General features: G+C 63.6%; 44 protein-coding genes. 13 read left to right on the top strand and 31 right to left on the bottom strand.

What is annotated here, in order from left to right:
* Positions 1 to 187 precede the first annotated feature (187 nt).
* The 3 genes from HHL22_RS24180 to HHL22_RS00210 all read right to left on the bottom strand — a co-directional run bounded on the left by HHL22_RS24180 (position 188) and on the right by HHL22_RS00210 (position 6695).
* On the bottom strand, positions 188 to 1660 hold the full coding sequence (locus HHL22_RS24180) for an OmpA family protein (protein WP_169528971.1): 1473 nt from the start codon (positions 1658 to 1660) through the stop codon (positions 188 to 190).
* 454 nt (positions 1661 to 2114) lie between these two features.
* Positions 2115 to 3581, bottom strand: a complete 1467-nt coding sequence (locus tag HHL22_RS00215) for a RagB/SusD family nutrient uptake outer membrane protein (protein ID WP_169528970.1) — start codon at positions 3579 to 3581, stop codon at positions 2115 to 2117.
* Positions 3582 to 3602: 21 nt separating this feature from the next.
* Positions 3603 to 6695: a SusC/RagA family TonB-linked outer membrane protein gene (locus HHL22_RS00210; protein WP_169528969.1), complete on the bottom strand. Its 3093-nt coding sequence runs from the start codon at positions 6693 to 6695 to the stop codon at positions 3603 to 3605.
* A gap of 426 nt (positions 6696 to 7121) precedes the next feature.
* Between HHL22_RS00210 and HHL22_RS00205 the strand changes: the two genes are divergently transcribed.
* From HHL22_RS00205 to bglX, 3 genes are all read left to right on the top strand, one after another.
* On the top strand, positions 7122 to 8492 hold the full coding sequence (locus HHL22_RS00205; RefSeq protein WP_169528968.1) for a glucoamylase family protein: 1371 nt from the start codon (positions 7122 to 7124) through the stop codon (positions 8490 to 8492).
* 147 nt (positions 8493 to 8639) lie between these two features.
* Complete coding sequence (locus HHL22_RS00200) at positions 8640 to 10388, top strand: family 43 glycosylhydrolase (RefSeq protein WP_169528967.1); 1749 nt, start codon at positions 8640 to 8642, stop codon at positions 10386 to 10388.
* A gap of 282 nt (positions 10389 to 10670) precedes the next feature.
* The gene (gene bglX / locus HHL22_RS00195) at positions 10671 to 13058 is read left to right on the top strand and encodes a beta-glucosidase BglX (protein WP_169528966.1); all 2388 of its coding nucleotides are present in this window, start codon (positions 10671 to 10673) and stop codon (positions 13056 to 13058) included.
* 200 nt (positions 13059 to 13258) lie between these two features.
* Here bglX and HHL22_RS00190 read toward each other — a convergent pair whose 3' ends face one another.
* Positions 13259 to 13594: a winged helix-turn-helix transcriptional regulator gene (locus HHL22_RS00190; protein ID WP_169528965.1), complete on the bottom strand. Its 336-nt coding sequence runs from the start codon at positions 13592 to 13594 to the stop codon at positions 13259 to 13261.
* A gap of 146 nt (positions 13595 to 13740) precedes the next feature.
* Between HHL22_RS00190 and HHL22_RS00185 the strand changes: the two genes are divergently transcribed.
* From HHL22_RS00185 to HHL22_RS00175, 3 genes are read left to right on the top strand one after another with little or no spacing between them, the layout of a single operon-like run.
* Complete coding sequence (locus HHL22_RS00185; protein WP_169528964.1) at positions 13741 to 14664, top strand: alpha/beta hydrolase; 924 nt, start codon at positions 13741 to 13743, stop codon at positions 14662 to 14664.
* 58 nt (positions 14665 to 14722) lie between these two features.
* Entirely contained in the window at positions 14723 to 15709 is a 987-nt protein-coding gene (locus HHL22_RS00180) for an NADP-dependent oxidoreductase (RefSeq protein WP_169528963.1), read from the top strand.
* 15 nt (positions 15710 to 15724) lie between these two features.
* On the top strand, positions 15725 to 16231 hold the full coding sequence (locus tag HHL22_RS00175; protein WP_169528962.1) for a cupin domain-containing protein: 507 nt from the start codon (positions 15725 to 15727) through the stop codon (positions 16229 to 16231).
* Positions 16232 to 16406: 175 nt separating this feature from the next.
* Here HHL22_RS00175 and HHL22_RS00170 read toward each other — a convergent pair whose 3' ends face one another.
* The 3 genes from HHL22_RS00170 to nuoK form a co-directional block, all read right to left on the bottom strand.
* On the bottom strand, positions 16407 to 18863 hold the full coding sequence (locus HHL22_RS00170) for a S9 family peptidase (protein WP_169528961.1): 2457 nt from the start codon (positions 18861 to 18863) through the stop codon (positions 16407 to 16409).
* 142 nt (positions 18864 to 19005) lie between these two features.
* Positions 19006 to 20958, bottom strand: a complete 1953-nt coding sequence (gene nuoL / locus HHL22_RS00165; RefSeq protein ID WP_169528960.1) for an NADH-quinone oxidoreductase subunit L — start codon at positions 20956 to 20958, stop codon at positions 19006 to 19008.
* Positions 20959 to 21051: 93 nt separating this feature from the next.
* Positions 21052 to 21390, bottom strand: a complete 339-nt coding sequence (nuoK, locus tag HHL22_RS00160) for an NADH-quinone oxidoreductase subunit NuoK (RefSeq protein WP_169528959.1) — start codon at positions 21388 to 21390, stop codon at positions 21052 to 21054.
* Between the two features lie 361 nt (positions 21391 to 21751).
* Between nuoK and HHL22_RS00155 the strand changes: the two genes are divergently transcribed.
* Together HHL22_RS00155 and HHL22_RS00150 are read left to right on the top strand one after the other, a co-directional pair.
* Positions 21752 to 22324 (top strand): RNA polymerase sigma factor, encoded by a 573-nt coding sequence (locus HHL22_RS00155; protein ID WP_241737928.1) that lies wholly within the window; start codon positions 21752 to 21754, stop codon positions 22322 to 22324.
* Between the two features lie 102 nt (positions 22325 to 22426).
* Entirely contained in the window at positions 22427 to 22789 is a 363-nt protein-coding gene (locus HHL22_RS00150) for a hypothetical protein (RefSeq protein WP_206680669.1), read from the top strand.
* A gap of 128 nt (positions 22790 to 22917) precedes the next feature.
* Here HHL22_RS00150 and HHL22_RS00145 read toward each other — a convergent pair whose 3' ends face one another.
* The 3 genes from HHL22_RS00145 to mutL form a co-directional block, all read right to left on the bottom strand.
* On the bottom strand, positions 22918 to 23814 hold the full coding sequence (locus tag HHL22_RS00145) for a rhomboid family intramembrane serine protease (RefSeq protein ID WP_169528957.1): 897 nt from the start codon (positions 23812 to 23814) through the stop codon (positions 22918 to 22920).
* Between the two features lie 14 nt (positions 23815 to 23828).
* Positions 23829 to 24629, bottom strand: coding sequence for a rhomboid family intramembrane serine protease (locus tag HHL22_RS00140; RefSeq protein ID WP_169528956.1), 801 nt, complete (start codon positions 24627 to 24629; stop codon positions 23829 to 23831).
* Between the two features lie 97 nt (positions 24630 to 24726).
* The gene (gene mutL / locus HHL22_RS00135; RefSeq protein WP_169528955.1) at positions 24727 to 26700 is read right to left on the bottom strand and encodes a DNA mismatch repair endonuclease MutL; all 1974 of its coding nucleotides are present in this window, start codon (positions 26698 to 26700) and stop codon (positions 24727 to 24729) included.
* A gap of 363 nt (positions 26701 to 27063) precedes the next feature.
* Here mutL and HHL22_RS00130 point away from each other — a divergent pair, with 363 nt between their 5' ends.
* The gene (locus tag HHL22_RS00130; RefSeq protein ID WP_169528954.1) at positions 27064 to 30069 is read left to right on the top strand and encodes a glycoside hydrolase family 3 N-terminal domain-containing protein; all 3006 of its coding nucleotides are present in this window, start codon (positions 27064 to 27066) and stop codon (positions 30067 to 30069) included.
* A gap of 108 nt (positions 30070 to 30177) precedes the next feature.
* On the opposite strand, the gene HHL22_RS00125 is transcribed toward HHL22_RS00130, so the two are convergent.
* From HHL22_RS00125 to HHL22_RS00115, 3 genes are all read right to left on the bottom strand, one after another.
* Positions 30178 to 30735 carry a transposase gene (locus HHL22_RS00125; RefSeq protein WP_169528953.1) on the bottom strand — a complete coding sequence of 186 codons (558 nt, stop codon included), beginning with the start codon at positions 30733 to 30735 and terminating at the stop codon, positions 30178 to 30180.
* A 100-nt stretch (positions 30736 to 30835) separates the two neighbouring features.
* On the bottom strand, positions 30836 to 32731 hold the full coding sequence (locus HHL22_RS00120; protein WP_241737927.1) for a M1 family metallopeptidase: 1896 nt from the start codon (positions 32729 to 32731) through the stop codon (positions 30836 to 30838).
* A gap of 296 nt (positions 32732 to 33027) precedes the next feature.
* Complete coding sequence (locus tag HHL22_RS00115) at positions 33028 to 34527, bottom strand: M28 family peptidase (protein ID WP_169528952.1); 1500 nt, start codon at positions 34525 to 34527, stop codon at positions 33028 to 33030.
* A 170-nt stretch (positions 34528 to 34697) separates the two neighbouring features.
* On the opposite strand from HHL22_RS00115, the gene bshA reads away from it, so the two are divergent.
* The gene (bshA, locus tag HHL22_RS00110) at positions 34698 to 35834 is read left to right on the top strand and encodes an N-acetyl-alpha-D-glucosaminyl L-malate synthase BshA (protein WP_169528951.1); all 1137 of its coding nucleotides are present in this window, start codon (positions 34698 to 34700) and stop codon (positions 35832 to 35834) included.
* Between the two features lie 148 nt (positions 35835 to 35982).
* On the opposite strand, the gene HHL22_RS00105 is transcribed toward bshA, so the two are convergent.
* From HHL22_RS00105 to HHL22_RS00095, 3 genes are read right to left on the bottom strand one after another with little or no spacing between them, the layout of a single operon-like run.
* A complete protein-coding gene (locus HHL22_RS00105; protein ID WP_169528950.1) occupies positions 35983 to 36513 on the bottom strand; it encodes a 5' nucleotidase, NT5C type in 531 nt (176 codons plus the stop codon).
* Positions 36514 to 36555: 42 nt separating this feature from the next.
* Positions 36556 to 36948: an Imm63 family immunity protein gene (locus HHL22_RS00100; protein ID WP_169528949.1), complete on the bottom strand. Its 393-nt coding sequence runs from the start codon at positions 36946 to 36948 to the stop codon at positions 36556 to 36558.
* A gap of 4 nt (positions 36949 to 36952) precedes the next feature.
* A complete protein-coding gene (locus HHL22_RS00095) occupies positions 36953 to 37489 on the bottom strand; it encodes a DUF7935 family protein (RefSeq protein WP_169528948.1) in 537 nt (178 codons plus the stop codon).
* A gap of 213 nt (positions 37490 to 37702) precedes the next feature.
* On the opposite strand from HHL22_RS00095, the gene HHL22_RS00090 reads away from it, so the two are divergent.
* Both HHL22_RS00090 and HHL22_RS00085 read left to right on the top strand, forming a co-directional pair.
* A complete protein-coding gene (locus HHL22_RS00090; protein ID WP_169528947.1) occupies positions 37703 to 38050 on the top strand; it encodes a HesB/IscA family protein in 348 nt (115 codons plus the stop codon).
* Positions 38051 to 38386: 336 nt separating this feature from the next.
* Positions 38387 to 39778, top strand: coding sequence for a sigma-54-dependent transcriptional regulator (locus tag HHL22_RS00085; RefSeq protein ID WP_169528946.1), 1392 nt, complete (start codon positions 38387 to 38389; stop codon positions 39776 to 39778).
* A 126-nt stretch (positions 39779 to 39904) separates the two neighbouring features.
* Here HHL22_RS00085 and HHL22_RS00080 read toward each other — a convergent pair whose 3' ends face one another.
* The 9 genes from HHL22_RS00080 to HHL22_RS00040 form a co-directional block, all read right to left on the bottom strand.
* Positions 39905 to 40735, bottom strand: a complete 831-nt coding sequence (locus HHL22_RS00080) for an amidohydrolase family protein (RefSeq protein ID WP_169528945.1) — start codon at positions 40733 to 40735, stop codon at positions 39905 to 39907.
* 16 nt (positions 40736 to 40751) lie between these two features.
* A complete protein-coding gene (locus HHL22_RS00075; RefSeq protein ID WP_169528944.1) occupies positions 40752 to 41894 on the bottom strand; it encodes a hypothetical protein in 1143 nt (380 codons plus the stop codon).
* On the bottom strand, positions 41857 to 42996 hold the full coding sequence (locus HHL22_RS00070) for an aminotransferase class I/II-fold pyridoxal phosphate-dependent enzyme (protein ID WP_169528943.1): 1140 nt from the start codon (positions 42994 to 42996) through the stop codon (positions 41857 to 41859). The genes HHL22_RS00075 and HHL22_RS00070 overlap by 38 nt, the downstream gene beginning before the upstream one ends.
* Positions 42997 to 43174: 178 nt before the next feature.
* Positions 43175 to 45253, bottom strand: coding sequence for a hypothetical protein (locus HHL22_RS00065; RefSeq protein WP_169528942.1), 2079 nt, complete (start codon positions 45251 to 45253; stop codon positions 43175 to 43177).
* Positions 45231 to 46577 carry a hypothetical protein gene (locus tag HHL22_RS00060; protein ID WP_169528941.1) on the bottom strand — a complete coding sequence of 449 codons (1347 nt, stop codon included), beginning with the start codon at positions 46575 to 46577 and terminating at the stop codon, positions 45231 to 45233. Before HHL22_RS00060 ends, HHL22_RS00065 begins: the two co-directional genes overlap by 23 nt.
* Positions 46578 to 46649: 72 nt before the next feature.
* Positions 46650 to 47576 carry a hypothetical protein gene (locus HHL22_RS00055; RefSeq protein WP_169528940.1) on the bottom strand — a complete coding sequence of 309 codons (927 nt, stop codon included), beginning with the start codon at positions 47574 to 47576 and terminating at the stop codon, positions 46650 to 46652.
* Between the two features lie 55 nt (positions 47577 to 47631).
* Positions 47632 to 48411 (bottom strand): hypothetical protein, encoded by a 780-nt coding sequence (locus HHL22_RS00050; protein ID WP_169528939.1) that lies wholly within the window; start codon positions 48409 to 48411, stop codon positions 47632 to 47634.
* 162 nt (positions 48412 to 48573) lie between these two features.
* Positions 48574 to 49896: a DUF2254 domain-containing protein gene (locus tag HHL22_RS00045; RefSeq protein ID WP_169528938.1), complete on the bottom strand. Its 1323-nt coding sequence runs from the start codon at positions 49894 to 49896 to the stop codon at positions 48574 to 48576.
* The gene (locus tag HHL22_RS00040; protein ID WP_169528937.1) at positions 49893 to 50822 is read right to left on the bottom strand and encodes a mechanosensitive ion channel family protein; all 930 of its coding nucleotides are present in this window, start codon (positions 50820 to 50822) and stop codon (positions 49893 to 49895) included. The genes HHL22_RS00045 and HHL22_RS00040 overlap by 4 nt, the downstream gene beginning before the upstream one ends.
* A gap of 93 nt (positions 50823 to 50915) precedes the next feature.
* On the opposite strand from HHL22_RS00040, the gene HHL22_RS00035 reads away from it, so the two are divergent.
* Positions 50916 to 51104, top strand: a complete 189-nt coding sequence (locus tag HHL22_RS00035; protein ID WP_169528936.1) for a hypothetical protein — start codon at positions 50916 to 50918, stop codon at positions 51102 to 51104.
* A gap of 47 nt (positions 51105 to 51151) precedes the next feature.
* Here HHL22_RS00035 and HHL22_RS00030 read toward each other — a convergent pair whose 3' ends face one another.
* From HHL22_RS00030 to HHL22_RS00005, 6 genes are all read right to left on the bottom strand, one after another.
* A complete protein-coding gene (locus HHL22_RS00030; RefSeq protein ID WP_169528935.1) occupies positions 51152 to 52141 on the bottom strand; it encodes an MBL fold metallo-hydrolase in 990 nt (329 codons plus the stop codon).
* A 3-nt stretch (positions 52142 to 52144) separates the two neighbouring features.
* On the bottom strand, positions 52145 to 52687 hold the full coding sequence (locus tag HHL22_RS00025; RefSeq protein WP_169528934.1) for a DUF421 domain-containing protein: 543 nt from the start codon (positions 52685 to 52687) through the stop codon (positions 52145 to 52147).
* A gap of 183 nt (positions 52688 to 52870) precedes the next feature.
* Complete coding sequence (locus HHL22_RS00020; RefSeq protein WP_169528933.1) at positions 52871 to 54979, bottom strand: glycoside hydrolase family 97 protein; 2109 nt, start codon at positions 54977 to 54979, stop codon at positions 52871 to 52873.
* A 15-nt stretch (positions 54980 to 54994) separates the two neighbouring features.
* A complete protein-coding gene (locus tag HHL22_RS00015) occupies positions 54995 to 55483 on the bottom strand; it encodes a hypothetical protein (RefSeq protein ID WP_169528932.1) in 489 nt (162 codons plus the stop codon).
* A gap of 201 nt (positions 55484 to 55684) precedes the next feature.
* Complete coding sequence (locus tag HHL22_RS00010; RefSeq protein ID WP_169528931.1) at positions 55685 to 56320, bottom strand: hypothetical protein; 636 nt, start codon at positions 56318 to 56320, stop codon at positions 55685 to 55687.
* A 146-nt stretch (positions 56321 to 56466) separates the two neighbouring features.
* Positions 56467 to 57345, bottom strand: a complete 879-nt coding sequence (locus HHL22_RS00005; protein WP_169528930.1) for a ChaN family lipoprotein — start codon at positions 57343 to 57345, stop codon at positions 56467 to 56469.
* Positions 57346 to 57446: the final 101 nt, after the last annotated feature.

Here is a 57446-nt window from a genome sequence, read left to right as displayed (position 1 = left end):
AGTTTTATTTTCAGTACCGCAGCTTGTCAAATGAAAGCTTAATGAAGCTGCCTCTTTTACCCTTTTTGGCCTGAATTAGTTGCATTTAGCCCCTAGGGGGTAGCGCTTAGCGCAGGCTTTCTGGGCTGAAAGCACAAAAGGCAGGCTCCCAGTCGGGAGCCTGCCTTCTTGCTTGTGCCCTAGGGCCCTACTTACGCTTAACCGGGGCTTTCATCGGTGCTTTGCGCGAGCGCGGGGCCCCAGTGCCGGTGGTTTTCTTGCCGGGTAGCTTCTGGCCCAAGGCGCGAATCTCGGCAATGCTCGGGGCCGGACCGTACTTGGTTTCGGCCGGGTTCGCCTCGCCCGTCAGGTAGGGGTCGTAGTCCACGCGGCGGTTCAGGGCCTGGCCGGCGGCGGTGGCGTTGCTGGCAATGGGCTTGGTTTCGCCGTAGCCGCGAGCTTCCAGGCGCTCGGCCGCAATGCCTTTGTTGAGCAGGTAGCGGCGAGCCGAGGCAGCACGCTCGTAGCTCAGGCGCAGGTTGTAGTTGTCATCGCCTTTGCTGTCGGTGTGGCCGGCAATGCTGAGCGAATAGTCGGGGTACTCGTTGAGGATGCTCACAATCTGGTCGAGCTTCGGATACGAGTCCGAGGTGAGCGTGGCCTTGTTGAAGGCGAAGTGGATATACTTCGTGGCTTCGTTGAGCACCTTGCGCTGCTCGGCCGGAATCTCGGGGCAGCCTTTGTTGCTGGCCGGGCCGGGGCGGTCGGGGCAGCGGTCCTCGTTGTCGGGCACGCCGTCGCCGTCGCGGTCGAGCGGGCAGCCGTTGGCGTCCACTTTCACGCCGCGCGGCGTGTTAGGGCACTTGTCGAGGTAGTCGGCTACGCCGTCGCCGTCCGAGTCAATGGGGCAACCCGTGGCGTCTACTTTCACGCCAGCCGGGGTGTTGGGGCACTTGTCGTCGGCATCGGTCACGCCGTCGCCGTCGGCGTCGGGGCAGCCCTGCAGGGCGGCGATGCCCTTCACGTCGGGGCACTTGTCCTGGTAGTCGGGGATGCCGTCGCCGTCGGTGTCGAGCGGGCAGCCGCTCTCGTCTACCTTCACGCCCTGCGGCGTGTCGGGGCACTTATCCTTGCGGTCGGGTACCCCGTCCATGTCCGTGTCCTTGGGCTTGCCAAACGCAACCGTCAGGCCAGCTGAGTGCACCAGAAAGCGGTCGTGCAGCTTGCCCGAACTGGTAGTTAGGTTATCAATGCGGTCGGTGAAGGGGTAGTGCTGGGCCGTGGTGATGTCGAGGCTGATGGCTGGCGACAAGCGGAACTTGAGGCCCGCCAAGCCAAACACTTCCACCGCCTGAATATCGGCCTGAAAGTACTGGTTGGTGCCGGGGCCCTTGCTGCCATCGGGCAGGATGTTCTCGTAGTTGCCGGTGCTGCTGGCCAGGAAAGCGCCACCGCCCGCCATCAGGTAGGGCTGGATGGGAAACTTCTCCCCAATAATGCCGCTTAGCTTCAGCTTCAGCCCTAGGTCAACCATACCAATCTTGGCGTTGAACTCGGGGCGCGGGTAGCGCTCAGCCACGTAGCGATAGTTCTCGTAGTTGCCCAGCAGGCCCACGTCGAAGCTTTTGGATAGGTAACGGGTGATGTGCCCGCCGCCGCCAATCTGCTCCGGCGCAAACAAACGCCAGAAGTCGCCACCCGCGTTGCCCTGGTACTGGAGAATACTAACGTTGGCTCCTATTGCGGTTTTATGGTCTGCCGTTTGTGCCTGTACTGTGGTAGCTGCCAGCCCGCTGGCTAAAACCAACGCACCCGGTAGTACTCGCCGGAGAGAAGGAAAAAATAGCTTCATAAAGAAAGCATTTGGGTGAAAGAAGATAATCAGAGTCAACTGCGTTGGGCCTATTACGGATAAGTTACGAAATAAGCTAAATCAAGCGGCTGCCGGCTGCCAAAAAACCTGGTTTTCAAGCAGAAAACCTTGATTTTAATTGGCAAACAGTCTTTTCAACGCTGCTCGACCACCTAAAAACCGGTTTTTGACCACGTAGCGCCCCTAGGCCCTTCGCACCCCTAAAAGCAAAAAACCTGGCGCATCAACTGCACCAGGTTTTTTAAAGTAAGGGCCCTAGGCGTTAGTAGCCGGGGTTTTGCACCAGCTTGCCGCCGCTCAGAGTAATCTCCGTTAGCGGAATGGGCATCAACTCGTTTTTACCAGCCGTAAAGCCTTTGCTAGCCAGCACGGTAGCAGCGCGGCCTTGCCGTACGAGGTCAAAGAAACGGTCACCGTACTCGAGGGCCAGCTCGACGCGGCGCTCCTGCCAGATGGCCTGGCGGGCTGCGGTTTGCGAAAGGCTGGTGCTGAGAGCAGCCAAACCAGCGCGCTGGCGCACTTGGTTGACATAGCCCATCGCGGTTGCCGTCTGGCCTAGTTCGTTGGTAGCTTCGGCGTTGATGAGTAGCACCTCGGCGTAGCGCAAAATACGCACGTTCTGGTCGGCGCCGTAGCCGCACACCTGCGTTACCGATTGGGGCACGTAGGCCTTCATATTGTAGCGCGCATTTGCAGCGTCCGCCTGAATCATGTCGCCTTCGGGCGTGGTTTGGCCACGGTAGAGGATGGTACCGGCCTTGCGCTTATCATTAGCCTCAAAGGCACTTTCTAGGCTAGTAGTGGGGTTGAAGAAACCCCAGCCAAACTGCGGGCGCACGCCCTGCACCTGGGCCCATTGCGAGTTGGAGGCATCGCAGTTGCCGGGCACCGTCACGCACTGAATCTCAAAAATCGACTCCGGGCCATTCTCACCGCGGATGCGGAACATGCTGTAATAGTCGCTTGCCAGCGAGTAGCCCGTCACCTGGGCAGCGGCGGCCTGAGCAGCCTGGTAGTTTTTCTGGTAAAGCTGCACCTTAGCCAGCAGGGCATAGGCGGCCCCTTTGGTGGCGCGGCCCACATCGGCGCTGCTGTAGCTGGCGGGCAGCACGGTGGTAGCGTCGGTCAGGTCCTGAATGATGGCGGTGTACACGTCGCTGGCAGCGGCGCGAGCCGGGTTTTGCAGCTCGGGCGTGGCGGCGGTAACGGGCTGCAGAATCAGCGGCACGCCGCCAAAGGCACGCACCAAGTTGAAGTAGGCAAGTGCCCGCAGAAACTTAGCTTCGGCTAGGTAGCGGCTTTTCAGCGTGGCATCCATTGTGATGGCGGGCACGTTGGCTAGCACCTGGTTGCAGAGGTTAATCTGCTGGTAGTAGCCTACCCAATAGCCATCGAGCGGGCCAGCGGTGGGCGTGAGGCGGAAGAAGGTGAAATCGTTAAGAAACTCGGCGTCGCCATTTACGCTGCCCTTCTCGGCGTCGTCCGAGGTAAGCGTAGTAATAGCTAGCCAATTAAAGGCAATCAGGTTCCACTCGCGCAGCTTAGCGTAAGGCGCCCCGATGGCGGCCGCAGCATCAGCGGACGTCTGGAAAAACTGGGTGGCGGCAGGCTGCCCCTGCGGAGCTACGTCGAGGTAGTTTTGGCACGAGGCCGCCAGCCCCAGCGTCAGTACCGCGGCGGCTGCGCCAAGCCGGCGCCGGCCGCGGCCAGAAAATAGATTATTTTTCATGGGTGGGGAAATGCTAAGCGATTAGAAACCAACATTGAGGCCCAGGTTGTAGGTAGCAATCATCGGGTACACGTTCAGGTCGATGCCGGCGGCGGTGGGCTGGCCGCTTACTTCCGGCGTGAAGCCTTTGTATTTGGTTAGCGTCACCAGATTCTGAGCGTTGGCATATATACGCAGCGTACTAACGCGCAGATTGTTAGCTACCGACTTCGGAATGTTGAAGCCAAGCTGCAAGTTCCGCAGGCGGATGTAGCTACCGTTTTCGATGTAGTATGAGCTGGGGTCGAGGTTGTGGCCCGAGAGATTGGCCGAGGGCGTAGTGTTGCTGGTACCTGCACCGTGCCAGCGGTTATTATAAAAGTCCTGGGTCCAGTTCTCGTTACCGTAGCGCACCTCGCGCAAGGCATTCAGTAGTTCCACGCCGCCTACTCCTTGAAAATCAACGGTCAGGTCTACAAACTTGTAGCGGAAGGTTGTATTGATGCCGTAGGTGAAGCGCGGGTTGGGATTGCCCAGGCGCACTAGGTCGCGCTGGTCAATTACGCCATCGCCGTTCTGGTCCACGTAGCGCAGGTCGCCGGCCTTGGTTCCCAGGTTGGAGTTGTTAGAGGTGTTAGCCTCCTGGTCGGTTTGGAACACGCCGGCCACTTGGTAGCCGTAGAACACCCCGACTGGCTGGCCGATGAGTGACTGCGTGGTGAGGTAACCGGCCACTGGCAGCCCACCTGCGAAGTACGGCGCGCCGCTAGCCGTACTGATGAGCTTGTTCTGGTTGTAGGCACCCGTCAGGCCGATGGTGTAGCTGAAGTCGCCGGTGCCCTGCGGGGCCCAGCGCAGGGCAGCTTCTACGCCCTGGTTCTGAATGGTAGCGTTGTTGGCCAGGTAGCCCGCGTTGTTGGTGTAGCCCTGCGAGCCCAGCACCGGCACCGGGAAAATGGCGTCGATGGTACGGCGGTTGTAGTAGTCGAACTCGGCCGAGAGGCGATTGTTGAGAAAGCGCATCTCCACGCCGGCATCGCCCTCCTGCACCTTCTCCCAGCGCAGGAAAGGCGCAGCCTGCACCGTCTGGCTAGCCCCCTGCGACACGGTGGGTGGGTTGCCCAGGGTGGGGTTGAGCGTGCCGCCCACCGAGATGAGCGCGGTCGAGATATTGCTATTTTGCGTCTGGTTGTTGCCCAGGATGCCGTAGCTGGCCCGGAACTTCAGGAAGTTAAAGACCGAGCTGTTTTGCAGGAAGCTTTCCTGCGAGGCCACCCAGCCCAGGCTGAGGGAGGGGAAGGCGCCGTGCTTGTCGCTGCCCGAGTACTGGCTGCTGCCGTCGCTACGGAAGCTGGCCGTCAGCAGATATTTCTCCTTGTAGGCGTAGTTGACGCGCCCGAAGATGGAAAATAGCGTGTAGATGCGGATAGCATCGGTCACATTATAAGTTCTAGGGTCGCCTAGATTAAGGTAGTAGTACTGACTACTAGGAGCCTGCAATCCAAGCACGCTAGGTGTAATCAGCTCGTTGTGGTAGCGGAAGGCCGTAGTGCCCACCAGAACTGTGAGGTGGTGGTCGGTACCGAAGGTGCGGTCAAAGGTGAGCGTATTCTCCCACTGCGGCTGGCTATAGGTACCCTGCGCCTTAATAAATCTATTGCCAACGTACTTCTGAGCGCTGGTCAGCGAGTCCGCCTTCTGGTAGTTGTAGTAGCCGCCGGTAGTGTAGTTGATGCCCACCGTGGTGCGGGCCGTAAAGTACTTGGCGAAGTTGACAGAGATATACGCGTTACTGACTAGCTGCTGGGCCTGGGTTTTCTGCACGAAGTAGTCGAGCGTGGCCTGCGGGTTGCCAAAATTACCCAGGCCTACCCGGCCGGGCCCCACGAAGTTGGGGTCGCCGTAGCCGCCGTTGGCCTGGCGCACGGGCAGCACCGGCGGGGCCACGTAGGCCTGGTAGAAAATGTTGCCTCCATCAAGGTAGTTTGGGTATACGCTGCTGGCCAGGCCGGGCGCGTCGTGGGCCGTAGAGTTGGTAAACACCACGTTGTAGCCTGCTCGGATGTGGTCAGTCACGTTGAAGTCGGTTTGCAGGCGAGCCGTAATGCGCTCGTAGTCGTTACCCTGGGCCAGCCCTTTCTGCTGGTAGTACGAGCCACTGAGTGTGTATGATACCTTATCGTTGCCGCCACTTAGGCTAAGCTGATGGTTTTGCACGGCTGCTACCCGTGTAATCTGCTTAAACCAGTCGGTACCGGGTAGGTTAGTGGGTAGGTTACCGGCCGTGGTACCCCCGCTGATAATATTTTTCTCGTTGTAGAGAGTCGCGTACTGCTCGGCATTGGCCATCTTCACGGTGTTGGTGGGCGTTTGCACGCCGCCAAAGCCGTTGTAGTTGATGTGCACGCCGCCGGCTTGGCCCCGCTTGGTGGTGACGAGCACCACGCCGTTGGCCGCCTGCACCCCGTAGATGGAGGCTGCTGCCGCGTCCTTCAAAATCTCAATCGAGGCAATATCATTCTGATTCAAGAAGCTCAGGTCGGCCGAGCGCACTACGCCGTCGGCCCCCTGCACCTGGGGCAGGATGGTGCCATCTACCACGTAAAGCGGCCCCGCTCCGTAAACCGAGCCGGCCCCCCGAATCAGAATTTGGGGTGAGGCGCCGGGCTGGCCGCTGTTGGTAATCTGCACACCCGATACCTTGCCCTGCAGCGAGCTGACCGGGTTTTGCGAGGCTTGGTTGACCAGCTCGGCGCCCTTCACTGAGGCAATGGCGCCGGTTACTTCGCGCTTGCTCTGGGTGCCGTAGCCCACCACCACCACGTCGTTGAGGCTTTGTGACTGGGGAGAGGCAAACTTGACATCGATGGTACTGCGGCCGTTAAGTGAAATTTCCTGGGCCGGATAGCCTACGAATGAGAACACCAGCGTGGAGCCGGCCGGCGCATTGATGGAGTAGTTGCCATCCACGTTGGTGGCGGTGCCAATGGCCGTGCCTTTGACGATGACGTTGGCGCCGGGCAGCGGCTCGCCCTTGTCGTCCACCACGCGGCCCGTGATGGGGGTGCCGGTTTGGGCAGGGGCTTGCTGCACGCTGCGGGCCGCCGCTTGGGCAGGGGCCGGCAGGCCTGGCAATAAGGCAAAGGATAATCCTAGCGTCGCTAAAAAAGCCCGCGAATGGATTACTCCCGAAAACCGTAAAGTTTTCATGTCCATAAAAGGAAGGGTGGGGGAAAGTGAAAAGGGGGCGAATGCAAGGGGCCCTAGGGGCCCTGGGCGGCCAAGAAGTGCCGGTGGAAACGGCAACTGGCCAAAACTAAGCTAACATGCCAAGCCTGCAGGTTGGGGGGTGCCTAGTAAAAGCGCGAATATCTAATCTGGAGCGGCAACAATCGTTTGCATCATTGCTAGTACGAAGGTAGAAAAAATATCATAACTGTAAGGCTTGATAGCACATTAGCTGGCTAGATGTGGCGACGCGCCTGGCTGGCGACGCGCTTTTCGTGCCGGCATTTTCTACCTTCGCCTCACTTTCCCGCGCTCCTAGCCCACCCCGCCCCTATGAAGCTCACGCACCTGCTACTGGCCCTAGGCCTTCTGCTGGCCCCCACTCTGCTGCCCGCCCAAACGCCTAAGCCCAAGCCCATTCCCGCTGCCAAGGCGGCTCCTTTCGACGCCCGCCGGCGCCCTAGGGGCCTCTCGGACGAGCAGCTGCTTGATGCCGTGCAACGCCAGACGTTCAACTACTTCTGGGAGCTGGGCCGCAGCAATTCGGGTATGGCCCGCGAGCGCAGCAACGCCTCGTTTGACACCGGGCCCGAGGTGGTGACGACGGGCGGCACCGGCTTCGGGCTGATGGCCATTATCGTGGCGGCCGAGCGTGGCTGGATTACGCGGCCTCAGGCGGCGGCGCGGGTCAACCAGATTGTGAATTTTCTGTGGAAGGCCGATATGTACCACGGCGCGTTTCCGCACTGGCTGGACGGGCGCACGGGCCACACTATCCGCTTCGGCATCAAGGACGACGGGGCCGACATCGTGGAGACTTCCTTCCTTTACGAGGGGCTGCTGTGCTGCCGCCAGTACTTTACGAAGGACACGCCCGACGAGCAGAACCTGCGCAATAAAATCCTCTGGATGTGGGAGGGCGTGGAGTGGAGCTGGTTTACGCAGGGGCAGAACGTGCTGTACTGGCACTGGAGCCCCAACAACGGCTGGAGCATGAACCACCAGATTCACGGCTGGAACGAGTGCCTCATTACCTACGTGCTGGCCGCCTCGTCGCCGCGCTATGCCATCGACCGGGCGGTGTACGACCAGGGCTGGGCCACCGGGCCGGAATACAAAAATGGCAAGACTTACTACGATACTAAATTGCCCCTAGGGCCCGAGCTGGGCGGGCCGCTGTTCTTCTCACACTACTCCTTTATGGGCCTCGACCCGCACGGCCTCAAGGACCAGTACGCCGACTACTGGGAGCAGAACCGCGCCCACACCCTCATCAACCACGCCTACTGCCTGGCCAACCCCAAGCACTACCCCGACTACGGCCCCAACAACTGGGGACTGACGGCCAGCGACAGCTGGCAGGGCTACGCGGCCCACTCGCCCACCGAGGACCTGGGGGTAATTTCGCCCACCGCCGCGCTCTCGGCCATGCCCTACACGCCCGAGTTCTCGAAGCTGGCCATGAGGCACTTCTACGACGACCTGGGCGACCAGCTTTGGAGCCCCTACGGCTTCTACGACGCCTTCAGCGAGGCGCACCACTGGGTGGCGGGCTCGCACCTGGCCATCGACCAGGGCCCCATTGTGGTGATGATGGAGAACTACCGCTCGGGCCTGCTCTGGAAGCTGTTTATGAACTCGCCCGAAGTGCAGCGCGGCCTGAAGAAGCTGGGGTTTGAGAGCCCGTATTTGAAGGCAAACTAGCCAGGCAGCCACTTGAAAAAGGACGTCATGCTGAGCGTAGTCGAAGCATCGCGCTTGGCTCGTCGGAAGCACCCTAGGCGGCGCGAGCGAAATGCTTCGACTGCGCTCAGCATGACGTTCTGATTTAACGCTTGCCCCTCCCACCTTATGTACCGCTTCCTTTTACTGGCCTTGCTGCCGCTGCTGGCCCTAGGGCAGCCCACGGCGTCGCGCCCCACCTACTGCAACCCACTCGACCTCGACTACGGCTATACGCCTTTCGAGCGCTTCGCCACGGCCGGTCGGCACCGGACTACGGCCGACCCCATGATTGTCCCGTTTAAGGGCACCTACTACCTGTTTTCGACCAACCAGAAAGGCTACTGGCACAGCGCCGATTTGGGCAGCTGGCAGTTTGAGGCGCGCTCGTTTTTGAAGCCCGAGAACACGGTGCTCGACGACCTGTGCGCGCCGGCCGTATGCGCCGTGGGCGACACGCTGTTGGTAATCGGCTCGACGCAAAAGGCCGATTTTGCGCTCTGGATGAGCACCGACCCGCTGCACAATAAGTGGAGCAAGGCCGTGGACCCGTTTCCGCTGGCCGCCTGGGACCCCGACATCTTTCTGGACGACGACGGCCGGCTCTACCTTTACTACGGAAGCTCCAACGAGTACCCGCTCTACGGCGTGCAGCTCAGCCGCAAAACCCTGAAGCCCATCGGCCAGCCAGTACCGCTCTTCAAGCTCAACGACGCGCAGTTCGGCTGGCAGCGCTTCGGCGAGTACCTGGATAATACCTTTTTGCCGCCCTTCATGGAAGGCGCCTCCATGACCAAGCACGGCGGCAAGTACTACCTGCAATACGGCGCGCCCGGCACCGAATTCAGCAGCTACGCCGATGGCGTGCAGGTGGCCGAGCACCCCCTAGGGCCCTTTGTGCCCCAGGCCCACAACCCAGTATCGTACAAGCCAGGCGGCTTTGCGCGGGGCGCCGGCCACGGCAATACCTTTCAGGATAAGTGGGGCAACTACTGGCACGTCTCCACCATGATTATCACGGTCAAGAACAACTTTGAGCGGCGGCTGGGGCTGTGGCCGGCGGGCTTCGACCAGGAGGGTACGCTGTACTGCAACACCGCTTTTGGCGACTATCCGCACTACCTGCCCACCGGCCCGGCCGACCACCTGCAAAGCCAGTTTACGGGCTGGATGCTGCTCAACTACCAGCGGCCGGTGCAGGTGTCGAGCACCCTAGGGGGCTACCTGCCCAACTACGCCGCCGACGAAAACATCAAAACCTACTGGAGCGCCGCCACCGCCAACCCCGGCGAATATATCCAGACTGACCTGGGCAGCGTATGCACCGTGCGCGCCGTGCAGGTAAACTACGCCGACCAGGACGTAAACCCCGCCTTCCTAGGCAAGCAGGCTGGCCTCTACCACCAGTACCAGCTGCTGCACTCGCTGGACGGCAAAACGTGGCAGGTGTTGGTAGACAAAAGCCAGAACCGCCGCGACGTGCCCCACGACTACGTGGCCCTGCCCGCGCCGGTGCGCACGCGCTACCTCAAGCTGGTAAACAAGCACATGCCCACCGGCAAGTTTGCCATCAGCGACCTGCGGGTGTTTGGGCTGGGCAGCGGCCCTATGCCCGCCGTGGTGCGCGAGTTTGTAGTGCTGCGTACGGCCACCGACAAGCGCAGCGCCTGGCTGAAATGGGTGCCCGTGGACGGCGCCACCGGCTACAATATCTACACTGGCCTAGGGCCTGACAAGCTATACAGCTGCATGCAGGTGCAGGGCGCCAACGAGTACACGTTTAAGGGCATGGACAAGGACCGGCCGTATTATTTCACCATCGAGGCCTTTAACGAGAACGGTATTTCGGCCCGCACGCCAGTGCAGCGGGCGGAGTAAGGCGGGCGTACCGTGACCTCTGCGCGTCCGCGCGGGCTGGTATCTGACGTTTAAACGCGCGGACTCGCAGCGTTCACGACACATTTTTCTCTCCGGCCGCGCCATCCGGTTACAGCACACGTCTAACTGCGCTGGGTTGTTTGCCCTAGGGACTGCAGCGCCGCCAACCCACCCGCTACAGCACACGATATTGCTAAAAAATGCCCTTAGCAAGCAGCAGAGGCATTTTTTCGCCCACTTTTTCCCTTCTACCTTGCCGGACTTTATTTCCCTCTCCTCTTTATGAAGCACCGCCCCACCCTCACCAAAGCGGCCCTACTGCTAGCCCTCGGGCTGGCCGGCCAGCGCGCCGCCGCCCAGGCCCGCCCCGCCAAAAGCCGTTCTGCCAGCGCGCAGCCGCGCTCGGCCGCCGCGCCCGCGGGCGCCCCTGCCAACACGCCCTTGCCGCCGCCCGACGCCAAAATGCAGGCCTTCGTGAGCGATTTGCTGGGCAAGATGACGCCGGAGGAGAAAATCGGCCAGCTCAACCTCGTGTCGGTGGGCTTCACCATCACGGGGCCGGTGGTGAGCCAGGGCGTGGACGAGAACATTAAGAAGGGCCTGGTGGGCGGCGTGCTCAATACCTTCACGCCGGTGGCGGCCCGCAAGCTGCAGGAAATGGCCGTGACGCAGTCGCGCCTGCACATTCCGCTCATCCTGGGCTTTGACGTTATTCACGGGCACCGCACTATTTTCCCGGTGCCTCTGGGGCTGGCCGCCACCTGGGACCTGCCCGCCATCGAGCGCAGCGCCCACATCGCGGGCCAGGAAGCCGCCGCCGACGGCATCAACTGGGTGTACTCGCCGATGGTGGATATTGCCCGCGACCCGCGCTGGGGCCGCGTGATGGAGGGCGCCGGCGAAGACCCCTACCTGGGCAGCCAGATTGCCCGCGCTATGGTGCACGGCTACCAGGGCCCCACCAACGACATGACCAAGAACGACAACGTGATGGCGTGCCTCAAGCACTTCGCGCTGTACGGCGCCGCCGAGGCTGGGCGCGACTACAACACGGTGGATATGAGCCGCCAGCGCATGTACAACGAGTACCTGCCGCCCTACAAGGCCGCCGTGGAGGCCGGCGTGGGCTCGGTGATGTCGTCGTTCAACGACGTCAACGGCATTCCAGCCACCGCCAACAAGTGGCTGATGACCGATTTGCTGCGCAAGCAGTGGGGCTTCCGGGGCTTCGTGGCTACCGACTACACGGCCATCAACGAGCTGGAGGCCCACGGCCTGGGCGACGATAAGAAGGTGAGCGAGCTGGCCCTGAACGCGGGCATCGACATGGACATGGTGGGCGAGATTTTCCTGAAAAACCTGGCCCAGAACATCAAGGAAGGCACCGTGAAGCAGGCCGACGTGGACCAAGCCTGCCGCCGCATTTTGGAGGCCAAGTACCGCCTAGGGCTCTTCCAGGACCCCTACCGCGGCGTATCGGAGGCCCGCGCCAAGCAGGTGCTCATGCAGCCCGCCTTCGTGCAGGCCGCCCGCGATATTGCCCGTCGCAGCCTGGTGCTGCTGAAAAACGACAACCAGACGCTGCCCCTGAAAAACACTGCCAACATTGCCGTGGTGGGTCCCTTGGCCGACCGGCCGCTGGACATGATTGGCAGCTGGAGCGGGGCCGGCGACGGCAAGCAGGCCATTTCCATCTTGCAGGGCATCAAGAACGTAGGTGGCTCGACCATCCGGGTGAGCTACGCCCACGGCGCCAACGTGACCGAGGACGACCAGCTCATTAAGCGCCTCAACGAGAACGGCGCGCAGCTCGACACCGACGCCCGCTCGGCCGACGAGCAGATTGCCGAGGCCGTGCGCAACGCCCAGGCCGCCGAGGTGGTAGTGGCCGTGGTGGGCGAAAGCGAGGGCATGACCGGCGAGGCCGCCAGCCGCGCCGACATTGGCCTGCCCGGCCGCCAGCTCGATTTGCTGAAAGCCCTCAAAGCCACCGGCAAGCCGCTGGTGGTGGTGCTCTGCAACGGCCGCCCGCTCACGCTGCCCTGGGAAAACGACAACGCCAGCGCCATCCTCGAAACGTGGTTTGGCGGCAGCCAGGCCGGCAACGCGGTGGCCGACGTGCTATTCGGCATCTACAACCCTTCGGGCAAGCTCACTATGACGTTTCCGCGCGCCGTGGGCCAGGTGCCGATTTACTACAACCACAAGAGCACCGGCCGCCCCTACCAGGGCGTGCTGCTCGACAAGTACAAGTCGCGCTACCTCGACATTCCCAACGACCCGCTCTACCCCTTTGGCTACGGCTTGAGCTACAGTAAGTTTACGTATTCGAAGCCGACGGTGAGCGCCACCAGCATCGGCATGGGCCAGGGCCTCGACGTGCAGGTGACGGTGCAGAACGCCGGCCAGCGCGACGGCGAAGAGGTAGTGCAGCTCTACCTGCGCGACGTGGTAGGCAGCAGCACCCGCCCGGTGCAGGAGCTGAAGGGCTTCCAGAAGATTCTGCTCAAAGCCGGCGAAAGCCGGCAGGTGACGTTCCACGTCTACCCCGACGACCTCAAGTTTTACAACGACGACTTGCAGTTCGTGGCCGAGCCGGGCGAGTTTCAGGTGATGACCGGCGGCAACTCGCGCGACGTGCAGATGGCCAGCTTCACGCTGACGAAGTAGCCCTAGGGAGTTGAAAACTGGAAAAGCGGCTGCAACGGATGTTGCAGCCGCTTTTTTCGTTACGCGAGTATAATTAGGCGGTCATGCTGAGCTTGCCGAAGCATCTCTACTGCGCCGTTAGGAATGACCCTAGGGCACTGTTCGGGAGAGATGCTTCGGCAAGCTCAGCATGACCGCCTGTTGGGTTTACGCCCCACTGCTTACGCCGCCACCGGCTCGTCGGCCAGGTTTTGCAGGCCGAAGGCGATGATGCTGGCCACTACGGGCAGCGCCTGGCGGCCTTTGTCGGTGAGCGAGTACTCGACGCGGGGCGGAATCTCGGGGTAGGCCTGCTTGGCTGCCAGGCCATAGCCCACCAGTTCCTTCAGCTCGTTGATGAGCATTTTCTCGCTGATGTCGGGAATGAGGCGCTTTAGCTCGCCGTAGCGCCGGGTGCCGCCGCTCAGGTGCTGAATGAGCAGCACTTTCCAGCGGCTGCCAATCAGGTTGAGGGCGCGGCGCACGGGGCACTGGGGATGGCCGATAGGATACTGCATAATTTTTTGGGACTGATTCTCACTATTTCTAACGTGCAGGTAAGCACCCTACTTTCAGGTAAGTACTTGCCTTTCAGTTAGCAAGGTAAGAGCTTTGGGTCACAATCGCGGATTTAACGCTTCCTTTTCCCGCTTTTGCCGCCCCCATGCTCACCACCACCCTCACGCAGCACGCCCTTTCCGCGCCCGACCGCGCCGCCATGGCTACCCTGCGCGCCGCCGCCGCGCCCTTTAAAGGCAAGCTGGCCGGGCCGGATGCCCGGCCCATGTTCGCCGCCCTCATGGGCGCCACGCCGGCCGCCCCCGGCATCAGCTGCGAGGCGGCTACCGTGGGCGGCGTGCCCGGCTACTGGTGCCGCCCCGCCCACGCCCCCGCCGATGCCGCCCTTCTGTACCTGCACGGCGGGGCCTACGTGCTGGGCTCGGCCGAGGCGTACCGCAACCTGGCGGGGCAGCTAGCGGCGCGGGTTGGCGTCGAGTGCTTCGTGGCCGACTACCGGCTGGCCCCCGAGCATCCCTTTCCGGCCGCGCCCAATGATGTGCTGGCCGTTTACCGGGACCTGGTGGCCCTAGGGCGCACCCGGCTAGTACTAGCCGGCGACTCGGCCGGGGGCGGCCTGGCCCTGGCCACGCTGGCCACCGTGGCCGCCACCCCCGGCCTGCCCGCGCCCCGCGCCGCGGCTGTGCTCTCGCCCTGGACCGACCTGGCCCTGACCGGCGACACTTTCGACACGCGGGCCGCGGCCGACTTGTCTTTCACCAAAGAAATGCCCTTAGGCGCCAGCGCCCGCCTCTACCTGGCCGGCCACGATGCCCACGACCCGCAGGCATCACCCTTCTACGGCGAGCTAGCCGGCCTGCCGCCCGTGCAGATTCAGGTGGGCGACGACGAGGTACTGCTCGACGATGCGGTGCGCTACGCTGGCCGGGTGCAAGCCGCCGGCGGCCAGGCCGAGTTGCACGTGTGGCTGGGCATGGGGCACGTGTTTCCGGCCAGCGTGGGCACGCTAGAAGCCGCCCGCGAAGCCTTCGACAGCACAGGCAGCTTTCTGCGGTGCTATCTAGCCTAGGCACTATCTGAGCTAATCACTAAGCACTTACCACACACTTTCCCTCAGTTTCCCAACCATGAAAGCTATTCAACTGCTCGACTACGGTTTCGAGAACTTGCGCTACGCAGACGCCCCCACCCCGCAGGCCGGCCCCGGCGAGGTGTTGCTGCGCCTGGCCGCCGCCTCCGTCAATCAAATTGACGCGGGCAAGGCCTCGGGAGCCATGCGCCAATTCATGCCCCTCACGTTTCCCTGGATTCCGGGCGGCGACTTTGCCGGCACCGTCGAGGCGGTGGGCGCGGGCGTCACTGGTTTTGAGCCCGGCGCCGAGGTGTACGGCACCGTAGCGGCGGGCGCTAACACGCCCGGCTACGGCGGCGCCTATGCCCAGTACCTCGCCGTGCCGGCCAGCGCCATCGCCGCTAAGCCCGCCTCGCTCACGCTCACGGAGGCGGCCGCGGTGCCGGTGGCGGCCCTCACGGCCTGGCAGGCCCTAGGGTCGGTGGCCGGCCTGCAAGCGGGGCAGCGCATCCTCGTCCACGCTGGGGCCGGGGCGGTAGGCGCCTTCGCGGTGCAGCTGGCCCACCAGCGGGGCGCCTACGTCATTGCCACGGCCGCCGCCGAGGACCTGGACTTCGTGCGCTTCCTGGGGGCCGATGAGGTACTCGACTACCAGGCCACCCGCTTCGAAGAGGCGGTGAAAGCAGTGGATGTGGTGCTCGACCTGGTGGGCGGCGACACGCAGGCCCGCTCGTACCAGGTGCTACAGCCCGGCGGCCTACTGGTGGCCAGCAACCAGCCCCCCAGCCCCGACGAGGCCGCCCGCCACCAAGTGCGCGCCGCCATGGTGCTGATGCAACCTTCGGCCACCGACCTCGCCCACTTGGCCCAACTCTTCGACGCCGGCCGGCTGCGCGCCGACCTGGCCCGCACCTACCCCCTGGAGCAGGCTGGCCTGGCCTGGCAGGATATGGCCCGCCACTCGCCCCAGCGCGGCAACGCGCCCGCCCCGGCAGTAGCCGCCCCCAAGAAGCACGGCAAAATCGTCTTGACCATCAACTAATTACCTTCTTTTCCCATGCGACCCACCTCCATCCGCACCCTCGACCCGCAGACCGGCCCCACGCTTTCGGTGGTCGGCGATACGTACACCATTCTGGCTGGCAGCGAGCAAACCGCTGGCGCCTACGCCATTATTGATATGCTGGTGCCGCCCGGCGGTGGCCCCGGCCCCCACGCCCACGCCGACATCCAGGAATCATTCTATGTAATTGACGGCGAGGTAGTAGTGCGCTCCGAAACCCAGACGTATACCGCCCGCAAGGGTGCTCTCATCGAGATTCCGAAGGGCGGGGCCGTGCACAGCTTCCACAACGAGAGCCAGCAGCTGGCGCATCTGCTGTGCCTGGTAGTACCAGCCGGCCTGGACCAGTTTTTCCGGGAGGTGGGCCAGCCAGTGCAGCCGGGCCAGTTTCTGCCCGCGCAGCACACTAGCCCCGAGCAGCTTCGGCAGCTGCAAGCCGCCGCCGCCCGCTACGGTCAAGAGGTATTCCCGCCCGATTATTTAGATAAGAAGGAGGCCTAGGGCCCTGGACGGCATAAATAGAAACGAATGTTATGCTCATCTGGCGTCCGCGCAGCCGAAGCATCTCTATTGCGTAGCTAACCCTACTCGTCAGGATTACTTACGCGGGAGAGATGCTTCGGCTGCGCGGACGCCAGATGAGCCTGACGTTCTTTCCTTTTTCCCAAATAGCACCCTATTGCGCCGGCTTGTCTTCGCCGTGCTTCACGTACTTATCCAGCCAGGTGTCCATCTCCCAAAGCATGTGGAGCAGGTTTTCGCGGGCGGCGTAGCTATGGGCCTCGGCGGGCAGCACTACGTAGCGGGCCGTGGCGCCCTGGCCCTTGAGGGCGGCGTAGAAGCGCTCGCTCTGGATGGGAAAGGTGCCCGAATTGTTGTCGGCCTCCCCGTGGATGAGCAGGATGGGCGTCTTGATTTTATCGGCGAAGTTGAAGGGCGACATGGCGTCGTACACGCCCTTGGCCTGCCAGTAGGTGCGCTCCTCGCCCTGAAAGCCGTAGGGCGTGAGGGTGCGGTTGTAGGCCCCGCTGCGGGCAATGCCGGCCTTGAATAAGCTGGAGTGCGCCAGCAGGTTGGCCGTCATGAAGGCGCCGTAGCTGTGGCCCATTACGGCCACCCGGCTAGGGTCAACCACCCCTAGGCGCTGGCCTTCGTCGATGGCGGCTTTGGCGCTGCTCACCAGTTGCTCGGTGTAGGTGTCGTTGGGCTCGGCGCTGCCCTCGCCCACGATGGGCACGGTAGCGTTTTCGAGCACGGCGTAGCCCTGCGTCACCCAGAACACCGGCGAGGCCCAGCTCACGCGCGTGAACGAGTAGGGCGAGCCGCTCACCTGGCCCGCGTTGGCCTTGTCCTTGAACTCGACCGGGTAGGCTTCCATGAGCGTCGGCAGCGGGCCGTCGGTTTTTTTGTAGCCGGGCGGCAAATACAGGTTAGCCGTCAAATCCACGCCGTCGGCGCGCTTGTAGTGCAGCACCTGCTTGCGGAAGCTACCACCAAACTTAGCGTAGGGATTAGCGAAGTACGTGAGGGCTAGGGATTTGCCCTTGGATGCCAGCGGACGTAGGTAGTAGTTGGGCACCTGGTCGACGGCCTCGCGGCGGGTCAGTAGCTCGGGCGTCTTCTTGGTGGTTTCGACCAGCGCCACGGGCACCTCGTAGTAGGGCGCCTCCGAGCGCCAGCGCCGGGTGGTTTGCTTGGTTTGCAGATTCAGCTCGTCCACAAACGGCCGGTCGCCCTCGGGCGAGGCCCCCTGGCCAAACAAATAGATGCTTTGGCCGCCGGCCCCTAGGGCCAGCACCGGCCGGCCCTGCGCGTTGCGGTGCAGGTAGGGCGTGCCGGGGTTGTGGTAGGTGTCCTGCGACGAGCCATCGAAGAGCACCTGCAAGGGCTGGCCGGTACTAGCGGGGTCGAGCTGCCAGGTGGTTTCGTGGCGGTCGGCCCAGCGGTAGCCGTCGGCCAGGGCCAGGTGGTCGGTGCCCCAGCTCATGCCGGCGTAGCGCAGCGGCAGGGCCGCCAGCTCCTGGGCCGGACCGCTGAAAGGCGCGGGCAGCAAGTACACCTTGTCGCGCACCGGGGCGGTTTTTTTGGGGTCGCCGCCGTCTTGGGCCTCGGCGTAGTAGAGGGTGGCGGGCGCGTCGGTGCGCCAGGCGTGCTCGCGCGGGCCGGTGGGCACGGCGTCGAAGTTGGTGGGCACGTTATCAGCCAGCGGCAGGTCGGCTACGGTCTTCACCACCTGCCCGCTGCTCAGGTCGAGCACGTCGAGCCGCTGCGGGAAGCTACTGACGGGCAGCGTGTACGAGTAAGGCTTGTGCACGGCGCGCACCAGCACGTAGCGCCCATCGGGCGAGGGCGAGGTGGTGCGCAGCACGCCCGGCTGCCCTAGGGGCTGCGCGGCGCCATCGGCCAGCTGCACCTTCACCAGCTGGGCGGTGGCGTAGTAGTCGAACAGCCGCTCGTCGGCGGGGGTTTTCAGCAAATCCTGGTAGGTGCGGGCGCCCGACTTGCGGCCGCCGCCCGTCTCCTGCACGGCCGGGCCGGTAGGCGAGGCATCGGCCGCCGGCGCGGTACCGCGGCCGGCGGGCACGGTGCGCGCCAGCAGCGTCAGGCTATTCGACACCCACTCGAACGAGCTGCCAAAGGCGTCGTTGAGCGGCGTGGCCAGCAGGCGGCGGGCGATGCCGGTCGCCACGTCAGCTACCCACAGCTCTACCTTGCCCGCCTGCCCCTCGGCGGCCGGCGTGGTGAGTGCGAAGGCCAGCGTGCGGCTATCGGGCGACCAGCTGGGGCTGCTGATGCGTGCCTGGGCGGGCAAGCCAGTCACCGGCTTCTCGGCGCCGCCGGGCAGCTGCTTGAAGCTCAGGCCCACGGCGTAGCTCGCTCGGCTCGGGCCGTTGGTGCGCGGGTTGAGGCGTAGGCCGGCCAGGCGCAGCTCGGGCTGGCTCAGCTCGGCCACGGTGGGGAAGTCCTGCACCGCCAGGATGGCCAGCGTTTGCCCATTGCCGGCCAGGCTCACGCGGGGCGTGGGCGGCGCCAGCAGCAGGTCGCGCAGGGCGGCCGGGGGCTCGTGGTAGTTGGTTTCCTGGGCCATGGCGGGCGCGGCGAGGAGAAGGAGAATGGGTACGAGTCGTTTCATGGGCCTAGGGGGTGAAAACGAAAGAACGTCATGCTGAGCTTGTCGAAGCATCTCTCCCGAACGACGCAAGTAGCGCGACGGAGATGCTTCGGCAAGCTCAGCATGACGTTTGATTATTTCGCCACGCTAGCCCAATTATTTCTTAGAAACGCCCAAAATTTAGCCCTAGAATCAGCACGATGCCGATAACCATTAGCAGCAGGTAGGTTTCGACCGAGCCGGTTTGCACGAAGCGCAGGAAGGCGCCTCCCGCCAGCGTGGCGCGCCCAAAGCCATTGGTGATGGGGTTGATAACGCCTTCTTCCACAAACTTGTAGAGGCCTTTCGACAGCGCCATGGTGGGCTTCACAAAGATGGCGTTGTACAGCTCGTCGATGTAGTACTTGTGGTACACCAGGTTGTCGAGGGCCGAGCGGTGCGCCTCGTCCTCGGCCGGGCGGCTGGCGCGGGCTACGTAGAACACGTAGGCCAGGATGATACCCGCCAGGGCCACGCCCACCGAAACAGCTATGAGCATCAGCTCGGTGCCGTGGGGCAGCTCGGCCTCAAAGGCGGCCGGCATAATTTGGCGCGAGTAGGTGAAGATGGGGGCCAGGTAGCTGGCCAGGTAGTGCTTGCCACCCAAGAACATGGGCGCGCCCATGAAGCCGCCCACGGCCGAGAGCACCGCCAGCACCATCAGCGGCAGCGTCATGCTGATGGGCGATTCGTGCAGGTGGGCACGCTGGTGCTCGGTGCCGCGGAACTCGCCAAAGAAGGTGAGAAATAGCAGGCGGAACATGTAAAACGCGGTCAGGAACGAGGTGAACACGCCGATAGCCCACATTAGCTTGTTGTGCTCATACACGTGGCTCAGAATCTCATCTTTCGAGAAGAAACCCGCGAACGGCGGAATACCGCTAATGGCCAGGCAGCCAATGAGCATGGTCAGGAACGTGATGGGCAGTGCTTTGCGCAGGCCGCCCATGCGGCGCATATCCTGCTCGTTGCTCATGGCGTGGATAACCGAGCCGGCCCCCAGGAACAGCAGCGCCTTGAAGAAAGCGTGCGTGAGCACGTGGAAGAACGACGAAGTGTAGCCCATCACCCCTAGGGCCAAAAACATGTAGCCCAGCTGCGAAACAGTGGAGTACGCCAGCACCTTCTTGATGTCATTCTGCGCCAGGCCGATAGTGGCGGCCAGCAGCGCCGTAGCCAGGCCAATGATGCCCACTACTTCCAGCGTTTGGGGCGCCAGAGTGAAGAGCACGTTGGCACGCAGCACCAAGTACACGCCCGCCGTGACCATGGTGGCGGCGTGGATGAGGGCCGATACCGGCGTGGGACCAGCCATGGCGTCGGGTAGCCAGGTGAAGAGTGGAATCTGGGCCGACTTGCCCATGGCGCCCACGAACAGCAGCAGCGTAATGGCCGTGCACACGCCCACGCCGTAGCTGCCAAACTGCCCCAGGTGCGCCTTCTGAAACACCTCAGCGTACTGCACCGAGTCGAAGGTGAGGTAGATGAGGAAGATGCCCAGCAGAAAGCCCAGGTCGCCGATGCGGTTGATGATGAAGGCTTTCTTGGCGGCGTTGTTGTAGCTGGTGTGGGTGTTCCAGAAGCCAATGAGCAGGTACGAGCACAGCCCCACGCCTTCCCAGCCGATGAACAAAATCACGAAGTTCGAGCCCAGCACCAGAATCAACATGCTGAACACAAACAGGTTGAGAAAGCTAAAGAACTTGCCCACGTTCGCGTCGTGCCCCATGTAGCCGATGCTGTAGAGGTGGATGAGGAAGCCCACGCCCGTAATCAGCAGCAGCATAATCAGGCTCAGCTGGTCAATCTGGTAGCTGAACGGGATTTGCAGCGAGCCCACCGTAATCCAGTCGAACAGGTTGACGGTGTACTGGTACTGAAAGCTTAAAAACAGAAACAGCGAGATGCCGAACGAGCCTAGCACCGTGAGCGACCCTAGGGCCCCGGCCACCGTGCCCGACAGCTTCTTGTTGAGCAGGCCGTTCAGCAAAAAGCCTAGGAAGGGCAACCCCGGAATTAGGACGTAGAGCAGCGTGGGGAAAGGCGCCGTAGCACCGGGAAGAACAGTCTCTTGCATGATATAAAAAGAACGTCATGCTGAGCTCGCCGAAGCATCTCTACCGCGCCGTATTGTTCGGTAGAGATGCTTCGCGGGGCTCAGCATGACAGTTTACCACTTCAGGCGATTGAGCAGGTTGACGTCGGTATTCTGGAAGTTGCGGTAAATCATGACGATAATACCCAGGCCCACTGATACTTCGGCCGCAGCCACGGCCATGATGAAGAACACGAACACCTGCCCGTTGGGGTCGGCGCGGTAGGCGGCAAAGGCCGTGAGCAGGATATTCACGGCGTTGAGCATCAGCTCGATGCACATGAAGATGATAATGGCATTGCGCCGTAGCAGAACTCCCGTGACGCCGATGCAAAACAAAGCGGTGGCAAAAAACACGTAGTACTGCAACGGCACTTCGTGGATGACGGCGGGAACTAGGGAAGCGTTGGTCATGGCAGGCACCGGGCGATTTCCCCGGCGGGCAAAGATAGACCGCAGATTTAACGGATTAAACGGATTTCGCGGATACGCTTGCCTGCGGCAAGCTGACTACGCGCACGAGGAAGTGAGTAACTGGCACTACTTTGCGCCGGTTACGCTCAGCAAAAATCATGCATAATTTTTTATCAATCAGCAGCTTATGATTACATCAGCTACCCTCACCGCCTGCTAGCCATCTGCGTAGCCAGCCGCGCCAGCGGCGTATCCGCGCAATCCGTTTAATCCGTTAAATCTGCGGTCTTAAAATATTGGCTTGGCTTCTTGCGTCTGCTTAGGCACGATGGAAGCTTTGCCCCTCCCCCTTTCAGTACTTATGAGCGCCGCCGGCCAGGACCAGCAGATACAGGCTGCCGTGCGCGAGCAGCGCGGCCGCCTGCTGCGCTTCATCGAGCGGCGCGTGCCCGACCCGGCCGAGGCCGAAGACATTCTGCAGGATGTCTTTGCCGAGCTGGTCGAGAGCTACCGCTTGCTCAAGCCCGTGGAGCAGGCCGCCGCCTGGCTATTTCGGGTGGCCCGCAACCGCATCATCGACCGCTACCGGCGGGTGCCGGCCAAGGTCACGGTGTCGCTGGATGCGCCCCTAGGGGCCGCCACGGCCGACGAGCCCGCCCGCCTGCTGCAAGACGTGCTGCCTGCCCCCGACGATGCGCCCGAAAACCGCCTGCTGCGCGAAACCATCATGCAGGCCCTCACCGACGCGCTGGCCGAACTGCCCGCCGAGCAGCGCCAGGTGTTCGTGTGGCACGAGCTGGAGGACAAGTCCTTCAACGAGATGGTGGCCGAAACGGGCGTGCCGCTCAAGACTCTTATCTCGCGCAAACACTACGCCGTGAAGCACTTGCGCAAGCGCTTGCGCACGCTCTACGAAGAGCTGTTTAGCGAATAGCTGGCCGCCGGCCCGGCTAGCGCCCCCAGCAGCGGCGGCACTCCTGCTGGCAATGGCTTCATTAGGCATTACCCCTTCCTACCTACTTATTTAGCAATCAATATGAACCGTTCTTTCTGGCTGGCCAAGGCCGCCAAGTTTGTAGTAGCCGCGGCGCTCTTTATCACCGTCGCCGTTTTCATCACCCAATATTTGTGGAACCAGCTGGTGCCCACGCTTTTCCACGGCCCCGCCATCACCTACTGGCAGACCCTAGGGCTGCTGGTGCTCAGTCGCATCCTATTCGGCGGCTGGGGCCGGGGCGGCGGCAACCGCTTTGCCAGGGGCCGCGCCTGGAAGCAGCGCATGGAGCAGCGCCTGGCCACCTTCAGCCCCGAAGAGCGCGAGAAATTCCGCGCCCAGATGCGCAGCCGCTGTATGACTATGAACAGCTGGGCCCAGAAAGGCGCCACCGAAACCGCATAATCACGGATTGCACGGATTTTACAGATTTTGTGGACGATTGCTTCGCTTCAATCTAGCCTCCTACTACTGAAAAAGGCCACCCAATCGGGTGGCCTTTCTTACGTCCACAAAATCCGTGCAATCCGTGATTATTGTTGGCTGGCGCGGAATAGCTTCTGCTTTTCCTCTTTCGACAGGCTTTCGTAGCCGGAGCGGGAGATTTTATCCAGGATGGTATCGACCTCCTCGGCGGGCGTGGCGGCAGGGGTGCTGGCCTTAGCTGCCGACGCGCGGCCGGCCGGCACGGTGGCGCGGTGCGTTACCTTCATGGCCGGCTGGCGGCTAAAGAGGTTGCCCAGCCAGTCGCCCACGGCCACCACGGGGCGGCCCATGTCGCGCCCCGCCTTGAGCTGCCGCACGAACAGGAAGCCCAGCAGCGCCCCCCCTAGGTGCGTGACTTCGCCGCCGGGATTGCCGCCGTTGAGGCCGGCAATGCTAATGAGCACCACCACGAGGGCTATCCACTTGATTTTGACCGGCCCCAGCAGAATGAGCATGAAGGTGTAGTCGGGCAGCAGCGTGGCGGCAGCTACAATAATGGCCGTTACGGCTGCCGAGGCCCCAATGACTGGCAGCCCAATACCCGCTCGGAATACTGGCAGAAGATTGTACGCCAATAAAAAGAATGCCGCACCTGCCAGCGCCCCCAGAATGTACAGACTCACCAAACGGCGGTCGCCTAAATATTCCCGGATAAGCTGGCCAAACCAATAGAGATTCAGCATATTAAAGATAATATGCAGAAAGCCCTCATGCACAAGGGCGTAGGTCAGCAGCGTCCAAGGATGACGCAGCAGCACCGGAATACTGGATGACAGCTCTAATTGCCGCCTAATTAGTTCATAGGTGGCGTCTGATTGCGCAATGTGCAAGACAGCGCGCAAAACGACAAGCACCACAAAAACCAGCCCGTTGAGTATAATGAGCTGGTTGAGGGCATTATCGCGCCGCGAAAAGGCATCGCGGATATCCTGAGTGAATGACATAGGGAGCGAAGCGGTTAGTAAAAGCGGGCGCGGCCGCTTTCCCAAAATTTGAGAATAATAAAGCCAATTAGCAGCCCGCCAAGGTGGGCGAAGTGCGCTACGTTGTCGCCGGGTGCTTTCTGAATACCCCCGTACAACTCGTAGAGCGCGTAAAAAAATACGAGGTACTTGGCTTTGATGGGAAACGGAATAAAGAGCAGATAAAGCTCGGTGTTGGGGAAGAGATAGGCAAACGCAAACATGACTCCAAATAGCGCGCCCGATGCGCCGAGCATCCCCCCTAGGGGCTGGGTGTGCAGCTGGTCGTAGAGCTGGGCGGCGCGGTCCTGCAGGTTTTGACGCAGGGTTGCGTCGTGCGGGTTGCGGGCCAGGGCCTCGGCCGCCTGCTGGTCTACGGCCTGCCGAAAACCGCTGCGCTGCATAAACTGGTCGTACTCGTAGGGGCCGGGGTTGGCCTGGTACTCGGCGTAGGCGGCTTCGAGGCGGTGCGTGTCGTAGGCCCGCACGCCCTCGTACAGCACCCCCGCCCCTACTCCGCAAATCAGCCAGAAAGTCAAGAAGCGCTGCCCGCCCCAGCGCTGCTCCAGCAGCGGCCCGAAGATAATGAGGCCGAACATGTTAGAGAAGATGTGCCCCCAGTTGCCATGCAGAAACATGTAGGTGCCAAACTGCCAGAAATGAAAGAACGGCGACCCTAGGGGGTAGAGGCTGCCGAGCTGGGTGAGGGAAGGTATCAACCGAATATTCTCCTGGGCCAGGAAAAATAGCACGTTAGCTATCAGCAGGTTGCGAACGGTAGGAGTTAGGTTAAACATAGACCGCAGAGTTAGCGGATTAAACAGGTTTCACAAATACGCGGGCTGCGCGGGCGAGCGCAAAGGTCGGGCCCAGCGCCGCGCCAGAGCCGCCCGCCTAGGGCCGGCCAAACAGCGCGGCCAGCTGCTCGCCATCAAGCAGCACTACGGTGGGGCGGCCATCGGGGGCGTAGCTGGGCACCTGGCAGGCAAAAAGCTTGTCAACCAAGGCGCTCAGCTCTACGTCGGGCAGGCGCGGCTGGCTGGTGGCCTGGGCCACGCGCCGGGCCAGGGCGCGGGCCAGCGTTTCGCGGCGGTCGAGGCGCACGGCCCCGGCCCCGCTGCGAAACTGCTCAATCAGGCCTTCCAGCAATTCCTTTTCGCCCTGGACGGGCAGGTCGGGCGGCACGGCCTCGATGGCGATAGTTTGGGGGCCGAACTCGGCAAACCGAAACCCGAGCTGCAACAGCGCCGGCGTCAGTTCGTGCAGCACGGCGTAGTCGGCCGGCGAAAACGTGACGGGCCGCGGAAACAGCAGCGTTTGGGCCGGCACCCCGCCGCGCTCGGGCGAGGGCTCGGCCGCGTATTGCTCGTAGAGAATGCGCTCGCGAGCCGCCTCCTGGTCGATGAGCATCAGCCCCGATTTCACGGGCAGCAGCACGAAGCGGGTGAGCACCTGGGTGGTACGCGGCGAGCTGGGCACTTGGTGGGCAGGCGCGGCCCTAGGGCCGTCGGGCGCGGCAGCGTGCACGAAAGGCAGCTCGGGCGGCGCCGGGGCCACCGGCTCGGCATCGGGCACGGGCGGGGCAGCCTGCACCGGCTGGCCCAGCTCGCGGTAAAACGCTTCGAGGTCGCGCCGGGCCTGCTCGGTGGGGCGAGCGGGCAGCCGGTCGCTGGCCGGGCTGGCGGCCGTGCGGCGCGCTGCCGCCGCCACCGAGGCCGACAGCGCGTCGGGGTTAAAGTCGGGGGCGTGGCGGCTGGGCGGGGGCAGGGCCGCGCCGCTGGGGCGCGGAGCCGCGCCGGGGCCCGCCTCGGCCGAAGTGCGCAGCGGGCGGATGGGCGCAAAGTTTACGTCGCCCTCGAAGTCGAGCGAGGGCGTGAGGCTGTGCAGCCCGAGGGCCTGGCGCACGGCCGCGCGCACCACGGCGTACACCGTTTTCTCGTCCTCAAACTTGATTTCCGTCTTGGTGGGGTGCACGTTGATGTCGATGGCCTTGGGGTCCAGCTCCAAAAACAGCACGTAAAAGGGGTGCGTTTCCTTGGGCAGCAGGCCCTCGTAAGCGGCCAGCACGGCGTGGTTGAGGTAGGCCGAGCGGATGAAGCGGTTGTTGACGAAGAAAAACTGGTCACCCCGGCTTTTCTTAGCCGACTCGGGCTTGCCGATGTAGCCGCGCACGGTGATAAAGGGCGTTACTTCCTCGCAGCCCGCCAGCTGCTCCTTGTAGGCGTTGCCCAGCAGCGCCACAATGCGCTGGCTAAGCTTGCCGGCCGGCAGGTTGAAAACTTCGAGGTCGTTTTGGTAGAGCGAAAAGGCAATCTGCGGATTGGCCAGCGCCACGTGCTGAAACTCATCCAAAATGTGGCGCATCTCCACGGCGTTGCTTTTCAAAAAGTTGCGCCGGGCGGGCACGTTGAAAAACAAGTTTTTCACGCTGATGCTGGTGCCGTCGGGGCAGGCCGTGGGCCCCTGGCTGCTCACCTGCGAGCCCTCTACCAGCAGCAGCGAGCCCGTGTCCTGCCCGCGCGGCTTGGTCCGAATTTCGACCTGCGCCACGGCCGCGATGCTGGCCAGCGCCTCGCCCCGAAACCCTAGGGTACGGATGCGAAACAGGTCCTCGGTGCTGCGAATCTTGCTGGTGGCGTGGCGCTCCAGGCTCATTCGCGCGTCGGTGGCCGACATACCGCTACCGTTGTCCACCACTTGCACCAGCTGCTTGCCAGCTTCTTTCACAATCAGCTGCACGCTGCTGGCGCCGGCATCCACGGCATTTTCCAGCAGCTCCTTCACCACCGACGCGGGGCGCTGCACCACCTCGCCCGCGGCAATCTGGTTGGCGAGGTACTCGGGCAGCAGTTGGATAATATCGGGCATCGTGTTTAGCTGTTGGCGGGGGCCTGTCGGCCGGCCCTTAGCTGCTAGCTCGGGGCGGGCGGGGTACCACACTGGCCCCCTTACGCGTTGGGGAGGGCCTAGGGCAGCGGGCTAAGTAGCGGGCGCGCTTTTCGGTGAGCATTGAGCACTACCTTTACGGCTAATTTGGCTGAAAAGGCACTATTCCAACTCCGTCAAATTAGCTGCTACCGCGCTTCTATTGGGAACCGCTGGGGCGGGCCGGCGGTTCCGGCCCCACCCGGCGGCAAAAGTAGGCGGCCGGGGCAACTAGCGGGCTACCGCCTTTTTTACTTTGAAAAAAACTGCTAGCTAACCGCTGGTAGCTACCAGCTTACAACTTTGATGCGCCCCAACTTCCGCCTGCTGTTTTTTGGATTGTTGCTGGGTATTGGCGGGCTGCTGTGGGGCTTTGCCGGGCCGGGCCGGCCCCTGCCCGACCCGCTGGCCGCCACGCCCGCCGAGCAGCAATGGGTGGACAGCGTATTCAACTCGCTGACGCCCGACCAGCGCCTGGGGCAGTTTTTTATGGTGGCCGCCTACTCCAACCGCGAGAAGGCCCACGCTGACCGCATCGAGCGGCTGGTGCGCAATCAGGGCATTGGGGGCGTCATGTTTTTGCAGGGTGGGCCGGTGCGCCAGGTCTTGCTGACCAACCGCCTGCAGGCCGCCGCCAAGGTGCCGCTGCTCATTGCCACCGATGCCGAGTGGGGCCTGGATATGCGCCTCGACTCGACGATGCACTTTGCCAAAGAAATGACCCTAGGGGCCATGGACGACCCCACGCTGGTGCAGCAGATGGGCCGCGACCTGGGCCGCAAGCTGCGGGCGCTGGGCGTGCACATCAACTTCGCGCCGGTGGTGGATGTCAACTCCAACCCTAACAACCCGGTGATTGGCAACCGCTCGTTTGGCGAAGACCAGAACCAGGTGGCGGCCTTGAGCGTGCAGTACATCAAGGGTTTGCAGGGCCAGCGCGTGATTGCGGTGGCCAAGCACTTCCCCGGCCACGGCGACACCGACACCGACTCGCACAAGGCTCTGCCGGTGATAAATACCGATTTGGCGCGGCTCGAAAAAGTGGACTTAGTGCCTTTTCAGGCGGCGTTTGAGGCGGGAGCCCTCGGCACGATGGTGGCCCACCTCTACATTCCGCTCTTCGACACTACCGACGCTAAGACGACCACGCTCTCGAAGGCGCTGGTGACGGGACTTTTGCAGGAGAAAATGGGCTTCAAGGGCTTGATTTTCACCGATGCGCTGAACATGCGCAGCGTGAGCAAGCTCTACAAGGACGGCGAGCTGGACGCCCTCGCCCTGGCGGCGGGCAACGACGTGCTGCTGTTTTCGGAAGATGTGCCGGCCGCCCTCACCCGCATCAAAGAAGCCGTGGCGGCGGGCAAGCTGCAGCAGGCCGATTTAGATGCGCGTATCAAGAAAATATTGCGGGCCAAGTACTGGGCCGGCCTCAGCAAGTACCGCCCGGCCAACCCGCTGACGGTGCGCGACAGCCTCAACGACCCCGGCAGCCGGGTGCTGGCCCAGCGCATCTTCGAGCACGCCGTGACGGTGGTCAAGAATGACGACCAGCTGCTGCCTTTTCGCCGGCTCGATACGCTGCGCATTGCGGCCATCACCATCGGCACCCAGCCCGAGGGGCCCTACGCCACCATTTTCAACAAGTACCAGCCGGGCTCGGTGTACGCCGTGCTCGACCGCTACGCGCCTGACTCTACTTTTGCGCGCATTCAGGCGCGGCTGGGCGACGCCAACGTGGTGGTGGTGAGCCTGCACCAGATGAACAACACGCCCAGCCACAGCTACGGCCTGGGCGAGGGGGCGCTGAAGTTCATTAAGGACCTGCAAGCCAACCCTAAGCGCAAAACGGTGGTGGTAGCCATGGGCAACGCCTACGGCCTGAAGTTTCTGGAAAGCGCCCGCACGCTGGTGTGCGGCTACGAGGACCACTACGCCGCCCAGCTGGTGGTGCCGCAGGTGCTATTTGGAGCGCTGCCGGCGCGGGGCAAGCTGCCGGTCACGGTATCGCCGGCACTGAAGCTGGGCACCGGCCTGGCCACGCCCGACCTGCACCGCCTGCGCTACGCCTCGCCCGAGCGCGAGGGCCTCGACTCGCGCATCCTCACCCAAATCGACCACATTGCCCTCGAAAGCATCGTGACCGCGGCCACGCCCGGCTGCCAGGTGCTGGTGGCTAAAAACGGCACCGTCGTCTTCGACCAGAGCTACGGCTACGCCACCTACGACCGCAGCCAGCCCATCACGAGCAGCACGCTCTACGACCTAGCCTCGGTGACCAAGGTGGCGGGCACGCTGCAGGCCGTGATGTACCTCAAGGACCAGGGCAAAGTCAACCTCGACGAGAAGGTGAGCACCTACCTGCCCGAGATGCAGCGCACCAACAAGCGCGAGATGACCGTGCGCGACGTGCTGCTGCACCAGGCGGGCCTCAAGCCGGGCATCCCGACCTGGGAGCGCACCGTGCGCGACGGGGTGCTGAAGCCCGCCTACTATAGCAGCTTGCAAAGCGCCGATTTCCCCAACGAGGTGGCACCCGGCGAGTTCAGCATCCGCGCCGCCGACGACTCGGTGTGGGCCTGGACGCTGCGCTCAACGCTGCTGCCCAAGGTGCGGGGCAAGTACCCGGTGGAGTACTCCGACCTGAGCTTCATCATCATGAAGCGCCTGAGCGAGAAGCTACTGGGCCAGAAGCTGGAGGACTTTCTGCCCCGCGCCTTCTACCGCCCCCTAGGGCTGGGCAGCATGACCTACAACCCGCTCACGCGCTTCCCCAAGGACTGCATCGCGCCCACCGAGAACGACACCTACTACCGCCGCGAGCAGCTGCAGGGCACCGTGCACGACCAAACCGCCGCGCTGGTAGGCGGCGTGGGCGGCCACGCCGGCCTCTTCGCCACCGCCAACGACCTGGCCGTGCTCATGCAAATGAACCTGCAGAACGGGCAGTACGGTGGCACCCAGTTTTTCCAGTCGCCAGTGGTCACCGAGTTCTCGCACCCGCAGGTGGCCGGCAACAAGCGCGGCCTGGGCTGGGACCGCGGCGACCCCAGCAAGCCCAGCGGCCCCACCACCAACCTGGCGCCCGCCAGCACCTTCGGCCACACCGGCTTCACGGGCACCTGCGTCTGGCTCGACCCCGACAATCAGATTCTCTACGTCTTCCTCTCTAACCGCGTGTACCCCGACGCGGGCAACATCAAGCTGCGCACCTATAACATTCGCACCCGCATTCAGGAAGTGATTTACAAGGCGATGGGCCGCGGCGCTGCCCAGGCCAGCGGCGCCGCGGCGGCTACGGTAGGCGGGCAGTAGCATTGGACCAAGTAGCCCCTAGGGTAGCTACGCACGTGTAGAGACGCATCCTTGCGTCTCGTCGTTGTTCGATATGCCCGACGATTAGACGCAAGAATGCGTTTCATCTTAGCGAAAAATCCCTTCGCTATTATCTTGTTCACCCTTCCAGCGACTTGGATTGGCAAGAATATACTGCTGAATGCGGGCAAGCTCATCACCCGACCGGACGACCCGGTCGTAGAAACTCGATTGCCAGCCAAAACTAAGGTTCTGGGCGCGGGCAAAGCTGCTAACTCCCGCCTTGAAGCCACGAATAAGGGCGGCGAGGTTGTCACGCTGTGGCCCAAACTTATTTTGTGGAGTGCTCGGCGGGCCAGCTACCTCTGCTTTATCAAATAGCAGTAGTCCGTGTAAGTGGTCGGGCATGAGCACAAAGGCATCGAGCGCTACAAAGGGCATAAATTGTGGAATCTGCTGCCAACCAGCCAACACTCGCTGACCTATTAAGGTCGGCTCGACTAAGGCCGCATCCCAGTTATCACCAGGTACGACCACTCTGCCAAAGTACGGTGCTCGCTTTGCCGTGCAGATAGTCACGAAATACGCGCCGCTCTGCCCGTAATCATACCCTAGCAGCCGGGCAGAAGCAACGCGGTACTTATCCTGGTATAATTCTTTGCTCATCTACCCAAATGTAGAGACGCATCCTTGCGTCTCGTCGTCTTAGGCAGGCTAAACAACGACGAGACGCAAGGATGCGTCTCTACACGTGCGTACCTCTTTCTTACTGCGGCGCCGTCCAGGTATTATCCGCCGGGTAGCTGTCGGGAGTGTAGAGGCTGCCTAGGGTCACTTTTTGGATGGTGCGGCCGCTGCGCACGGGCACGGTGACGGTGCTGGCGTTTTGCCACACGGCCACCGAGCGGTGAATTTGCTCGGTGCTACCGTTGTCGAAGGTCACCGTCAGGTCCACGGGTAGGGGCTTGCTGCCTTTGGCCGTGACGGTTATCTGGGCGGGCTTGTCGGCGGGGCGCACCACGCTGGTGATGGCCAGGTCGGGGTAGCCGGGGTCGAAAAACCAGCGCTGCCAAAACCAGTTCAGGTTTTGGCCGGCCCCGGCGTTCATCGAGTAGAAGAAGTCGTTGGGCAGCGGGTGCTTGCCGTGCCAGTCGCGGATGTAGTGGTGCAAGGCCTTGGTAAACAGCTCGTCGCCCAGCATATCCTTCACGTAGAGGTACCCTAGGCCCGGCTTGGGGTACGAGTTGAGGAAAAAGGGCGTGCCTTTTTGCTGGGTCGTCAGGGTCACGATGGGCGCATCCTGCTCGGTGCCGGCGGCCTGCGCGTAGGGCACCATGCCGTAGTCGTCCACGAGGCCGGGCTGGATAAGGGGCGAAATCAGCCACTCGCCAATCGTGGCCCAGCCCTCGTCCATCCAGCCGTACTTGGTTTCGTTGATGCCCATATAAAAGGGGAACATCGTGTGGAAAATCTCGTGGTCGGTGAGCGTGATGCCCTCCTCGCGGGTGGGCGTGGGGTTGTCGTTCACCATCATCGGGTACTCCATCTGGTCGAGCCCGTCGAACACCGTTTCGTGGCTGTAGGGGAAGGGCCACTTGGGAAAGGTGTAGCTCATGGCTTCCACCGTTTTGCGGCCAAATTTGGCTACTTCCTCGAAGTCGTCGTGCTTGGGGTTGTACACGGCATCAACGCGGGTGCGGCGCTTGGTGGCGGGGTCTACTACCAGGCTGGTGGCTTGCCACACGTAGTGGTCGGCGGTGGCAAAGGCGAAGTCCACCACGTTGCGGGCCTCGAAGTGCCAGGTGTTGTAGGCGTTGGGCGCGGTGGCGTCGTGCAGCCGCGCCTCGGTGCTGTCGATGATGCTCGTGATACCGTCCTTCTTTTCGGCGGCCCGTAGGCGCGTGAGGTACTTCTTGCTAAGCACTTTGTCGGCGTTGGTAAGGTCGCCGGTGGCCCAGACTAGGAAGTTGCGCGGCACCGTCACGTCGACCTTGAAGTTACAGAAGTCGTTGTAGAACTCGGCCGAGCCCAGGTAGGGCAGCCGGTTCCAGCCGTCCACATCGTCGTACACGGCCACGCGCGGGAAGAAATAGGCCACAAAAGCCACCCCCGGCGCCACCTCGCCCGTGCGCTGGTGCGAGCCCTTGTTGAGCGTGTAGGAGTACGTAACGGCCACCTGCGCCGCCTGCCGAGGCCCTAGGGCGCGGGGCAGGCTCACGGTCATATTCGTATTGTCGATAACGTAGCGGGCGGGGTCCAGCACCTGGCCGTTGAACGTCAGGCGCTCAATCTTTACGCCGTCGCTCAGGTCGTCGGCCGCAAACTTGCCGTCGCGCGGGGCGCCCTTCTGGTAGAGGTTGGGGTAGAGCTTAAACCAGAGCTGGCGCAGCGAGTCGGGGCTGTTATTGCGGTAGGCAATGCCCACGGTGCCCGCCACCAGGCGCGTGGCGGGGTCAAAATTGACCTTGATGTCGTAGTCGGCCCCGTTCTGCCAGTACTTAGGGCCCGGCTGGCCATCAAGCGAGCGGGTGCCCTTGGCGTAGGCGGCCAGAATGTTGCGCGGGGTAGGCAGCGCGGCGGGCGCCGGCGCGGGCGGAGCAGTTTGGGCCAGGGCCCCGGCCAGCGGCAGCACCAGCCCCAGAAGAAGTAAGCAGAAACGCAAGAGTACAGCAGAAAGGAAACCACGGTGCCCCTAGGGCCACTAGTTTCAGAAACCAGTAATTTCTGCTCCTAACGCCACACCGGCGCTATTATGGTGCGCCGGGTAAGCGTCGGAAGCCAGGGCCCGCAAAGGTCGGGCCGCCAGCCCCAACGTGGTGCGCACAAGCCAGGCTATTTGCGGGCGCGAGCGGTTGTTGGCCTACTTGGTTAAGCGAAAAAGCCGGCCAGGCTGCGCGCAGTGGCAGCCTGGCCGGCTTAATCTATTCGTCTGTAGCCGCTCGCGCGCCCCTAGGGCAGCTAGCGCTCCAGCTTGAAGCCGGGCTCGCGGGCGGGCGGCGCGGTGCGGTTGGCCACCATCCAGCCGGTGAGGTACATCCAGCGGGTCATGTTGGTGAGCTTGGCGTAGTCGATGCGCTGGGGCTCGTCGCGCGGGGTGTGGTAGTCGACGTGCAGCAGCGAGGTGTACATAATGGCCGGAATACCCAGGCGCGCGTACGGCAGGTGGTCGGAGCGGAAGTACCAGCCCTCGGGGTGGGTGGGCTTATCCCACTCGGTGTCGAGCTTGAACTTAGGACCGGCCTGGTTGGCCGCCAAAGCCATTTTCACGAGGTCCGACGAGTTCAGGTGCGGCGGGGTCGAGCCCAGCAGGGCGGCCGAGTCGGGGGCGTTGCGGCCCATCATCTCGGCGTTGAGCACTGCCACGATACTGGCCTGCGGCACCGTAGGATGGGCCGAAAAGTAGGTGGAGCCCAGCAGTCCGCGCTCCTCCGAGCCTTGGTACACAAACAGCGCCGAGCGGCGGGCCGGCTGCTGCTTGAAGGCCCGCATAATGGCCAGCAGCGCCGCGCAGCCGGTGGCGTTGTCGTCGGCCCCGTTGTAGATGGAGTCGCCGGCAATGGGGGCGCGCACGCCATCGTGGTCCTGGTGGGTGCTGAAAAGCACGTACTCCTTTTTGAGCTGCGCGTCGGTGCCGGGCTGCTTGGCCACGATGTTGACGGACGGGTACTGGAAACTCTCCACCTTCAGCTCGGCAGTGAGCTGCTGGCCGGCCTGCTGCACCCAGCTGCTGGCGCTGGCCGGCAGCCAGATGACGGGCGGCGTGCTCACCACCCTAGTGCTGGCCGCGCCGGGCAGGCTGTAGCGACCGCGCTCGTAAATGTGGCTCCAGTGGTCGTAGAGGGCCTGCGAGGGCGCATCCGACACAAACACCACCGCCACCGCGCCGGCCTTGGCTAGCTCGGTGGCCTGCCCGGCAAACTTGCCAAACACGTAGCGCCGGTAGCTAATGCCGTCGGTGGGCGCGCCCGCAATCTGCACGGCCACGGCCTTGCCTTTCACGTCCACCTTGGCCAGCTCGGCCGCCGAGCCGGTACCCACGTACACCAGCGGCGCGTTCACGCTAGCGTTGGTGGGCGCGGTCACTACCCCGTCCTCGTTGAGCTTAATCTCGTGGGTACCAATGCGCAGCGTGCTGCTTTTGGCCAGGCGGGTGCGCTGCAGGCTGAACCACTGGAAGTACGTGCCGTCGTCGCCGGCCGGCAGCATGCCGGTGGCCCGAATCTGGTCGGCCAGCCACACCGACGCCTTTAGCTCATCGAGCGTGCCGCCCTCGCGGCCCCGGAAATGGTCGCCGGCCAGCGCAAACAAGTCGCGCTTGATGTCGGCTTCCTTGATGGCGCCGATGGCGTTGCCCGTAGCGGCGGGCTTGGCGGCCGGTGCGGGTTTGCGCTGGGCCGAGGCCCCTAGGGGCAGCGTGAGGCCGGCCGCCAGGCAACTTAGCAGTAAAAGCTGTTTCATTAGGAACAAATCAATATAAGGTGCTGCCCAAAGCTACGCTGCCGCCGCTTTTAGGGCCTAGGGGTGGCTTTTGGGCGCGGCTTGCGTATAGACCCTGCTTGGCCCTACCTCGTTGCGCCGAAACCTCCGCCACGCTGGGCGGTTAGCCCCTCGCCTACCCTCCTTTTTCCATGAATATCGGCATCGTTTGCTACCCCACTTTTGGCGGCTCCGGCGTAGTGGCCACCGAGCTGGGCAAAGCCCTGGCTCAGCGCGGCCACCGCGTGCATTTCATCACCTACAGCCAGCCCGTGCGGCTCGATTTCTTCAACGAAAACCTCTTTTACCACGAGGTGTACGTGCCCACCTATCCCCTGTTCCAGTTTCCGCCCTACGAGTCGGCACTGGCTTCCAAGATGGTGGATATCAGCCAGAACGAAAAGCTCGACGTGCTGCACGTGCACTACGCCATTCCGCACGCCTCGGCTGCCTACCTGGCCAAGCAGATTCTGCGCTCCCGGGGCATCACCGTGCCGGTGGTTACGACCTTGCACGGCACCGACATTACGCTCGTGGGCAAGGATGCCAGCTACGAGCCGGTGGTCACGTTCAGCATCAACCAGAGCGACGGCGTGACGTCGGTATCGGCCGATTTGCGACGCGAGACTTACGAATACTTTCCCGTCGAGCACCGCATTGAGGTTATCCCTAACTTCATCGACCTGCAGCGCTTTAAGAAGCAGGAGAAGAGTCATTTCCGCACCGCCATCGCGCCCGATGGCGAAAAAATCCTGCTGCACACCAGCAACTTCCGCACCGTGAAGCGGGTGGAGGACGTGCTGCGCATCTTTTTTGGGGTGCGCCAGGCCATGCCCGCCAAGCTGCTGCTGGTGGGCGACGGCCCCGACCGCTCGCGCATGGAGAAGCTGGCCCGCGAGCTGGACTGCCAGCGCGACGTGCGCTTCCTAGGCAAGCTCGAAGCTGTGGAGGAAGTATTGAGCGTGAGCGACTTATTTCTGATGCCCAGCGAAAACGAGAGCTTCGGCCTGGCCGCCCTCGAGGCCATGGCCTGCGAGGTGCCCGTTATCAGCACCAACGCCGGCGGCATTCCCGAGCTGAACGTACACGGCGTGACGGGCATGCTCAGCAACATCGGCGATGTGCCTGATATGGTGAAAAACGCCCTCTACGTGCTGCAAGACGATAATTTGCCGCGCTTCAAGGCCGCCGCCAGGGCTAGGGCCGAGGAGTTTGCCGTGGATAAGATTGTGCCGCTCTACGAGCAGTGCTACGAGCGCGCCGCCGTGCACGCCGCTGAAGCGGTGTAAGCAGCCCTAGGGCCAAAAAAGGCGGTCATGCTGAGCTTGCCGAAGCATCTCTACCGCGTAAGTAATTCCGATGATTGGAGTTAGTTACGCAGTAGAGATGCTTCGGCAAGCTCAGCATGACGTTCTCTTTTAGCGTTGGGGCTCTCACTCACAGTAGCATCTCGCCTACTTCCTGCCAGTTATGGGCGCGGCGGTAGCGGGTTTCCAGCGCGTTGTGCGGGGCGTCGAACAGGATACCTTCGCCCCGGAAGTTGTCGAAATTATAGGCGTTGTCGTCGATGAGGTAGTCGGCGTTGAGAATGCTTTTATCGCCGCAAAACACGTAGTTGCGCCACGGGATAAACGGAAAATGCTTTTGCAGCCACTCGTACTTGTCGAGGAAGGAATTGGCAAACTCCATAGCGGCTGAGGCGATAAATAGTTCGTAGCGCCCGGCTAGCTCCTTCATTACGCGCTGGCTATCGGGCATCAAGGGCAAGTCGCGGAAGAAGCCGGGGGCGTTGGGGTAGGCGCGCAGGGCCGGCTGGTGCTCGGGAGCCACTATCTCGTGCGGATGCTTGCCGCGCAGCGCCTCCAGGGTGAATTCCAGCTGGAAGTCGCGGCCGTACCACTCCTGGAAGCGGGCAATGGCATCGGCCAGCACCTCGTCCATATCTACGCAAATGCGTTGTTTAGCCATGTCAGTCAGGCGGTTAAATACTCATCGGGTTATTACGCCGGCCTAGGGCCGCCCGGTCAGGTAAAAGTCGGCTTTGGTGCGGCAGCGGTCCGCCCAGCTCGCATCAAGCTGCGCCAGTAGCGCCACCTGCCTGGCAAACAAGAGGATGCGCGAATCCTGCCCTTCGATGCGGTGGCGTAGCTCGTAGCTGCTGGCCAGCGAGAACGTAACGCTCTCAAACACCTGGTACAGCAGCTCGTCCAGCTGCGCAAACACCCGGTTTTCTTCCTCGCGGCCCCGCTCTACAATTACCCAGTGATAGCCGGCTTGCGACACCCGTACCTCGGGATACGCGAAGTCGCGGTTGTACCCAAAAGTAGGCAGCAGCTCGGGCGGAGCGTCTAGCTGCTGCCCGAGGGCCTTAACCACGGCTTCGAGGGCGCCTAGGGCCAGCATGGGGCTAAAAGAGCTGGGCCGCCTCGCGCCGCACCGTGTCCAGGGCCGGGGCGGTGGGGTCGTTTTGGTCGGTCATTAGGCTTTCGAGCACGCGCCGGGCCAGCTCGGTGCCGCGCGCGTGCTGCGGGTCGGGCAGGGCGTGAAAGGCGCGGTTCACCATTGTCAGCACGTTTTCCTTGGCTTGCTTTACCTGGGCCCAGGCCTCGGCGCTGATGTAGAGCTGCTGGGCCACGTTGTGCTCGTACTCAGCCCGGATTTCCTGCTGCAGGGCGCGGTGGTAGTCGGGCGCGCTTTGGCCGGCGCTGCTCAGGCGCACCAGAATATTGCTGGGCGAAATGCGCTCGAGCAGCAGCGTGAGGCGCTCGTAGGCTTGCAGGCGCAGGGGCAGCGTGGTGCGGTTGCTTTCCAGCTTCAGCTCGATGAGGCGGCGCTGGGTATCTTTTTCGAGGTACTGGCGAAACAAGAGAAAGATGCTGCCGGCCACGATGATGGCGGGCAGAATAACCTTCAGCAAATCAAAAAAATACGTAGTGGCATCCATACGCGGCGGCGAGCCCTGGCCCGCCAAAACAAAGAAAAAAAGACTTACTTATAGCGGCAAAATGGCCTAGGCCACCCTAGCCCGCCAGGCGGCCGGCCAGGGCAAACTTACGGCGTGAACCCCGCCTGGGCCATTGCTGTTTTAGTAGCGAGCCCAAACCTGGGCGTTTGTATCTTTGTCTTATCCGAAATCGGTCTACTTCCGCATTACCATATGGCTACTACCACGCAAGCCCCGCCCATCGGCCTCACGCCCCGCGCCCTGGTGGAGGTTAAAAATATTATTCAGGAGAAAAGCGTGCCCGCCGACTACGGCCTGCGCATTGGCGTGCAAGGCGGCGGCTGCTCGGGCATGAGCTACCTGCTGGGCTTTGACAAAGCCAAGGACAACGACGAGGTGTACGACCTCGACGGCGTGCAGCTCATCATGGATAAGAAGCACGCCATGTACGTGCTGGGTATGGAGGTTGACTTCCAGGACGGCCTTAATGCCCGCGGCTTCACCTTCAACAACCCCCAGGCCAAGAGCACCTGCGGCTGCGGCTCGTCGTTCTCGGCGTAAGCTAGGCTTGGCTAACCAGCACCTGCTTAAACCGGTGCTGCTCGCATTAAAAATTGGGAAAGCCCCGGCAGTTGCCGGGGCTTTTTTCGTGTCTTGGTGGCGCTACTGTAGGCAATGGCCGGGCGCCCGCGCGGGCGGCGGGTGCTGGCGCCTAGGGCCCGGCTTAGCAAGCATTCAATATCTTATACTAGCAGTTTCCAAGCAGAGGTATATACCAGCATTAATGACGGGCTTAAATAATTATTAGTAAGTATCTTATGAAATAAAATTTTTCCTATATTTACCATCCTCGCCTACCTGGCGCGGGCCGTTCTATTCTTTTTTTCTGCTGAGCTTATGAAAACAACTTGCCCTGTTTGGTTTTTGCCGTTTACCCGCCAGCTCACCCTGCTGGCCGACATTGTGGTGCAGCTTGAAGCAGCCGGCCTGGGCCTGCACCCCCGCCGGCCGCACGAGGCAGGCCTAGGGCCGGGCATCCTATTTCTGGACCATCTGGCGCCTCTGGCCGAGGTAGCGGAAGTTTTGGAGGAGGTGCGCCGCACTCCCGGCTGCAGCGTGCTGGCCGTGAGCCTAGGCGCCTTGCCCAGCGCGGCCACCTGGGCGCTGCTGCGGGCGGGCGTCAGCGACATGGTGTCGTGGGCGGAGGTGGCCGACCCGGCCGGCCTGGTGGCGGCCCGCCTGCGCTACCAGCACACCCTGGAAACCCAGGTAGCCGACTTGCAGCGCCGCCTGGTGGGCAGCAGCGCCCGCTGGCGCGACACCCTGCACCAAGTGGTAGACATGGCCCTGTCGAGCTGCCAGGTGCTGATAACGGGCGAGAGCGGCACCGGCAAGGAGCTAGTGGCCAAAGAGATTCACCGCCTCGACGCGCGACCCGCCAAGCGCGACTGCGTGGTGGTAGACTGCACCAATCTCATTCCGGGCTTGTCGGGCAGCGAGCTGTTTGGGCACGAGAAGGGCGCGTTTACCAACGCCATCAGCACCCGCGACGGGGCCGTGGCGCTGGCCCACGAGGGCACGCTGTTTCTGGACGAGTTGGGCGAATTGCCGCTGGCCCTGCAAGCCGAGCTGCTGCGGGCCCTGCAAGAGGGCACCTACAAGCGCGTGGGCAGCAACACCTGGCGGCACGCCAGCTTCCGGCTGGTAAGCGCCACCAACCGCGACCTGCTGGCCGAGGTGCAGAAGGGCAGCTTCCGGCAGGACTTGTACTACCGCGTGTCGGGCTGGACCTGCCAGCTACCCGCCCTGCGCGAGCGCCGCGAAGACATCGTGCCGCTGGCGCAGCACTTCTTTGCTCAGCTGCGCGGCCCCCAGCAGGTGGTAGACCGGCAGGTGTACGACTTTTTGCTGGTGCGCGACTACCCCGGCAACGTGCGGGAGCTGCAGCAGCTTATCGCGCGCATTGCCAGCAAGCACCCCGGCGATGGGCCCATTACCATCGGCGACATTCCGCGGGCCGACTGGCCCGACTTTGAGCGCCTGGGTGCGCCGGTGCCCACTTCCGGCGAGCTGGAAGCCTGCATCACCTCGCTGCTCTACCAAGGCCTGGGCCTCAAGGAGATAAAAGACCAGGTGACCGATATTGCCAAGCAAGTGGCCATCAGCCACGAGCACGGCAACCTGAAGCGCGCCGCCCTGCGCCTGCGCTGCAGCGAGCGCATTCTGCAGATGCACCGCCACGGCGATTCCCCTAGCCCCCTGCGCCTGCAGGAAGCCAACCCGGAGTGAATTGGGTAATAGAACGTCATGCTGAGCTTGCCGAAGCATCTCTACTGAACGTCACTCGGACGATGCGGCAGAGATGCTTCGGCAAGCTCAGCATGACCGCCTTTTTTATTCCAATTTCCCTACGGCCTACTCCTGAGCGCCCACCAGCCACGGGTCGCGCCATTCGGGGCCTAGGGGGGCGGCGGCCACGGCCACGCGCCGGGCGGCGCCCTCCCCCACCGCCGGGCGCACCCGGCCGATGAGTTGCAGCAGGTTGCCAGCCAGCACCTGTTGCGCCTCGGCCGGGGCAAGGTGCAGGGCGTGAATCTTGCTTAATTCCACGCCGGGGTGCAGCCAGGGGCCATCGGAGCCGAAGAGGAATTTGCCCGCCCCGGCCCGCGCCACGGCCCGCTGCAGAATGTCGAAGCGGCGCACGCCCGAGGTATCGGCGTAGATGTTGGGGCAGCGCACCAGGTAGTCGATAAGGGCAGTTTGGGCGCGCCAGTCGTCGGAAAAGGACCCTAGGTGCGGGATGATAAAGTTGACGTCGGGGTACTGCGCGGCCAGCAAATCCACCACCGAGGCCTCGCCCACCACGTCGTAGAGCACGGGTAGGCGAAAGGCGCGGGCCACGTCGCACACCTCGCGGCTGATGCGGGCATCGTAGCGGTGCAGCTTGATGCCCACGAAGCCGTACTCCTCCACGGCGGTGCGCACCAAATCCAATATCCGGCCGCGGTCGCGCTGGGCGTGCACGAAGGCAAAGCCGTAGAAGCGCTCGGGCTGCTGCTGCACCAACTTGGCTACCTGGCGGTTGGCCAGGGCGTAGTCGGAATGGAAGGCGGCGAAGAGCACCGTGCGCGCAATGCCCGCCTCGTCGGCCCAGGCCAGGTAGGGGCGCAGCGGCGCGTCGGTGTCCCAGGGGCCGGTGAGGCCGTCGCCGCGCCCGGCGTGGCAGTGGCAGTCGATGATGAGCATGACGGAGAAGGATGATTTAGGCAGCCCGCCCGACCCCAACCACGGCGGCCGGCCCCGCCGCCGGCGAGGTGGAAGTAACGGGCTGACCCAGTAGCCGCTGCTTGAGCTGCCAGGGCGTGAGGGTGGGCTGCGTCTGTTTCCAGGTCAGCGCCTGCTGGGCGTGGTGCCAGGCGGCGCGCAGCGCGGGGTCGAGGCGGGCGGGCACGTTCCGAATACTGTCGCGCAGCACCAGCAGCGGCGGGTCGAGCGGCCCGGCAGGGGGCGTGGCCGACAGCAGCACGGCGGCATCGTCGGGGGGCGCCAGCAGGCCCCACCAGTCGCCGCCCTGGCGGCGGGCCCACTGCGCGGGTACCCGCTGGTTTTCGAGGTAGATGCCGCGCACCTCGCCCAGGCGCACGGCCACCAGTAGCGCGTTGCCGTCGGCGCGGGCGGCGGGGTCGGGGCTGCGCAGCAGGCGCTGCAGGGCGTACTGCGCATGCACGTCGATGGTGGGCTGCACCACGTCGCTCGCATCCTGGCTTAGCTCGCCCTGCTGGCCCCGGCGCCGGCTGCTGGGCGGGGTATTATCCTCCACCACCTGCTGGGTGCGCTGCCGCTGCTGCCGGGCCTCACCGGCGGCCGCGGCCATATCTACCCAGGCCTGGGGCACCACCTTGGGGCCTAGGGCTACTAGGCCAGCCAGGGCCAGGGCACGGCCCTTATCAGCGGCACGGCGCCACCAGCCCTCACCCTCCAGCTCGCCCCCCAGCTCAGTAGCTAGCCAGTCGTCGAGTAGCGTTGGCGCGTAGCTGGGCGGACGGGCGCAGCTGCAGTCAGCGCCACCCCTCGCCTGCAGCCGTAGCTTGCCCGCCAGCTGGTACTGCCCCAGAAAGCGAGTGAGCGCCCGGCGGCAACTGGCGCATAGCGGCTCGCCGGTAAGCAGCAAAATACTCTTGAGCTGCATGGGGAAGCCCGGCCGCGCCGCCGCCATGCGGTTGAACCAGCGCATGAACTGACGCTCGGGGTGCTGCTGGCAGCCGGCCGCGCCGCCCGTGGGCGTGCGGCGCAGCGGCACGCGCAGCACGCTGCCCACCTTGGGGTACAGGATGGCCAAGGCCGCCGGCCGGGCAGCGTGGGGGGCCCTAGGGCGCGGGGCAGATGGATAAGCGGGAGTGAGCATGGCAGGCAGCGGGAAGCGATGAACAAGAAAACCAGTCGGCGTGGCGGCGAGCCAGGTAGCCCAGCCCGGCCGCCACGCGAGCAATGTCGGCCGGCGAGTGGTCGGCCCGCAGGCAGAAGGCGATTTCGGGCACGCCGGGCTGCTGCTCGCCGGCCAGCAGCACCGTGGCAATGCCCGCCTGGCGCAGCTGCTGGTGCAGGGCCAGGGCGGCCGTGGCGCGGGCCGGCACCAGCTTCTGCACCGGAAACCATCCGCCCGCCGGCCGCAGCCCCACCCACCCCAGCGCCGCCCGAAACTGCCCGATGCGCTGCCCCAGCTGCTGCCGGGCCGCCGCACCGCCGTGGGCATCGAGGCGCAGGGCCTGCGCGGCGGCCCACACGTGCCAAATAGAGGCCGGGCTGCTGTGCACCCGCGTTTCGGCGCAACGCGCAAACTGGGCCAGCCGGCGGGCGCGGCCCGCCAGCACGGCCACCGGCACCCCCAGGCCCTTGGCCAGCGAGGTAATGGTGAGCAGCTCGGGGCCGGTGCCGTCGTCGCGCAGGCCGGCCCAGCGCAGGCTGCCACCCCCGCCCAGCCCTAGGGGTCGGGTGGCCGTGGGCCGGGCTCCTAGCACCCCAAAGGCCTGGGTATCATCGAGCAGCAGCACGGCGCCGGGGCAGGCGGCCAGCGCGGCGTGGTAGCTGGCCAGCGGCGCGGGCCCCAGGCCGGGGTGCCAGCCATCGGCCACTAGCCAGGGCACGCGGCCCTGCTGGCGGTAGGTGTGCAGCAAGGCCGGCAGCTCGGCCGGGCAGCCCAGGCGCACTACCGGCAGCCTCCGCAGCTGGGCCTGCTGGCTGCCCCACTGCCCCACCGGGTACAGGTGCCGCGCCAGCACCAGCACCCCGTTGGCCGGCATTAATTGAAACACGTCGTGGAATAAGTGCAGCGTAGACGGGGCCAGCACCCCAGCCGCCAGCCCTTGCCGCCGGGCCACTTCATTGGCCACTTGGCGGGCAGCGCCAGCCTCGGCCAGGGCGGCGGGGCGGCCGGGGCTCAGCAGCAGGCCCGGCGGGGGCGGCAGTTGGCGCGGCCCTAAGTACAGCGCCGAGGTAAAGTCAGGCATGAAGCAGTTTTGAGTTCTGGTTCTGCGGCAGCAAAAAGCACGTCATTCCGAGCTTGCCGAGGAATCTCGCCCGCGCCGCCTAGGGTGCGTTCAAGCGTTATTGTTCAACGAGTTCTAGCGAGCTTCCTCGGTAGGCTCGGAATGACGTGCTTTTTGCCGCCTCAGCCCTAGGCCCTGCTCAGTCCAGCAGGTCGCCGTTGAAGGCGCGGCGGCGCGGCAGGGGCCCAAAGGCCGGCCGGCGCAGCGGCCCCAGGCCGGCGCTGAGCTGGCGGCTGCGGCGCAGCTGGCTCTGCTGCAGGGCATTTTGGCGTTCGATGAGCTGGGCCGGCTGCAGGTAGCGCTCCTCATTGTCGGGGGCTTGCTGGCGCACGTCGCCCAGGTCGGTGGCCAGGTCTACCCCGGTCACGGCCTTGTAGGCGTGGATGTAGCGCTGAATTTCCTGGCGCCAGTAGTAGGCCCAGTTGGCCGCGTTCACGGCCCCGATGGTGGGGCTGTTCCAGGCGCCGTAGCGGATGCTCAGCAGCAGCTGCTCGCCAAAGGCCCCTAGGTCGCGGAAGTGGGTGATGTTGGTGGGGTTCCAGCCCTGCAGGGTTTTCATGGTGTCCACGCGGTCCATCCAGGGCTCGGTGTAGGGCACCATCACGCGGCCGCCCAAAAACTCGCGCACCTCGGGTCGGGCCAGCAGCCACTGCTGGGTCAGCATCTCGGCGCGGGCCGTCCAAGGCAAGTCGCCATACTGGTTGTGGGCGCCCTCGGCCAGGGTCATGTGCACCTCGCGCAGGCAGTTGAGGATGGGGAAGCCGTCGGGGATAACGGTGGTGAAGTTGGCCTGCTGGTAAAACTCGGTGCAGGCCCGCAGCAGGCTATGGAAGCCGCGCAAAAAGAACGTGCGGTTTTCGGCCACCGCAATGGGCTGCACCCCGCGCCCAATCAGCCCAATGCCGTACTCGTACTGGTACTCCAGGTTGCGGCGGTTCAGGGTGAGGCGATTGCGCTCGTCCTCGATGTAGCCCCACATGAGGTTGGCCATGGGGCGCAGCGGGTCGAGGTTGAGGCCGGCCAACGGGTCGGGGCCGTAGCCGGGCCGGCGCACGTTCTGGAAGCGCAGGCTGATGGCGTTCAGCGTTTGCACCAGCCCGCCCTCCTCGTGCCAGTACGACCAAATCAGCTCCATGAGTGGCGGCGCCTGCAATTTCGACTTCAGGATACCGTAGCACACGTCGTCGCCCCCAATCAGGTCCTGGGGGTTTTTGAGGGGCACCTCGGCCAGCTTCTCCCGAATTATCTTGAAGTAGGGCAGCACCTTGCCTTCCTCGTTTTCAAGCTGCTCCAGGTAGTTGTCGCGCAGCGCGCTCAAACTGAACGGCGCCCCCCCTAGGCGGCGCTGCTCGTCGAGGTCGGGCTGCGCGTGGCTGGGGGGCAGACTGTTGAGGTTGCCGCTGCCCGCGCCGGTATCCAGCGCATCGCCCATGGCCAGGCCGGCTTCCTGCATCAGGAAAAACTCGGTGGCGTACTTGAGCATGGAGTAGGACGCCGAGCGGCTGAACGCCAGCGGCCGGCCCTGGGCGTAGGCGCGGGCGCGCTGGCCCTCGCTACCATCCTGCGTGCACAGCACCCGGTTGATGAAGCCCTGGTACTGGCTGAAGCTGATGGTGCGCCGCCGAATGAGGCCCCACAGCGCCTGGTCGTTCGACTCCTCGCGGTCGGCCTCCTTCATGGTCACTTGCACGGGGCCGGTTGGGTCTTGCTGCTGCACGCGCAGCTTCACGGGCCCGAAATCGAGCGCGTTTGGTAGCGCCGCATCAGTGGCCAGGTCGCGCTCCAGCGTGGCCGGGTCGCCGATAAACAGCTCGCCGCCAATGACGAAGGTGCCCGGCTGGTCCCACACGCGCACGCTCCAAGTCAGGTCGGCGCTTTGCCCGGTGTTCAGCGGCTGGGGCTTGGTCACCGGCTCCAGCTTGCTGTAGAAGAGCTTGGGCGGCGGGGTATTCTTCGAGGTAGAGCCGCCGGGCTTGGCCGCGGTAATTACCACCTCGCCGCGCAGCTGCAGGCCGCTGCCATCCACGGCGTAGGGGAAGTAGTGGGCTTCCACCGGGCGGTTATCGGCCAGGTGGTCAACGGTGAGCTTGATAAGCCCCTGGGTGCCCAGCTCGGTAGCCAGCGGCTTCTTGCGGGGCTCCGAGCTGAGCGTCAGGGTCAGGGTCGAGTCGTCGCCGAGCGCTACCTGGGTCGCATCAATGCTTAGTTCGCGGTTCATGGGTGCGGGGGTTGAGGGGTAAAGTGGAGGAGTAAGGCGCCAGGGGCTGCGCCGGGGCCAGGCAGTAGTTGCGGGCGCGGTTGAGGGCCCAGTGCGCCAGCATGTGCGAGAGCACCAGCACCTCGTCTTCGGTCGAGATGCGGCCGTCGGCCTTGGCCTGGCCCACCACCGCAAATACCAGCGAGGGCGCGCTGTGCTCGCGCAGGTAGGGGTGGCGCTGCCAGGCATCGTAGAGCTGGCGCAGCTGCGCGGGGTGGCGCTCGGCCAGGGGGAAAATATCGGCCAGCTGCCCCCCGCGCAGCCGGGCCGAGCGGTGGCCCAGCACCAGCCGGGCAAAGGCCGGCAGCACCGCTTCGAGCCGCCCAATCAGCGCGCGCTTCACGTGGCTCAGCTCGTGGGTGGGGTAGAGGCCCTCCCACTGCCGGCCCAGCGCCGCCCACTGCGGGTCGGGAAACAGGGCGGCCCCTAGGGCCAGGCTTATCTTCAGCCGAATCCAGGGGAAGGGGTGCGGGCCGTCGGTGCCGATGCGAAACACGAAGTAGCTGGGCAAGCTCACCACGCTCAGCAGCCCGTAGGTGGCCGTAATGCCCAGGTGCCCTAGGGCCCAGCAGTCCGAGAGTATCTCGTTCAGCCAGCGGCTCAGCAGCTGCCAGGGCAGGGCGTCGGCCTGGTCGCCGGCGGCAATTACCTGCTCGATGTCCTGCCGGATGGTGGTCGTCAGGTCGAGCAGCTCGGAGCCCTGGTGGCCCACCTCGTGAATGAGCGAGGAGGCGATACCCGAGCCAATCATGCGCTCGCGCGGAATCTGGATGACGCCCACCGGGCTGAGGTCGCCGCCCGGCAGGCGCGTGCGGGCCCGCCGGATGGCGGCCCCGTGCCCCCGCTCGAGGTAGCAGATGAGCGGCGGCGGGGTGTAGTAGCCACCGGGCAGGGCCAGGGCATCTTCGGCCAGCGCATCGAGGCCGGCCACCCAAATGCCGGTGTTGTGCTCGGCGCGCTGCCCCAGCACGTCGGCGAAGATGTCCACCTGGTCGAGCAAATTATTGAAGCGCAGCTTGAGCAGCACGTAGCGGGCCTGGGTAGCGGCCGCGCTCAGGCGCCGGCTGGCCGGGTGCCGCAGCCAGCCCAGAAACGCCAGCAGCTTGCGCCGCAGGTCGAAGGCCACGTGCGCCAGGTGAGCATTGATGGCCGCCTGGGCCGGGGCCGACACGGCCGCCGCCAGCACCATGGGCGTGCTCAGGGCAAACGAGCGCACCGTCTGGAGCCGGCTGAAGAGGGCCAGCGTCTCATTTTGCAGAAAGCGGGTATCGGCGGCCGAGCGCATAAAAGCTACAGTTCAGTCACTTACTATTCCATCGACTTATGGCAGCCAGCTGGCCCTAGGGCCCTGCCCCCGCTACAGCTGAATGACCAGGGTGCGCCCGCGCCGCATCCAGGTGCCCCGCGTGGCGCGGTGGCGGCGCGGGGGCGCGGCGTAGCCATTTTGGTTGGCATCAGGCTGGTAGTCAGCTCCGTCGTAGCCCTCATCGGCCGGGGCGGGCTCGTAGCCGTTGTACTGGCTGCTTTGGTAGCCGTAGGCCGTGGGTGCGCCGTAGGCCACCGCGGGCCCATACTGCGGGCGGCGCGGGGCGCCGTAGCCGGGCCGGCGGGGGGCCTGGCCATTCAGCGAGCGGAAGGTACCGTTGGCATTGCGCGGGCGCAGCAGGCCGGGGGCGTGCTGCATGGCGGCGGCCCCTAGGGCCTGGCGCACCAGCGCCTGCGGGGGCAGCCCGCGCCGCTGCAGGGCGGCGGCGCGGCGCACGGCCGAGTTGGCGAAGCGCACGTAGGCGCGGGCCGTCTCAAACTCCTGGTCTTCCGGGCTCAGGCCTTCCAGCTCCAGCTCGAAGAGGTTGCCGGCCATCGAGCCCAGCTTGCTGCCAATGGCCGCGCCCGCTGGCCCGCCAAAGAAGGTGCCCAGTGCCCCGCCCGCAATGGGCAGCGCCTTCTTAGCCACGGTTTTGAGGGCCCCACCCAGGGCCTTGCCGATGGGCGAGCGGGCGATGCTGCTCACGGCCCCGCCCACTTTCTTGACGAGGCTACCTAGAAACTGGTTTAACTCCTGCTCGTTGCTGACTTCGAGCAGCTCGTGGGCCAGTTCCATCTCGAGGGTTTCGTTCAGCTCGCCGCTCATTTCGCCGCTCGTCTCGAATGACTCACCCTGAGCCTCACCGCTGGTTTCACCCAGGTATTCGGGGTTGAACTCGAAGGCTTCGCCACTAAATTCTTGGCCAAATTCCTGGCCAACGGCTTGCTCAAACTCCTGAGAGAATTCATTTTGGTACATGGCTTGGGGGTTGAAAAATGACTAAAAAAAAGGGTTCGCGGCGGGCCCGGCCCGCCTACACGTTGTAGAGCACGATGGCCCGGCCCCGGCGCTCCCAGGTGCCGCTGCGCGCCGGGCTGCGCGCGCCGGCCAGCAAGCCGGGGGCATATAGGGGCGCGGCGGCCCCCAGCACCTGGCGGCCCAGCGCCCCTAGGGCCAGGCCGGGGTTGCGGCGCAGGGCGCGGTCGGCGCGGCGGGCCACGTCGGTGGCAAAGCGCACGTAGGCCCGACTGATTTCCAGCTCCTGGCTTTCGGGGCTCAGCATCTCCAGCTCCAGGCCGAACACGCGCTTGGCATTGTCGGCCAGCCAGTTGCCGGCCTGTCCACCGGCCCACTGCCCAGCCTGGGCGCCGGCCCAGCCCCCTACCCGCGCGCCCAGCGGCCCTAGGCGGCTGCCCAGCGCCGCCCCGGCCTGGCCGCCGTAGCGGCCGCCTAGCTGGGGCAGGGTTTGCTTACCAAAATCAACCAGGTAGCGCCCCACGCTTTGCCCGGCCGGCGAGGTTAGCAACTGGGAGGCCGCGCCGGTGGCCTGGCTCACCAGGTTGCCCAGAAACTGGTTTAGCTCCTGCTCGTTGCTGACTTCGAGCAGCTCCTGCGCCAGCTCGCCCACCAGCTGCTCCTGCTCGTTTTCCATTTCCAGCTCGCCGCTGTACTCCTGCCCGAACTCCTGGCCCATTTCCTGGCCGTATTCCAGCTCCTGGCCGTACGCGCCGCTGGCTTCGTAGCTGCTTTCAAACTCGCCATTGGTGGCGGCCCCCGTCTCAAACTCCTGGAGGGTGCGGTCGATATTATGCATGGCTGAACAAGGGATGCGTGAGAGATGCCCTATTCTTTTCAAGCCCGGTGCCAATTTCCAAAACCGCGTTTGCAGCGCGCAAAAAGGGTCGGCTCCCGAAACCTATTTCGGAAACCGACCCCTAGGGTGTATTTGGCGCAATTTGTTTCGAGCCGGGTGCGGCTACGCTAGCGCCCGTTGCAGCTCCTCGAAGCGCTCGCGCACCTGCTTTAGCTCGTAGTCGCTGGTCAGGTTTTTGGTGGCGGCCTCCCAGCTTAGGTGGCTCTGGTGCAGCAGGGCCTCGCGGTAGCCGGGGCGACGCTGGCGGCCCGCAATGGTGAGCAGCGCGTTATATGTGCGCAAGTAAATGGCCAGGTTTTCGAGCGAACTGGCCCGAATCTGGTCGAAGGCCTCGCTGAGGTAGGCCGCGAAATCGGGCCGCTTGGCAATGAGGCGCACCCGGCCATTATCAGCCCGCAGGGGCTCGCCCAGTTCACGCTCGGTTAGTAGGGCCAGCAGGGCCCCTAGGCGGTCGAGGCACATGACGCCAGTGCTGGTATCGTTGATGCCCGGCGACAGGGCCTTGAGGGCAATGTCCACAATCTGGCGCACGCCAAAGCCAAAATCCTGGTCGATAGTGCGCTGCCGGCCAATGCCGTAAGCGTCGTCAATGCGCTTGGTTATCTTCTCGTTGGGCAGCCAGGGCTGGGCGGTGTCGTAGCTGGCCACGCTCACCAAAGGTGCGCCCTCGGCCGCGAAGCTGCCGATGCCCAGCTCCATGCGCACCACCAGGTTGCCGTCCTGCGCCAGCTTCAGCAGGTCCGCGTCGTCGATGCCCTGCACGTAGCCCGATTGCAGCGCCACCACCGGGTGCCAGTTGAGGCGGGTGGTGGCGTCCAGGTCGGCCTTTTCGTGGTGGGTGGCGGCGTACCCAATTCGCTTTGGAAACAGCTTGTCGAGAATCCTATGGGTTTCGTCGGCGGCATTGCCCACCACGTTGGCCGCCTGAATGGAGGAGGCAATGTGGTGGATAAAGGCAATAAGCATCCCAATGCTGACCAGCGCCAGCACCAGGGCAAAGGAAATGGCGGTGCTGGGCACAAAATCGCCCTCGTCGCTGCCCCGAATGGTGCGCAGCACGATGAGGCAGTACACGAAGATGCCCACGAAAAAGCCCATCACCACCTGGTTGGTGCGGTCGCGCATAAAATTGCGCAGCAGCCGCGAGGTGTACTGGCTCGACACCTGGGCCAGCGTACTAAGGGTGAGCGAGAAGATAAGGCCCGCCACCGTAATCATGGAGCTGGCGATGGACGAGAGCATGCCGCGCGCCCCCGCTGCCCCCGAGCCAAACAGCAGCGGGTGCTGCTTCATCCAGCTGTTCTTGTGGGTATCGTCAAAATTTACCAGGAGGTAGGCCAGTAGCATGGCCACTGTTACCATGATAGTCGGCACAAACCAAAGACTGGAATTTAGCTCTGACCACCAGCGCTGCAGCTTATTCATGCTGTGGGCTGTGGAACTGAGGAAGTGGCAGCCGCCGACGCGGGCTGACCGGTGGCCGGCTGTCCTGCCGACTGGATTTGCAGCGGGGCCGGCGGATATTGCAGCTCCACGATGTTGGAGGGGAAGCTAAAGCCTTCGGCCGTGAGCTTGACCAAGATGCGGTTTATAATGCGGCTCTTTAGCTCCAACACGCCCTTGCGGTAGCTGTCGGTGGTGGCCCAAAAAAATACTTTAATGTTGACCGAGTTCAGCGCCAGCTCTTCTACCACGGCAAACGGGTCTTTGCCATCGCCCCGCTTCACATCGGCTTCCTGCTCTATTTCTTTTAGCATCAGCTCGATGCCCTTTTTGGCGTCGTCGTTGTAGCCGATGCCCACCACGAAGTCCTGGCGAATAAACCCGTTCTGCGTGAAGTTGATGAGCGGCTCCTTCAGCACCACGGCGTTGGGAATGGAGATGTCGCGCCCGTCGAAGGTGAGGATAGTAGTAGTGCGTAGGTTCAGGTGCGTGACGCGCCCAAACATGTCCTTAATCTGAATGGTGTCGTTAATGCTGAACGGCCGGTTGAAGGCCAGTAGAATACCCGCTAGGAAGTTTTCGGCGATGTCCTTGAATGCGAAGCCCACTACAAAGGCCGACAGCCCCAGGCCCGCCAGCATACCGCTTACCAGCTGCGACAGCCCTAGGATGTTGAGGGCCAATATGATGCCGATACCCACCAGCAGCCAGCGCCCTATCTGGGTCAGGAAGTCAATCAGCAGGGGGTCGTTGGCGTGAGCGCCGATTTTGGCGGCCAGCCACACGCGCAGCCGCGAGGCGCCTACCCACACGGCGGCCAGCAGCACGGCTGCAATAACCAGCCGCGGCAGCACGTACAGAAATTGGGTCCAGTAGGTATTCGCTACCCGAATAGCATCGTCAAACATCAGGGGCACCCTATGGTAAGTTGCCGTTTTCTACGCGCGGCCCGGCCTTATGTTTGTTTCGCACATTCGTCTTTTCCTATTTCTTCCTTTTTCATGGATATCAAGTACCTCTCCGACCCCAAGGGCGTCGTTACTGGCGTCTTTATCCCGCTGGCCGAGTGGGAGCGCCTCAAGCAGCAGTACGGCATCGTGGAAGGCGCCCCAGCCGAGTCGGGCGCCCAGCTGCAAAAAGGCTTAGGCGAAGCCCTCAAAAAGGCCGGCCTGAATGAGGCTGGCTCGTAGCAGCTACGGTACACCACTGTGAAATGCTATGCTACCATAGCCACTGCTCACAGCCCCAGCCGCTGCCCCTGCACCGGGTACACTAGCTTCATCCCGAGGGTGTTGCCAGCTGCCAGCTGCCGGGCGATGGCCGCTTCCTGATTGGCGGGCGGCTTGCGGTGAGTGATGATGAGCGGCACCCGGCGCAGGGCCTCGGGGCCGGCCAGTTGCCCTAGGGTCCCTAGCTCCTGCCACAGCCGGCGGGGCGTGAGATGACCGAAGAGTTGGGTTTCGGGCTGCTCATTGGGGTATGAGGTTTCGAGGAAGATGCCGCGCAGCTGCCCAGCTTGCACCAGCGGCGCCACGGCCTGCCACAACGTGCGCAGGTGCTGGCTGTGCTCCAGCTCGTCGGCCCCAGTGTCGCCCAAATACAGCAGATAGTCGGGGCCGCTTTGCAGCAGAAAGGCGGCGCTCTCGTAGCCCGGCCCGTGGCTGAGCGGGAAGGCCCGCACCCGGAGCGCCGTGCCTGGGATGCCTAGGGCCGGCCCCGGCGCCAGGGGCAGCAACTGGTACTTGCCCAGCGCAGGCGCGGCGCCGCCATTGCCGAAGTTGGGCCAGGCGCGCCAGTTGAAGTAGTCGTTTTGCAGGGTTTTTAGGCAACTGGCCAAGCCATAGATAGGCTTGGACGAATCGTCGGGGGCGTTGAGCAGCAGGCCAGCTACGTGGTCGAGGTGCGCGTGCGAGAGCAGGTAGGCGCACACCTGCTGCCGCAGCACCGCCTCGGGGCCAGGGCCCGCCAGCGCCCGGCTGGCCAGGGCTTTTTCGAGGCCCGTGCGCAGGCTACCCGCATCCAGGCACACGTAGGCGGCGCTGCCGGCGGGCGCCACTAGGTAGGCCGAGAGGTTACTTTCGTCGAGGCCGCCGCGCACCCCTAGGGGCACCACGGCGAAGGCAGGCGCGGCGGCCGACTGGGCACCGGCCGGCCGGGCAGCCAGCAGCCCGGCCGCCAGCCCCAGCAGCCGCAGGCCGACCCAAATACGGTTGTTAAACTGCCGCATTTTTTACTCGTGCTGCGCCTGCCGCTTCGTGAAGCCCGGCACGTTGCCCAGCGCCGCCCCCACGCCGGCGGGCGCGTCTTTCAGCGCGTTGAGGGTGCCGTCGTTTTCGAGGATTACGGCCGCCGCCTCGGCCAGCGTGCCAATGCCGCGCTCGCGCAGGCTGGCCAGCACCTCGCCCTCCGTCACGCGCTCGGCGCGCATAGCGGCGTGCAAAAACTGCCCCTGGTACACCAGCAGCGTGGGGCTGGCTTTCACCAGCCCACTTACTGCCTGGGAGCGCACCGACAGCCACGTAATGCCGTACTGAAACCCAATGAGCAGCGCAAACGCCAGCAGGCCGTCGGCCAGCGCTACGCTCTTGCTCAGCAGCACCGTGGCCAGCGTCGACCCTAGGGCCACGGTCACAATTAAGTCAAAGGCATTCATCTTTGACAAGGTGCGCTTGCCCGAGATGCGCAGCATCAGTATCAGCCCCGCATAAGCCAGCACGCTGATAATGAGCGTACGAACCAGGCTCTCCCAGCTGGTGTAAAATATCTTTTCCATAAACCCTTGCCTACGGGGCGCGGCGAGCGGGGTTGGCGGCGGGCTAGGCGAATGACTTAGGTAAAATAGGCGGTCATGCTCATCTGGCGTCCGCTTGCCGAAGCATCTTTACCGAACGACACCCGAACGGCGCGATAGAGATGCTTCGACTGCGCTCCGCATGACGTTCTTTTGATTTCTAATTTACTTCCCTCCGACCGGCTTGATGCTCACCGCCGCGCCGCCGCCGGGCGCCAGCCGCAGCTTCAGGGTCGATTTGTTGGTTACCTGCTGCTTTGAGATGCGGTAGCTGGTGGGGTTCTTTTCCCAGTCGGCACCTTTGCCATCAGCATAAATGGTGGCTTCGTAGCGCTGGCCGGGGCGCAAAAAATCGAGCTTTACCGACTGTTGGCGGGCATTTTCGTCGGTTATGGACCCTAGGTACCACTCGTCTCTGCCCTTGGCCTGGCGCGCAATGGTGAGGTAGTCGCCCGGCTCGGCGGCCACGATGCGGGTGTCGTCCCAATCCACCGGCACATCCTCGATGAACTTAAAGGCGTCGAGATGCGGCTCGTAGTTTTCGGGTAGGTCGGCGGCCATTTGCAGGGGCGAGTACATGGTCACGTACAGGGCCAGCTGCTTGGCCAGGGTGGTATGCACCTGGCGGCCCTTTTCCTGGGGGCCGTAGTCGTCGAGCTTGATTTTGAAGATACCCGGCGTGTAGTCCATGGGCCCGCCCATGAGGCGCGTGAAGGGCAAAATCGTTTCGTGCTCGGGCAGGTTGCCTTCGCTGAAGGCGTTGAACTCGTTGCCGCGGGCGGCCTCGCTGGCCAGCCAGTTAGGGTAGGTGCGGTGCAGGCCGGTGGGGCGGACGGGCTCGTGCATGTCAATCATGAGCCGGCTTGCGGCCGTGAGGCGGGCGGCGCGGGCGTAGTGGCGCACCATCCACTGCCCGTCGTGGTGCTCGCCCCTAGGGATGATTTTGCCCACGTAGCCGGTTTTCACGGCCGGATAGCCGTGCTCCTGCATAAACCGGTAGGCATCCTCCTGGCGGCGCTCGTAGTTGGTGGCCGAGCCGCTGGTTTCGTGGTGCATGATGAGGTGCACGCCCTTGGCGGCGGCGTAGTCGCGCAGCTCATCCACCGCGAAGTCGGGGTAGGGCGTCACGAAGTCGAACACGTCCTCCTTCCAGTTGCCCACCCAGTCTTCCCAGCCCACGTTCCAGCCCTCCACCAGCACACCCTCGATGTGGTGGGCAGCGGCGAAGTCGATGTACTGCTTGACGCGGGCGGTGGTGGCGCCGTGGCGGCCGTTGGGTTTCAGCTTGCTCCAATCGGTGGTAGCCAGCTTGAGGTTGGTGCTGTCGGCGTAGTTCCAGCTGGCCTTGCCCACTTGCATCAGCCACCACACGCCCACAAATTTCTGGGGCTTAATCCAGCCCGTATCGGCTATCCGGCTGGGCTCGTTGAGGTTGAGGATGAGCTTGCTGGCCAGCACGGCGGGCGCGTTGTCGGCCACTACCACCGTGCGCCAGGGTGTGTGGTCGGGCGTTTGCAGGTAGGCCATGTTGCCCATGGCATCGGGTACTAGCTGGCTGCGCAGCCCGAAGGTCTTGGTGTCCACGTTTAGGAACATGGCCGAGTAGTTTTCCAGCCCCGCCTCGTGGATGTTGATATACAGCCCGTCGTCCGCCTTCAGCATCAGCGGCGTCTGCACGGTGTAGGGGGCGGCCCGCATCTCCAGCTGCTTGATGGGCAGCGTATTGATGGCGCTCAGCCGCGAGGTGGTGTAGCGGTACTCGTTCGAGTCGTAGTCGCCCGGAATCCAGAACGCCTTGTGGTCGGCCGGCAGGTTGAACTCGGTGCGCTCCTCGCTCACCACGAAATAGGCCAGCTGCTGCTGCCGGGGCCACTCGTAGCGGAACCCTAGGCCGTCGTCGAACACCCGGAAGCGCAGCACCAGCGCGCGGTTTTGCTGCTGCGGCTGGCGCAAGGTCACGGCCAGCTCTTGGTAGTGGTTGCGGATGCTTTTGACCTCGCCCCACACCGGCGTCCAAGTATCGTCGTGGGCGCTGCTGTCCACGCCCGCCACCACGAAGCCCTGCTCCATACCCGCCCCGCCGCGCAGCAGCACCCCTAGGCGACTGGGCTTAATAACGGGCTTGCTACCGTAGCTAAGCTGGTAGCTCGGCTCGCCGGCCGGCGTCAGGGCGAAAGTGAGGGCTAGGCGGTGGTTGGGCGAGTGGATAGTTTGGGCGTGGGCGCCAGCGCTGGCGAGCAGTGCCGCAGCGAATAGGAGTATTCTCTTTCTCATCAACTACTAAAAGCGTTATTCTCCGCTTGTGTTTGCTTGTTGAAGCCAAGCTGCCTCTAGGGCTTTTTGCGATTGGTCCACGGCGAACCAGGTAGAAACATCCCATTCATCAGGATAATCGGTTGATTTACGCCGGGGGCTTTCTGCTAAAATGTAATGCAAATAAAATTGCTCCTGCAAGTGCAATTCGGGCACGCTGCTCTTCAAGCCATTTGCTTCAATACTGGTGACTAGCAACTCATTGTTAGCCAAAGACTCTTTCAAACGCGCTGGCAGCCGCGCCTGCTCTCCATACAAGGCAAACCATTCCTCGTCCGGCGTGCCGAGGTGCACCTGCCAGCTACCATCTTCAAACTCAATGGCTGTCAGAAATTGGCCCGTATTGCTCCCCGCTTGCGTAGCAGCCGGCATAGCTGGTAGCCCAAAGGATACAGTAAGTAACTCCTGCTGGTTGGTCTGCTTAGTGATGTAAAACAGCCAAGCTTCGGCCCAGTCTACTTTCATCCGGTCTGGCAACCAGTGAACAGGTGCCGCAACGTGTTTAATAGTAAGGCGATGACTTGTTGACTGAATAGTGACTAAAGCAGCATTAGCTTCAATGCTTACTAGCTCGCCTGTAGAGTCTATTCGTAGCTCAAACACCCCTAGGCCCGAACTGACACTTTCCCTATACAAGCAGTTTCGCTTTGCCATATTCCGTGATGATTACTTAAAATCATACGTATACCCAATTTCCTGCAGCTCCGCCCCTAGGGCCACGAAGTCGGTTAGCTCGGGGTTGAGGGCATGCACCATGGCTTTCGTCAGCACCTCGTGGCGGTAGATGGGCGCCACGGCTTCGGGCGTGATGGGCGGCCGGTCGGTTTCGTCGGTGTAGTATTCGGTGGCCCACTCGGCGTAGGTGGCGGGGTCCTGGTCGAAGAGGTAGAGCAGCTCTTCCGAGCCATCGTCCTCGGGGCCAAGCACGCCGGTTTGCCAGCCGTGGGCGGGCGTGTGCCAGAGGCAGAACGTGGTGCCGGTGCTGGCCACTGGCTCGTCAAACAGGAACTCGTCGAATACTTCGGGCAGGCCGCGCGTCACCTGCTGCTTATCGGGCTGCGGGTATTCGGCCAGGAAGCCGTTGATGGCGCAGCCCTCGGGCCGGAACAGCACCAGCATCTCGTCGCCCTCGCCGTCGCGCATTTCCAGCACGGCCTCGCCCGGCGCCCAGGCGGGGTTGTAGCTATAGTAGCGGTATTCCCAGTCGGGCGAGTTGATGGCATCGAGCACAGCCAGCGCCTGGGCCAAGCGCTGCAAGTCGGCGGCCGAGGGCAGCACCTGGGGGGTGCGGGTAGAAAGCATAGGATTAGTCAATTCCAAGTAAAGAACGTCATGCTGAGCCCCGCGAAGCATCTCTGCCGAACGTCACCCTAGGAGTTGTTCAGTAGAGATGCTTCGGCAAGCTCAGCATGACGTGCTTTGTTTACTAAGTTTACTAAGCGCCGGGCTTAGTATGTCTTGGTCATGTCGGCCGGCACCACCAGCACGTAGTCGGCCAGGTTCAGGTTCTCCTTATCCAGGATTTGCAGCTGGCTTTGGCTGACGGTGCTTATGGTCAACACCTTCAGCGCGGGCTTACCGGTTTTCAGGTAGGCCACGATGCCGTCGTGGTTGTCCGAGTGGAACGAGCCGTTGAGGTGCAGCAGCGTCTGGCCGGGCTTCAGGTTCTGGCGGATGCTGTAGGCCATGGTGGCATCCTTCAGCGCCTGGGCCTGGATGATAGTTTGGCTGCCGCCGCCGTGCGCGCCGGCCCCGCCAAACATGGCGGCCATCTTCTGGTAGCCGGGCAGCTCATAGTCCACCTTCAGCGGCAGGGGCATCATGTAGGCCTTGTCGGCGGCCGGCAGGGCCCCTAGGGCTGCCAGCGAGCCGCGGGCCACCTGCTGGGCGTAGCGGCGCGGCACATTGGTGGCCACCACCGGCAGCTGGGCCGCCTGCGCAAAGGCTAGCAGCGGGCGGTAGTCGGTAGCGTAGTTGGGCCAGGGCCGGCTCTGGCGCTCGAAGGCTGAGTCGGGCAGCGTGCCGGCCAGGTACTGCGTGAGCTGCAGCTGCACGTCGCGCTCAAACATCTCCATCCCGATTACCAGCTTGCCGGGGCCCTTGAGGCGGTTCAAATCCTGGGCCACTTGCAACTCCAGCCAGTGCGCGATGGGGTCGTTGTGCTGCTCGCCGAAGAGCACTACATCGGCCGTGGCCAACTGGGTTAGCATCTGGTCGTAGTCGGCCGCCTGGCCCTGGGCGGTGAAGAGGCGGTAAGCCGGCCGGTCGCCGGCGGGGCCTAGGGCCAGCAGCGGCAGTAGCAGCAGTAGGGAGAGAAGGCGAACCATAGTTGGGGCTAAAAGAACGTCAGGCGGAGCTTGTCGAAGCATCTCTGCCGCTTCGTTGCTTGAGTCAACAACAACGAAGCGGCAGAGATGCTTCGACAAGC

Origin of the sequence: Hymenobacter polaris (assembly GCF_012927305.1) — a bacterium.
GTDB lineage: Bacteria > Bacteroidota > Bacteroidia > Cytophagales > Hymenobacteraceae > Hymenobacter > Hymenobacter polaris.
The sequence above is the reverse complement of the archived record's forward strand: the minus strand, read 5'-3'. Positions and strand labels throughout refer to the sequence as shown.

What these genes read in the sequence shown, in the direction of transcription:
- HHL22_RS00130 (WP_169528954.1), top strand. Translation starts at nt 27,064, where the DNA reads ATGCGCCCCAACTTCCGCCTGCTGTTTTTTGGATTGTTGCTGGGTATT.
- HHL22_RS00085 (WP_169528946.1), top strand. Translation starts at nt 38,387, where the DNA reads ATGAAAACAACTTGCCCTGTTTGGTTTTTGCCGTTTACCCGCCAGCTC.
- nuoK (WP_169528959.1), bottom strand. Translation starts at nt 21,390, where the DNA reads ATGACCAACGCTTCCCTAGTTCCCGCCGTCATCCACGAAGTGCCGTTG.
- HHL22_RS00030 (WP_169528935.1), bottom strand. Translation starts at nt 52,141, where the DNA reads ATGCGGCAGTTTAACAACCGTATTTGGGTCGGCCTGCGGCTGCTGGGG.
- HHL22_RS00175 (WP_169528962.1), top strand. Translation starts at nt 15,725, where the DNA reads ATGCGACCCACCTCCATCCGCACCCTCGACCCGCAGACCGGCCCCACG.
- HHL22_RS00185 (WP_169528964.1), top strand. Translation starts at nt 13,741, where the DNA reads ATGCTCACCACCACCCTCACGCAGCACGCCCTTTCCGCGCCCGACCGC.
- HHL22_RS00205 (WP_169528968.1), top strand. Translation starts at nt 7,122, where the DNA reads ATGAAGCTCACGCACCTGCTACTGGCCCTAGGCCTTCTGCTGGCCCCC.
- HHL22_RS00050 (WP_169528939.1), bottom strand. Translation starts at nt 48,411, where the DNA reads ATGCATAATATCGACCGCACCCTCCAGGAGTTTGAGACGGGGGCCGCC.
- HHL22_RS00100 (WP_169528949.1), bottom strand. Translation starts at nt 36,948, where the DNA reads ATGCTGGCCCTAGGCGCCCTCGAAGCCGTGGTTAAGGCCCTCGGGCAG.
- HHL22_RS00010 (WP_169528931.1), bottom strand. Translation starts at nt 56,320, where the DNA reads ATGCTTTCTACCCGCACCCCCCAGGTGCTGCCCTCGGCCGCCGACTTG.
- HHL22_RS00035 (WP_169528936.1), top strand. Translation starts at nt 50,916, where the DNA reads ATGGATATCAAGTACCTCTCCGACCCCAAGGGCGTCGTTACTGGCGTC.
- HHL22_RS00145 (WP_169528957.1), bottom strand. Translation starts at nt 23,814, where the DNA reads ATGTCATTCACTCAGGATATCCGCGATGCCTTTTCGCGGCGCGATAAT.
- HHL22_RS00060 (WP_169528941.1), bottom strand. Translation starts at nt 46,577, where the DNA reads ATGCGCTCGGCCGCCGATACCCGCTTTCTGCAAAATGAGACGCTGGCC.
- HHL22_RS00045 (WP_169528938.1), bottom strand. Translation starts at nt 49,896, where the DNA reads ATGAATAAGCTGCAGCGCTGGTGGTCAGAGCTAAATTCCAGTCTTTGG.
- mutL (WP_169528955.1), bottom strand. Translation starts at nt 26,700, where the DNA reads ATGCCCGATATTATCCAACTGCTGCCCGAGTACCTCGCCAACCAGATT.
- HHL22_RS00180 (WP_169528963.1), top strand. Translation starts at nt 14,723, where the DNA reads ATGAAAGCTATTCAACTGCTCGACTACGGTTTCGAGAACTTGCGCTAC.
- HHL22_RS00155 (WP_241737928.1), top strand. Translation starts at nt 21,752, where the DNA reads ATGAGCGCCGCCGGCCAGGACCAGCAGATACAGGCTGCCGTGCGCGAG.
- HHL22_RS00105 (WP_169528950.1), bottom strand. Translation starts at nt 36,513, where the DNA reads ATGGCTAAACAACGCATTTGCGTAGATATGGACGAGGTGCTGGCCGAT.
- HHL22_RS00150 (WP_206680669.1), top strand. Translation starts at nt 22,427, where the DNA reads ATGAACCGTTCTTTCTGGCTGGCCAAGGCCGCCAAGTTTGTAGTAGCC.
- HHL22_RS00140 (WP_169528956.1), bottom strand. Translation starts at nt 24,629, where the DNA reads ATGTTTAACCTAACTCCTACCGTTCGCAACCTGCTGATAGCTAACGTG.
- nuoL (WP_169528960.1), bottom strand. Translation starts at nt 20,958, where the DNA reads ATGCAAGAGACTGTTCTTCCCGGTGCTACGGCGCCTTTCCCCACGCTG.
- HHL22_RS00065 (WP_169528942.1), bottom strand. Translation starts at nt 45,253, where the DNA reads ATGAACCGCGAACTAAGCATTGATGCGACCCAGGTAGCGCTCGGCGAC.
- HHL22_RS00005 (WP_169528930.1), bottom strand. Translation starts at nt 57,345, where the DNA reads ATGGTTCGCCTTCTCTCCCTACTGCTGCTACTGCCGCTGCTGGCCCTA.
- HHL22_RS00080 (WP_169528945.1), bottom strand. Translation starts at nt 40,735, where the DNA reads ATGCTCATCATCGACTGCCACTGCCACGCCGGGCGCGGCGACGGCCTC.
- HHL22_RS00090 (WP_169528947.1), top strand. Translation starts at nt 37,703, where the DNA reads ATGGCTACTACCACGCAAGCCCCGCCCATCGGCCTCACGCCCCGCGCC.
- HHL22_RS00055 (WP_169528940.1), bottom strand. Translation starts at nt 47,576, where the DNA reads ATGTACCAAAATGAATTCTCTCAGGAGTTTGAGCAAGCCGTTGGCCAG.
- bglX (WP_169528966.1), top strand. Translation starts at nt 10,671, where the DNA reads ATGAAGCACCGCCCCACCCTCACCAAAGCGGCCCTACTGCTAGCCCTC.
- HHL22_RS00200 (WP_169528967.1), top strand. Translation starts at nt 8,640, where the DNA reads ATGTACCGCTTCCTTTTACTGGCCTTGCTGCCGCTGCTGGCCCTAGGG.
- HHL22_RS00040 (WP_169528937.1), bottom strand. Translation starts at nt 50,822, where the DNA reads ATGTTTGACGATGCTATTCGGGTAGCGAATACCTACTGGACCCAATTT.
- HHL22_RS00170 (WP_169528961.1), bottom strand. Translation starts at nt 18,863, where the DNA reads ATGAAACGACTCGTACCCATTCTCCTTCTCCTCGCCGCGCCCGCCATG.
- HHL22_RS00190 (WP_169528965.1), bottom strand. Translation starts at nt 13,594, where the DNA reads ATGCAGTATCCTATCGGCCATCCCCAGTGCCCCGTGCGCCGCGCCCTC.
- HHL22_RS00075 (WP_169528944.1), bottom strand. Translation starts at nt 41,894, where the DNA reads ATGCTCACTCCCGCTTATCCATCTGCCCCGCGCCCTAGGGCCCCCCAC.
- HHL22_RS00095 (WP_169528948.1), bottom strand. Translation starts at nt 37,489, where the DNA reads ATGGATGCCACTACGTATTTTTTTGATTTGCTGAAGGTTATTCTGCCC.
- HHL22_RS00125 (WP_169528953.1), bottom strand. Translation starts at nt 30,735, where the DNA reads ATGAGCAAAGAATTATACCAGGATAAGTACCGCGTTGCTTCTGCCCGG.
- bshA (WP_169528951.1), top strand. Translation starts at nt 34,698, where the DNA reads ATGAATATCGGCATCGTTTGCTACCCCACTTTTGGCGGCTCCGGCGTA.
- HHL22_RS00025 (WP_169528934.1), bottom strand. Translation starts at nt 52,687, where the DNA reads ATGGAAAAGATATTTTACACCAGCTGGGAGAGCCTGGTTCGTACGCTC.
- HHL22_RS00070 (WP_169528943.1), bottom strand. Translation starts at nt 42,996, where the DNA reads ATGCCTGACTTTACCTCGGCGCTGTACTTAGGGCCGCGCCAACTGCCG.
- HHL22_RS00215 (WP_169528970.1), bottom strand. Translation starts at nt 3,581, where the DNA reads ATGAAAAATAATCTATTTTCTGGCCGCGGCCGGCGCCGGCTTGGCGCA.
- HHL22_RS00020 (WP_169528933.1), bottom strand. Translation starts at nt 54,979, where the DNA reads ATGAGAAAGAGAATACTCCTATTCGCTGCGGCACTGCTCGCCAGCGCT.
- HHL22_RS00015 (WP_169528932.1), bottom strand. Translation starts at nt 55,483, where the DNA reads ATGAAAGTAGACTGGGCCGAAGCTTGGCTGTTTTACATCACTAAGCAG.
- HHL22_RS00115 (WP_169528952.1), bottom strand. Translation starts at nt 34,527, where the DNA reads ATGAAACAGCTTTTACTGCTAAGTTGCCTGGCGGCCGGCCTCACGCTG.